This window comes from Streptomyces sp. NPDC002886, from assembly GCF_042888445.1.
GTDB lineage: Bacteria > Actinomycetota > Actinomycetes > Streptomycetales > Streptomycetaceae > Streptomyces.
This window is the reverse complement of the sequence record NZ_JBIAPV010000003.1, coordinates 812,739-869,572: the sequence shown is the minus strand read 5'-3', so window position 1 is coordinate 869,572 and position 56,834 is coordinate 812,739. Positions and strand designations below refer to the sequence as shown.

The following is a 56,834-nucleotide window of genomic DNA, read 5'->3' as shown; positions in this document are numbered from 1 at the left end:
GCGTCTTCAAGACCTACAAGCTGTACGTCGGGGGCAAGTTCCCCCGCTCCGAGAGCGGCCGGGTGTACGAGGTGAGTGACTCGAAGGGCAAGTGGCTGGCCAACGCCCCGCTGTCCTCCCGCAAGGACGCCCGTGACGCGGTCGTCGCCGCCCGCAAGGCCTTCGGCGGCTGGTCGGGCGCGACCGCGTACAACCGCGGCCAGATCCTCTACCGCGTCGCCGAGATGCTGGAGGGCCGCCGCGAGCAGTTCGTCCGCGAGGTCGGCGAGGCGGAGGGCCTGTCCAAGACGAAGGCCGCGGCCGTCGTCGACGCGGCGATCGACCGCTGGGTCTGGTACGCGGGCTGGACCGACAAGATCGCCCAGATCGTGGGCGGGGCCAACCCGGTCGCGGGCCCCTACTTCAACCTCTCCACCCCCGAGCCGACCGGTGTGGTCACGGTCGTCGCCCCGCAGGCCTCGTCCTTCCTGGGCCTGGTCTCCGTGATCGCCCCGGTGATCGCCACCGGCAACACGGTCGTCGTCATCGCCTCCGAGAAGGCGCCGCTCCCGGCGCTCTCCCTCGGCGAGGTGCTGGCCACCTCCGACCTGCCCGGCGGCGTCGTCAACATCCTGTCCGGCAAGGCCGCCGAGATGGGCCCGCACCTGGCGTCCCACCAGGACGTCAACGCGATCGACCTGGCGGGCGCCGACGAGGCCCTGGCCAAGGAGCTGGAGATCGCGGCCGCGGACAACCTCAAGCGCGTCCTGCGTCCACAGCCTGTGGACGACTGGAGCGCCGACCCGGGCACGGCGCGCATGACGGCGTTCCTGGAGACCAAGACCGTCTGGCACCCGACCGGGTCGCTGGGTGCGGGCGGGTCCTCGTACTAGCGGACCCCCCACGAGAGGGCTCGGCCCTTCCCCGAAGACGGGCCCCGGCAGTGTCCCCCGCGCTGTCGGGGCCTCTTCATGCCCTACGGGAGCTACTTGCCGCCCGTCAGGGGGCCCAGGAGCGAAGACGCCGCGGCGGTGGGCAGCTGCCCGACCGAAGGCCCCTGGGTCAGGATGCCCGTGACCATGCCGGTGCCGACCGACGGGAAATCCGCGACCTGGGTGGCGACGCCGTTGTCGAGGGGATCCACGCCGGTGTGGGCCAGCGGATTCACCTTGAGGTTCGAGATCGGGTCGGAGACCCCCGCGAGGGCCGCCGGAACATCGAGCTCGCCCGCCTGGGCACCCCCGGCGGCCATCGCGAGGGCCGCGCCGGCCATCGACAGAGTCAGGCCTGCGGTGCGCAGCGCCTTGGTGTGGGGGGCTTTGGGGGCTGCGTGACGTGCCATGGATTCCCGCCTGTGGGCTCGTACGGACTCGTGATCGCGTGCGCACGCAGCGTAGTGGAGGTGTGATCCTGGATACCAACGGACCTTTGGGTAGGTCCCCTGCGCGAGCTAATAGTTCACACTGTTGTTCCGTGAGCTGTTCTTCTCCTTTGCCTACGCGTGTCGTCCTGCTGACCGGACCCTCGGGCTCCGGCAAGTCCTCGCTGGCGGCTCGTTCCGGGTTGCCCGTGCTGCGCCTGGACGACTTCTACAAGGAGGGCGACGACCCCACCCTCCCGCTCGTCGAGGGGAGCGCCGACACCGACTGGGACTCGCCGCTGTCCTGGGACGCGGAGGCGGCCGTGGCCGCGATCGCCGAGCTGTGCGCGGCCGGGCGGACCGAGGTGCCCGTCTACGACATCTCGACCTCCTCGCGGACCGGTACCGAGTCGCTGGACATCTCCCGCACCCCGCTGTTCATAGCCGAGGGGATCTTCGCGGCCGACGTCGCCGTGCGGTGCCAGGAGCTGGGGCTGCTGGCGGACGCGATCTGCCTGCGCGGGCGGCCCAGCACCACCTTCCGGCGGCGCCTGGCCCGTGACCTGCGCGAGGGCCGCAAGTCGGTGCCGATGCTCCTGCGGCGCGGCTGGCGGCTGATGCGGGCCGAGCGCGGGATCGTGGCCCGTCACACCGCACTGGGGGCTCACGCGTGTGGCCGAGACGAGGCGCTCGGGCGGCTCGCCGCCGCCGCGGCGGGGCGCCACCGGGCCGCGGCCGCGGTGTAGACGCCAAAAGGCGGGACCGCGCGGACCCCCGTCCGCTCGATCCCGCCCTTTGCCCCCGTGGCCCCCGTCCCACCCCCGCAGGACGGGCCCCCTGGCCCTTTGGTCTTGTGGTGCCGGCCGGTCCTACGCGACCAGGTCCTCGAAGGACTCGGCCTCGTCGCGGCCGAAGCTCAGCGCCTCGTCCTCGCGCATGCGGCGCAGCGAGCGCCAGATGCTCGACTTCACCGTGCCGACGCTGATGCCGAGGATCTCCGCGATCTCCGGGTCCGTGCGGCCCTCGTAGTAGCGGAGCACCAGCATCGTGCGCTGCGGCTCCGGGATGCGGGTGAGCGCCTGCCACAGCACGGCGCGCAGCTCCGTACCGCCCATGGCGTCCGTGTCCGAGGCCGTCTCCGGCAGCTCTTCCGTCGGGTACTCGTTCAGCTTGCGCCGGCGCCAGGCGCTGATGTGCAGGTTCGTCATCGTGCGCCGCAGGTACCCGCCGACGGCGGCCTTGTCGCTGATGCGGTCCCAGGCGCGGTACGTGGAGAACAGCGCGGTCTGCAGCAGGTCCTCGGCCTCGTAGCGGTCGCCGGTCAGGTGGAAGGCCGTCGCGTAGAGGGCGGCCCGCCGTTCCTGCACGTACGCCGTGAACTCGGCCTCGTTGGAGGAGTCCGGGACGTCCGCGGAGCCCGGCGTGCGCTGGGCGGGGACGGAGGGGCGCTCGTAGGTCTTCGCGTCGATGGCCACCACGTGCGCCGGCCGCCGGGAAGGGGCCGTCGCCGTACGGATTGCCGTGCGGCGGTTCACATCGTGCAGCCGCGTGACAACCGCGCTGGTGGTGATGCTGTGCAGCGTGTTCATCTCGCGCCCCCCGTCGTGGAGTCTGTCTGGTCCGTTGCCAAGAAGACTGCCCGGCCGACATAACCGCGGTGTCCTGCGACTGTCACAGGCCTGTCACAGGGTCCGTGCCGGGATTGGAAGTGCGGGGAGGTCGAAGTCCCGCGGGGCGATGGGACAGAATGAGCCCGTGCCTTTCCTGTTGCTCATCGAGGACGACGACGCCATCCGCACGGCCCTCGAACTCTCCCTGTCACGCCAGGGCCACCGTGTGGCCACCGCGGCGACGGGCGAGGACGGCCTCAAACTGCTGCGCGAGCAGCGGCCCGACCTGATCGTGCTCGACGTCATGCTGCCCGGAATCGACGGCTTCGAGGTGTGCCGGCGCATCCGCCGAACCGACCAGCTGCCGATCATCCTGCTCACCGCGCGCAACGACGACATCGACGTGGTCGTCGGCCTGGAGTCGGGAGCCGACGACTACGTGGTCAAGCCCGTCCAGGGGCGGGTGCTCGACGCCCGCATCCGTGCGGTGCTGCGCCGCGGCGAGCGCGAGTCCACCGACACCGCGGTCTTCGGCCCGCTGGTCATCGACCGCTCCGCCATGACCGTGACCAAGAACGGTGAGGACCTCCAGCTCACCCCGACCGAGCTGCGGCTGCTCCTGGAGCTCAGCCGCCGGCCCGGCCAGGCGCTCTCCCGCCAGCAGCTGCTGCGGCTGGTGTGGGAGCACGACTACCTCGGTGACTCGCGGCTCGTCGACGCCTGCGTGCAGCGGCTGCGCGCCAAGGTCGAGGAAGTGCCCTCGTCGCCCACCTTGATCCGTACCGTGCGGGGCGTCGGCTACCGGCTGGACTCCCCGCAGTGATCCGAGCCCTGTTCGCGGGCCGGCGCTGGACCAGCCTGCGGCTGCGGCTCCTCGTCGTGTTCGCACTGGTCGCGCTGACGGCCGCCGTTTCCGCGTCCGGGATCGCCTACTGGCTCAACCGCGAGGCCGTCCTGACCCGGACCCAGGACGCCGCCCTCGGCGACTTCCGGCAGGAGATGCAGAACCGGGCCGCGGCCCTGCCCGCCGACCCGACGCAGGAGGAGCTGCAGCACACCGCCGAGATGATGGCGGGCAGCAGCCCCGGTTACAGCGTGCTGCTGGTGGACGAGAAGGACGGCCGCAAGGTCGCCGGGACCGCCGGTCCCGACGCCTTCTCGCTGGCCGACGTACCGAAGTCGCTCCAGCACGCCGTCGACGACCGGCAGAAGACCACCTCGGCCAACGACGCCGCGTACCACGTGTACTGGCAGCGGACGAAGCCCGACGGGAACCCCTACCTGGTCGGCGGCACCCGGATCGTGGGCGGCGGCCCGACCGGCTACATGTACAAGTCCCTCGCCCAGGAGCGCGACGACCTCAACGCCCTGGCCTGGTCGCTGACCATCGCCACCGGCCTCGCGCTGCTCGGCTCCGCGCTGCTCGCGCAGGCCGCGGCCCGTACGGTGCTGCGGCCCGTGCAGCGGCTCGGCGACGCGGCGCGCCGGCTCGGCGAAGGGGAGCTGGACCACCGGCTCGAGGTGTCGGGGACGGACGAACTCGCGGACCTGGCCCACACCTTCAACAAGACGGCGGAGGCGCTGGAGAAGAAGGTCGCCGACATGAGCGCGCGGGAGGAGTCCAGCCGGCGTTTCGTCGCGGACATGTCCCACGAACTGCGCACGCCGCTGACTGCGCTGACGGCGGTCGCCGAGGTGCTGGAGGACGAGGTCGAGTACCTCGACCCGATGATCGCACCGGCGGTGGGGCTCGTCGTGAGCGAGACCAGGCGGCTGAACGACCTCGTGGAGAACCTCATGGAGGTCACCCGCTTCGACGCGGGAACGGCGCGGCTGGTGCTGGACGACGTGGACGTCGCCGACCAGGTGACGGCGTGCATCGACACGCGGGCGTGGCTCGACGCGGTCGAACTCGACGCGGAGCGCGGGATCGTGGTGCGGCTCGACCCGCGGCGGCTCGACGTGATCCTGGCGAATCTGATCGGCAACGCGCTCAAGCACGGCGGATCGCCGGTGCGGGTCTCCATCCGGGTGGAGGGGGACTGGCTGGTGATCGCGGTACGGGACAACGGGCCGGGCATCCCCGAGGCCGTACTGCCGCACGTCTTCGACCGGTTCTACAAGGCGAGCGCGTCGCGGCCGAAGTCGGACGGCAGCGGGCTCGGCCTGTCCATCGCGATGGAGAACGCGCACATCCACGGCGGGGACATCACCGCGGAGAACGGGGCGCAGGGCGGTGCGCTGTTCACGCTGCGGCTGCCGGTGGACGTGGGGAAGGTGATCGCCGGTGAAGACGAGGAGTAGGACGGAGCGCGGGACCGCGGGGCGCGGTGCGGTGCTCGGCGCGACGCTCGCTACGACGGCCGTCGTGGTGGCCCTGGGCCTGTTGTCCCTGGGCGCCCTGACCGGCTGCGGGATCCGGGCGACCACCGTGCCGGTGGACGTGGGACCGGCGCCCTCGCGGGTCTCGTGCAAGACCCCGGCCGGCGCCGCGGCGGGAACGGGCGGGGTGCAGGGCATCCGGGCCACGGTGGAGCTGGTCTGCGGGGCGCAGCTGGTGGGCGTCCAGCGGGTGGTGCCGGTGTCGGAGAAGCAGCCCGCGCGGGACGTGGCGGGGCTCGTCACCCAGGCCCTGCTGGAGGCGCTCCAGCGGGAGCCGTCCGCGGAGGAGCGGGAGGCCGGCTTCACGACCGAGGTGCCGGCCAACCTGACGGTCTCGGCGCCGCGGCCGGGCGATCCGGCGGGCGCGGTGCGGCTGAGCCGCAAGCCCGAGGACCTGCCCCCGGTGGCGCTGTCGCAGCTGGTGTGCACGCTCGCGGAGAGCGACGCGGTGTCGGCGGGGCCGGGCCCGGTGGTCCTGGGCGGTCCCGACGCGGATCCGCCGCGGGCCTGGGAGTGCACGGACGCCGTCCGCTCCCGCCCGGAGTCCGTCGCGACCCTGGGCGACGTGGTCCGGCCGTCGGCGACGCCCTCGCCCTCGGCTTCCTGACCCGGTCAGGACGAAGCCGGTCATGACGAAGGCCCCCCGGGCAGGAGCTCGGGGGGCCTTCGTACGGCCCGGCGGGTCGCCGGACGGAGTCCGGCGCAGCGGCGCGAAGCCCGCGCAGCGGTGCGAGCGGCGCGTGAAGGATCAGATGCCGGCGGCCGCCGCCAGGTCCTTCTTGATCGCGTCCAGGACCTCCTGGCCGCGGGCGCGGGCCGGGAGCAGGTCGGCGGCTTCCGCCACCGGGACCACGACCTCCAGGTAGCACTTCAGCTTGGGCTCCGTGCCGGACGGGCGGACGATCACCCGGGCCTTGTAGTCGCCCTCCAGGTAGTAGCGCAGCCCGTCCGTGGGCGGGAGCGTCGCCGTGCCCTCGTTCAGGTCCTCCGCCGAGGTGACCCGCAGGCCCGCCAGCGAGGCCGGGGGCTCCGCGCGCAGGGCCGCCATCGCCGAGGCGATGACCGACAGGTCCTCCACGCGGACCGACAGCTGGTCGGTGGCGTGCAGACCGTGCTCCATCGCCAGGTCGTCCAGCAGGTCGGTCAGGGTCCGGCCCTGTTCCTTGAGCTCCGAGGCCAGTTCCGCGACGAGCAGGGCGGCCGTGACGCCGTCCTTGTCGCGGACGCCCTCGGGGTCCACGCAGTAGCCGAGCGCCTCCTCGTACCCGTAGCGCAGGCCCTCGACGCGGGAGATCCACTTGAAGCCCGTCAGGGTCTCCTCGTAGCCGACGCCCGCGGCCTCCGCGATCCGCCCGAGGAGGGAGGAGGAGACGATGGACTCGGCGAAGACGCCCCGCGCCCCCTTGTGCACCAGGTGGGCGGCGAGCAGCGCGCCGACCTCGTCACCGCGCAGCATCCGCCAGCCGGAGGCCGAGGCCGGGTCCGGGACGGCCACCGCGCAGCGGTCGGCGTCCGGGTCGTTGGCGATCACGATGTCGGGGTCGACGCGGGCGGCCGTCGCGAAGGACAGGTCCATCGCGCCCGGCTCCTCCGGGTTGGGGAAGGCCACCGTCGGGAAGGCCGGGTCCGGCTCCGCCTGCTCGGCCACGAGGACCGGGGCGGGGAAGCCGGCGCGGGCGAAGGCGGCCAGGACCACGTCCTTGCCGACGCCGTGCATGGCCGTGTAGACGGTCCGCACGCCCCGGGGGGAGCCGGGGGTGAGGACGGCGTCCGTACGGGCCAGGTAGGCCTCCAGGACCTCGTCGCCGAGGTCCTGCCAGCCGTCCTCGGCCCGCGGTACGTCGGCCAGCGCGGCGATCGCGTCGATCTGCGCGGCGATCTCCGCGTCGGCCGGGGAGACGATCTGCGAACCGTCGCCGAGGTAGACCTTGTAGCCGTTGTCCCGGGGCGGGTTGTGGCTGGCGGTCACCTCGACGCCGGCGACGGCGCCCAGGTGCCTTATGGCGTACGCCAGGACGGGCGTCGGCAGCGGACGGGGCAGGACGGCGGCGCGCAGGCCGGCGCCGATCATGACCGCGGCGGTGTCGCGGGCGAAGTCGGCCGACTTGTAGCGGGCGTCGTAGCCGACGACGACCAGGCCGTCGGCGTGGCCCTGGGCCTTGAGGTAGGCCGCGAGGCCCGCCGCGGCCCGGATCACCACGTTGCGGTTCATCCGCATCGGGCCCGCGCCCAGCTCGCCGCGGAGTCCGGCGGTGCCGAACTGCAGCATGCCGGAGAAGCGGTCCGCGAGCTCGGTGGTGTCACCGGCCTCGATGAGCTTGGCGAGCTCGTCGGCCGTCTCCGGGTCCGGGTCCTCGGCCAGCCAGGCCTGGGCCCGTGCGATCAGATCGTCCTGCGCGTCCACGTCCTGCACGTCCTGCACTACCTCTCGTCGGTCGGTCGGGTCGCTCGATCAGATCCGGGCGAGGACCTGGGTCAGCAGCTTGCCCATGCGCGAGGCCGAGTCGCGGCCGGCCTGGAGCACCTCTTCGTGGTTCAGCGGCTCGCCGGAGAGGCCCGCCGCCAGGTTGGTGACCAGCGAGATGCCGAGCACCTCGGCGCCGGCCTCGCGGGCGGCGATGGCCTCCAGCACGGTGGACATGCCGACCAGGTCGGCGCCCATGACGCGGATCATGTTGATCTCGGCCGGGGTCTCGTAGTGCGGGCCGGGGAACTGCACGTAGACGCCCTCTTCGAGGGTCTCGTCGATCTCCTTGCACATCGCGCGCAGGCGCGGCGAGTACAGGTCGGTCAGGTCCACGAAGTTCGCGCCGACGATCGGCGAGGTGGCCGTGAGGTTGAGGTGGTCGCTGATCAGGACCGGCTGGCCGGGCTTCATGCCCTCGCGCAGGCCACCGCAGCCGTTGGTCAGGACGATGGTCTTGCAGCCGGCGGCGACGGCCGTGCGCACGCCGTGGGCGACGGCGGCGACGCCGCGGCCCTCGTAGTAGTGGGTCCGGCCGAGGAAGAGCAGCGCGCGCTTCTCGCCGATCTTGTACGAGCGGATCTTGCCGCCGTGGCCCTCGACGGCGGGGGGCGGGAAGCCGGGCAGCTCGGTGACCGGGAATTCGGCCTCGGGCGCGCCGAGCGCCTCTGCGGCGGGGGCCCAGCCGGAGCCCATCACGAGGGCGACATCGTGGGTCTCGGCGCCGGTGAGCTCGCGCAGGCGGGCGGCGGCGGCGTCGGCGGCGGCGAAGGGGTCGGTAACAGATGCGTTCACGCGGAAGAGCGTAGCCGCTCTTCGCCTACGCGCGTAGATGGCGCAGCTCACGGTGTTCGGATCGTTGCCTTGTCGTTTCCGACGAATTGTCCCGGCGCATCGCGGGGGCGTCCCGGGGCCGCCGTTCGGAAGGGCGGTGCCGGAAGGGCGGCGGGGGATTCAGCAGGGCCGCTTGCGCAGTTCCATCACGTAGTCGTGCGGGGCACCCGCGGATTCCGCCGCGTCGGCGAGTTCGCCCAGGTAGCGGGCCGAGGGCAGGCCGCCCTCGTAGCCGTTGAGGACGTACACCCAGGCCGCTTCCTCGCCGTCCAGCGTGTGCACGCGCACCCGCATCCGACGGTAGATGTCGAGCCCGACGCCCTCCCACCGGTCCATGGAGTCCTCGTCGAGCGGGGCCACGTCGTACAGCGCGACGAAGACCTGGTGGCGCGGCGCTTCCACGATCGTGGCCAGCGCGCCCTCCCAGCCCATCTGCTCGCCGCCGAAGGTCAGCCGCCAGTCGTTGATCCAGCCCGTTCCGCGCAGCGGCGAATGCGGAGCACGGCGCGTCATCAGCCGCGGGTCGAGGTTGCCGGCGTACGCGGCGTAGAGCGACATGTGGTCGAGGGTACGGGAGGGGCGGGCTCGACCGTGCTCCCGGCCGCGTACGGGGCCCGCGTCCCGGATGGTGGGACCGGGCGTGAAGCACCTTGATGCGTGCGGGACAATGACGTACGGAATGCATCCCCCGGGGAGACCCCCCGGAAGCCCCGGCCGGGGCGGCAGCCGGCCGGGTAGACGTGAGGCGGAGTTTTCGTGACCCGGATCGTGATCATCGGCGGCGGACCCGGCGGGTATGAGGCGGCCCTCGTGGGGGCCCAGCTCGGCGCGGAGGTGACCGTCGTGGACTGCGACGGTCTGGGCGGCGCTTCGGTGCTCACCGACTGCGTGCCCTCCAAGACTCTCATCGCGACCGCCGAGGTCATGACGACCTTCGACTCGTCGTACGAGGAACTCGGCATCGTCGTCGCGGACGACACCCCGCACATCGAACAGGCCGCGCGCGTCGTCGGCGTGGACCTCGGCAAGGTGAACCGGCGCGTCAAGCGCCTCGCGCTCGCCCAGTCCCACGACATCACCGCGTCGGTCACCCGGGCCGGCGCCCGCGTCGTACGGGGCCGCGCCAAGCTCGGCGGCCCGCAGGGCATCGACGGCACGCGGGACGTCATCGTCACCGCCGCCGACGGTTCGGAGACGATCCTCACCGCCGACGCCGTGCTCATCGCGACCGGCGGCCACCCCCGCGAGATCCCCGACGCGATGCCCGACGGCGAGCGGATCCTGAACTGGACCCAGGTCTACGACCTCGAAGAGCTCCCCGAGGAGCTCATCGTGGTCGGGTCCGGCGTGACCGGCGCCGAGTTCGCCGGCGCGTACCAGGCCCTCGGCTCCCGGGTGACCCTCGTGTCCTCCCGCGACCGGGTGCTCCCCGGCGAGGACCCGGACGCCGCCGCCGTGCTGGAGGACGTCTTCCGGCGCCGCGGCATGAACGTCATCGGCCGCTCCCGCGCCGAGTCCGCCAAGCGGGTGGGTGACCGGGTCGAGGTCACCCTCTCCGACGGCCGGGTCCTCACCGGCACGCACTGCCTGATGGCGGTCGGCGCGATCCCGAACACGAGCAACATGAACCTGGAGGAGTCCGGGGTCAAGCTCAAGGAGTCCGGGCACATCTGGACCGACAAGGTCTCGCGCACCTCCTCGCCCGGCGTGTACGCGGCCGGCGACGTGACCGGCATCTTCGCCCTGGCCTCGGTGGCCGCCATGCAGGGGCGCATCGCGATGTACCACTTCCTCGGCGACGCGGTGGCCCCGCTGAACCTGAAGACGGTCTCCTCGAACGTCTTCACCGACCCCGAGATCGCCACCGTCGGCTACACCCAGGCCGACGTGGACTCCGGCAAGATCGACGCCCGGTGCGTGAAGCTCCCGCTGCTGCGCAACCCGCGCGCCAAGATGCAGGGCATCCGGGACGGCTTCGTGAAGCTGTTCTGCCGGCCCGGCACCGGGATCGTCGTGGGCGGCGTGGTCGTCTCCCCGCGCGCGAGCGAGCTCATCCACCCGATCTCGATCGCCGTCGACAACAACCTGACGGTCGAGCAGATCGCAAACGCGTTCACCGTGTACCCCTCGCTGTCCGGGTCGATCGCCGAAGTCGCCCGCCAGCTGCACACGCGGAAGGCCTCCGGCGAGGCGTAAGTACCGATAACGGCCCTTGTGCGCAAGGGCTTTGGAGTGGATGGTCGGCCCGTCGCGGAGCAGGTGCGCGGCGGGCCGACCGCGTATACCACTAACTGCCCCACGGTATGGACAACTTCGGAATTCCGGCGCAAGGAGCTGAAAGCAGACGGTCACCCGGGTTACTGTCAGTTTCGTGTTCGCTGCAGAACGTCGCCAATTGATCCTCGAAATGGTGCGGGCCAACGGAGCTGTTTCGCTCCGGGAGCTCGCCCGCGTCGTCCAGACCTCCGAAGTGACCGTACGGCGGGACGTGCGGGCACTGGAGGCAGAAGGACTCCTCGACCGCCGGCACGGCGGTGCGGTATTGCCGGGCGGTTTCACGCGTGAATCCGGCTTTCCGCAAAAGTCCCATCTCGCGACGGCGGAGAAGACCGCCATCGCCGATGTCGCGGCCGGACTCGTCGAAGAAGGCGAGGCCGTGGTCGTCGGCGCCGGCACCACCACCCAGGAGCTGGCCCGCCGGCTCGCCCGGGTGCCCGGACTCACCGTCGTCACCAACTCGCTGCTCGTCGCACAGGCGCTGGCCCATGCGAACCGAGTGGAGGTGGTGATGACGGGCGGAACCCTGCGCGGATCCAACTACGCGCTGGTCGGCAGCGGTGCCGAGCAGTCCCTCCAGGGGCTGCGGGTCTCGCGGGCCTTCCTGTCCGGCAGTGGTCTCACCGCCGAGCGCGGGCTGTCCACCTCCAACATGCTCTCCGCGAGCGTGGACCGGGCGCTGGTGCAGGCCGCGGCGGAGGTGGTGGTCCTGGCCGACCACACGAAGCTCGGGACGGACACCATGTTCCAGACCGTGCCGACCGATGTGATCACCCGGCTGGTGACGGACGAGCCGCCGCCGCACGACGACAGGGCCGGTGCGGAGCTGCAGGCGCTGGCGGACCAGGGCGTGCAGATCACCGTCGCCGGGTCCGCGGGTGCCTCCGGTGGCGGGGAGTCGATGGCCGGGCGCCGCCCGCGCCGGGAGTCCCCGCTGCCCGTGCAGAGGCGGGGTGGCCCGACGGCCCAGCTGCGCAGTGCGGCGCCGCCGTTGCACGAGCAGCAGGCGGAGCGGGCGCGGGTCGCGGACATGCGGCGCCGTTAGCCGGGCGCGGCACCGAAAAAAAGATCGCCTCGATCGCCGGCGGGGCTGGATACGTCCAGCCCCGCCGGCGATCGAGGCGTGGGGTCCGGGGCGCGGCCCCGGGGAACGGGCGAAGGACGGTCGCCCCGCGCAGCGGCGCGAGCACCCGCACCCGTGGCCGGGGGGTTCCGGGGCGGTGGCCCCGGAACCCCGGCCGAGGACGTCAGTCCTTGATCTCGCAGATGGGCGCGCCCGACGTGAGGGAGGCGCCGACCTCCGCCGCGAGGCCCACGATCGTGCCCGAGCGGTGCGCGTTGAGCGGCTGTTCCATCTTCATGGCTTCGAGGACGACGATCAGGTCGCCCTCGTTGACCTGCTGGCCCTCCTCGACCGCGACCTTCACGATCGTGCCCTGCATGGGCGAGGCGAGGGTGTCGCCGGAGGCGGCCGGGCCGGACTTCTTGGCCGCGCGGCGCTTGGGCTTCGCGCCGCCCGCGGCGGCCGTGCGGGCCAGGGTCATGCCCAGCGAGGACGGGAGGGAGACCTCCAGGCGCTTGCCGCCGACCTCGACGACCACGGTCTCGCGGCCGGGCTCGTCCTCGGAGTCTTCCGCGGCGGGGACCACGAACGCGGGGATCTCGTTGACGAACTCGGTCTCGATCCACCGGGTGTGGATCGTGAACGGGTTCGCGGTGAAGGCCGGGTCCACGACGACCGCACGGTGGAAGGGGATGGCGGTGGCCATGCCTTCGACCTCGAACTCGGCGAGCGCGCGCGCCGCCCGCTGCAGGGCCTGCTCACGGGTGGCACCCGTGACGATGAGCTTGGCGAGGAGCGAGTCCCAGGCGGGTCCGATGACCGAGCCGGACTCGACGCCCGCGTCCAGGCGCACGCCCGGACCGGTCGGTGCGGCGAACTTGGTCACGGTGCCCGGCGCCGGCAGGAAGCCGCGGCCCGGGTCTTCGCCGTTGATGCGGAACTCGAAGGAGTGGCCGCGCAGGACCGGGTCCCCGTAACCGAGCTCCTCGCCGTCGGCGATGCGGAACATCTCGCGGACGAGGTCGAGGCCGGTGACTTCTTCGGTGACCGGGTGCTCGACCTGGAGGCGGGTGTTGACCTCGAGGAAGGAGATCAGGCCGTCGGCGGAGACGAGGAACTCGACGGTGCCGGCGCCGACGTAGCCGGCTTCCTTCAAGATCGCCTTCGACGCCGCGTACAGCTCGGCGTTCTGGGCTTCCGTCAGGAACGGCGCGGGCGCCTCCTCGACCAGCTTCTGGTGGCGGCGCTGGAGCGAGCAGTCACGGGTGGAGACGACGACCACGTTGCCGTGGGAGTCGGCCAGGCACTGGGTCTCCACGTGACGCGGCTTGTCGAGGTACTGCTCGACGAAGCATTCGCCGCGGCCGAAGGCGGCGACGGCCTCGCGGACGGCGGAGTCGTAGAGCTCGGGGACCTCTTCGAGGTTCCGGGCGACCTTCAGGCCGCGACCGCCGCCGCCGAAGGCGGCCTTGATCGCGATGGGCAGGCCGTGCTCCTTGGCGAACGCGACGACCTCGTCCGACCCGGAGACCGGGTCCGGCGTGCCGGCCACCAGCGGCGCGCCGGCGCGCAGCGCGATGTGGCGGGCGGCGACCTTGTCACCGAGGTCGCGGATCGCCTGCGGCGGCGGGCCGATCCAGGTCAGACCCGCGTCGATGACGGCCTGCGCGAATTCGGCGTTCTCGGAGAGGAAGCCGTATCCGGGATGGATGGCGTCCGCACCGGAATCGGCTGCGGCCTGCAGGATCTTGGACATGTCCAAGTAGCTGGCGGCCGGGGTGTCACCGCCCAACGCGAAAGCTTCGTCGGCCGCGCGGACGTGCAGAGCGTCCCGGTCCGGGTCGGCGTAGACGGCTACGCTCGCGATCCCGGCATCCCGGCAGGCCCGAGCAACGCGGACTGCGATTTCGCCACGGTTGGCGATGAGCACCTTGCGCACGATGGCTCCCTCCTTGAAACAAGCTGAGTTTAGGGACAGCCCACACGGCCTTTCGACCCTTCCCCGGTGGTGACCTTGCCCACACGGACTGTGATCTGAGTCGACCCCGGGTCGAGAAAGCCCCTGTGGCGCCCCATGTCAGGGGGATCCCCGACTGCACAGTAACCCTGCCGTGTGTCCGGGGTCTCTGTTCCCCGAGTCAGCGGGCCGGGGTGATTCTTTGTCGAATCCCTACGAACGGCCCACCCGGTTCCTTGCGCGGGCGCCGTGTCGCCGCCGTGTCGCCGCGGTGTCGTCGCCGGGGCGTCGCCGTGCGGCGGCCCGACCGTAACGAAGCGGCCCCGGCCCCTTGTACCAAGGTTTACCCGTTAGTAGCCTCCAGGGCGTCGAACGGGCTTGTGCATGCGGGGTGGGGGCGTCGTGGCTGGTGTGGGTGGCGTGGGTGGCATGGTGCTGCGGAGATCCGTGGCCGGAGCGACCGCGGTCGTACTCGTCGTGGAGGCGGCGGTGCTCGGCTTCGTCCACCTCGTCCTGGGCCGGACCACCGAGAACCAGTCGATGTCCATCGCGGGCGCCGATCCGGATGTCATGTCCAAGGCAACCTATGCGATGGGCGCCGGCATGGCCGGGTTCCTGCTCGCCTGCGCGGTGTTCCTCGCCCTCGCCGCGATCCGCGACCGGGCCCCGGGCGCCTTCGCGCGCGTGCTCCTCGTCTGCGCCGCCGTCACCCACGGACTGCTCGGCGCCCTCGTCGTCGGCCTGGTGGGCTGGGGCGCCTTCGCGGTGATGATGCTGATCCTCTGCCTGCTGGTGCTGAGCCTGACCCTCTACGCGGCCAAGGGCGCGGGTGAGGCCGGCAGCGGCGCGGGCGGCCCCGCGGAGGGCTCCAGCGGCCCCCTGGGCGGCTTCGGAGGCCCGGGCGGGCCGAATGGCCGCGACGGCGCTCCCGACGGTGACGCGGACGTCCAGGACGCGCCGCCGCCGGGCCACCCGCTCGCGGACTTCGGGGACTTCGGCAGGCTCGGGGAGATCAAGCCCACAAGTCCGTGATGGACACGCCCAGTTCCGCCAGCAGCGAGCGCAGCAGCGGCATGGAGATCCCGATCACATTGCCGTGATCCCCGTCGATCCCCTCGATGAACGGGGCCGACAGCCCGTCCAGGGTGAACGCCCCCGCCACGTGCAGCGGTTCCCCGCTCGCCACGTACGCCGCCACCTCCGCGTCCGTCGGCTCGCCGAAGCGGACCGTCGTCGACGCCGTGGCCGAAACCCGTCGGCCGCTCGCCGTGTCGATCACGCAGTGCCCGGTGCGCAGCACCCCGGCGCGCCCGCGCATCGACTTCCAGCGGGCCGTGGCCTCCTCGGCGTCCGCCGGCTTGCCCAGCGCCTCGCCGTCCAGCTCCAGCACGGAGTCGCAGCCGATCACCAGGGCCCCGGCGGCCTCGTCCAGGGCCGCCACGACGGCCGCCTTCGCCTCGGCCAGCGCGAGCGCCAGCTCGGAGGGGGAGTCGGCGGTCAGGGCGTCCTCGTCGAAGCCGCTCACGATCACGTGCGGGGCGAGCCCGGCCTGCCGCAGCAGGTTCAGCCGGGCGGGCGAAGCGGAGGCGAGGACGAGGGCGTGGCGGGGGGCAGCAGTCATGCCTGCCATCGTAGGGGCGGACCGGGGAGCCCGGCTCGCGGCGCTAGAAACCGCCCACGCCCAGCACGTACACCACGACGACCATCGCGATGACGACGATCACCGTCATCCGCCGGACCATCGCCGCGGCATCGCGCATGTCCTTCGGCGGCTCGTTCTTCGGGTCTGACCAGAGCATGCTCCGATCCTGGCCCCGAGCACTGCTGTGGCGCCTGAGTACGGGTACTCAGGCGCCACGGGCGGTTCACGCCATCTTCATCCGCGACCGCGTCTACGACTACGCGGCTGCGGCCGCACCTGCGACCACCTCTACGCGGGCCAGTACGTACGGCCCCACGCGCCCGGTCCGGGGCGCGGCAGGGTCCGCTGGGCCACCCGGCCCGGTGCCGCCCACGCGTCGGTCACCCGCGCCGCGCCCGACGGCTCCGACGCGAGGGCCGCCGAGCGCGCTCGGACCACCGCCAGTGCGGCGGCCAGCTCCTCCGGGGTCGGGTTCCCCTTGACGACCTTGATCACCACGGGACTGCCTCCTAGCGTCTAGCGTCCTAGAGGGGGATGTTGCCGTGCTTCTTCGGGGGCAGGGACTCGCGCTTGGTGCGCAGCTGCCGCAGCCCCTTGACCACGTGCGCCCGGGTCTCGGACGGCATGGTCACCGCGTCGACGTAGCCGCGCTCGGCAGCCGTGTACGGGTTCAGCAGCGCGTCCTCGTACTCGGTGATGAGCCGCGCCCGGGTCTCCTCGGCCGTCCCGGCCTCCTCCGCTTCGGCGATCGCCCGGCGGTGCAGGATGTTGACCGCGCCCTGCGCGCCCATGACGGCGATCTGGGCCGTCGGCCACGCGAGGTTCAGGTCGGCTCCGAGGTGCTTGGAGCCCATCACATCGTAGGCACCGCCGAAGGCCTTGCGCGTGATGACGGTGATCAGGGGGACGGTCGCCTCGGCGTACGCGTAGATCAGCTTGGCGCCGCGCCGGATGATTCCGTTGTACTCCTGGTCGGTGCCCGGCAGGAAGCCCGGCACGTCGACGAAGGTCAGCACCGGGATGTTGAAGGCGTCGCAGGTCCGGACGAACCGGGCCGCCTTCTCGGAGGCGTCGATGTCCAGGCAGCCGGCGAACTGCATCGGCTGGTTGGCGACGACCCCGACCGGGTGCCCCTCGACGCGGCCGAAGCCGGTGAGGATGTTCGGCGCGAAGAGCGACTGGGTCTCCAGGAACTCCGCGTCGTCGAGCACGTGCTCGATCACCTTGTGCATGTCGTACGGCTGGTTCGCGCTGTCCGGGATCAGCGTGTCGAGCTCGCGATCGCTGTCCGAGACCTCGGTGTCGGCCTCCTCGGGGAAGGCCGGGGGCTCGGAGAGGTTGTTCGACGGGAGGTAGGAGAGGAGCGACTTCACGTACTCGATGGCGTCCTTCTCGTCACCCGCCATGTGGTGCGCGACGCCGGACGTGCTGTTGTGCGTGCGCGCCCCGCCCAGCTCCTCGAATCCCACGTCCTCGCCGGTGACGGTCTTGATGACGTCCGGGCCGGTGATGAACATGTGCGAGGTCTGGTCGACCATGACCGTGAAGTCGGTGATGGCGGGGGAGTACACGGCCCCGCCGGCGCAGGGGCCGACGACCAGGCTGATCTGCGGGATCACGCCGGAGGCGTGGACGTTGCGGCGGAAGATCTCGCCGTACATGCCCAGCGCGCTGACGCCCTCCTGGATGCGGGCGCCGCCGGAGTCGTTGATGCCGATCAGCGGGCAGCCGGTCTTCAGCGCGAAGTCCATCACCTTCATGATCTTCTGGCCGTAGACCTCGCCGAGGGCCCCGCCGAAGACGGTGAAGTCCTGCGAGAACAGGGCGACGGGCCGCCCGTCGACGGTCCCGTAGCCGGTGACGACGCCGTCGCCGTACGGGCGGGTCTTCTCCAGCCCGAAGTTCGTCGACCGGTGCCGGGCGAACTCGTCCAGCTCGACGAAGGACCCCTCGTCCAGCAGCAGGGCCACCCGCTCACGCGCCGTCAGCTTCCCCTTGGCGTGCTGCTTCTCCACCGCCCGCCCGGATCCGGCGTGCGTGGCTTCCTCGACGCGGCGCTGCAGATCCGCGATCTTCCCCGCGGTGGTGTGCATGTCGATCGGCTCTGACGGTTGTGACATCGGGGTCGCGGCTCCCTGCGTGGTGTCAACTGCCTGGTGACTTACTTGGTTTTTACTAGCTACTGGTGCGTAGCGTATCGGCGGGCATGGCGCTCGGCGGTGCGGCGTTTGACACACCTAATCTGGCTTGCATGACGCCATCAGATGCATCAGGCGGGGCTTCGAACGGAGCTTCCGCGGGCCGTTGGTCGAGTCTGGACCGGCCGCCGTTGAACGTAGCCGCGCTGCAGCGGGCCCTCGTGACCGGTGAGGGGCTGTGGAGCTCGCTGGAGGTGGTGGGCTCCACCGGGTCCACCAACAGCGATCTCGCCTCCCGGGCCGCGAAGCTGCCCGAGGGGGCCGTGCTCGTCGCCGAGGAGCAGACCGCCGGGCGCGGCAGGCTCGACCGGAGCTGGGTCGCGCCCGCGCGGTCCGGGCTGTTCTTCTCCGTACTCCTGAAGCCCGGGCCCTCGGTACCGCAGGAGCGGTGGGGCTGGCTGACGCTGCTGGCCGGGGTGGCCACGGCCACCGGGCTCTCGCGCGCCGCCGGCGTGGACACCGCACTCAAGTGGCCCAACGACCTCCTGGTCACCGTCGACGGTGAGGAGCGCAAGGCCGGCGGGATCCTCGCCGAGCGCGTGGGCGACGGGGTCGTCCTCGGGATCGGGCTCAACGTGACGCTGACCGACGCCGAGCTCCCGGTGGACACCGCCGGGTCGCTGCTCCTGGCCAAGGCCACCGTCACCGACCGGGACCCGCTGCTCAAGGCCGTACTGCGCTCGCTGGAGCAGTGGTACGGAAACTGGCGCGCGGCCGGCGGCGATCCGGCGGCCAGCGGTCTGCAGGAGACGTACGCGGCGGGCTGCGCGACCCTCGGCAAGCACGTGCGGGCCGAGCTGCCGGGCGGGCGCACGCTCACCGGGACGGCCGAAGCGGTGGACACCGACGGACGGCTCGTCGTACGGACCGCGGAGGACCGGCACGAGGCCGTGGGGGCAGGGGACGTCGTCCATCTGCGGTCCGTGCGGTAGCCCGCGGGGGGACCGCCCCGGGTGACGGAGTAGGGGAGTGAGCTACGGCACACCTGCCGTATGGTTTAGGCGATCCCGGTCCTCGCGGTGATCACCCGGTTCGGCAGTGCGCACGGAATGGACAGGAGGCGGCCCTTGACCGTCGACGACCCTCGGTCCAGCGCGCCCGCCCCCGGAGCGGCGACGGGCGGCTCCGGCGGCCCCGGTGGTTCCGGAGTCCACGCCACCCCCATCGGGCGCGAGCAGCACACTCCCCACCACGAGGTCGACCACACGGCGCAGCCGACGGCCGACCCGCTCGCCATCCGCCTGGAGCAGCTGATCCTGGGCGCCGAGCGCCGGTACACGCCCTTCCAGGCGGCCCGCAGCGCCGGGGTCTCGATGGAGCTCGCCTCCCGCTTCTGGCGGGCCATGGGCTTCGCGGACATCGGCCAGGCCAGGGCCCTGACGGAGGCCGACGTACTGGCGCTGCGCCGGCTCGCCGGCCTCGTCGAGGCCGGGCTGCTGAGCGAGCCGATGGCGGTCCAGGTGGCCCGGTCCACCGGGCAGACCACGGCCCGGCTCGCCGAGTGGCAGATCGACTCCTTCCTGGAGGGCCTGACGGAGCCGCCGGAGCCGGGGATGACCCGGACGGAGGTCACGTACCCGCTGGTCGAGCTGCTGCTGCCGGAGCTGGAGGAGTTCCTCGTCTACGTGTGGCGGCGCCAGCTCGCGGCCGCGACCGGGCGGGTCGTGCAGGTGGCGGACGACGAGGAGATGGTCGACCGGCGCCTCGCGGTGGGCTTCGCGGACCTGGTGGGCTTCACGCGCCTGACGCGGCGGCTGGAGGAGGAGGAGCTCGGCGAGCTGGTCGAGTCCTTCGAGACGACCTCCGCGGACCTGGTGGCGGCGCACGGCGGCCGGCTGATCAAGACGCTCGGCGACGAGGTGCTGTACTGCGCCGACGACGCGGCGACGGCGGCGGAGATCGCCCTGCGGCTGATCGAGACGATGGAAGCCGACCCGCAGATGCCGGAGCTGCGCGTGGGCATCGCCTTCGGAACGGTGACCACGCGGATGGGCGACGTCTTCGGGACCACGGTGAACCTGGCCTCGCGGCTGACGTCCATAGCCCCCAAGGACGCGGTCCTGGTGGACGGCGCGATGGCCCAGGAACTGGGCCGCACGGGCGCGGCGCCGGTCTCGGAGAAGGAAGCGGAGAACGAGGAGGGCGGCGGCACCTACCGCTTCGCGCTCCAGCCGATGTTCCAGCGCCCGGTGCGCGGCCTCGGCGTGGTGGAGCCCTGGTCGCTGACGCGCCGGAGCCCTAAGATCCCCGGATAACGTTCGTTAACCGGGAGGGTCCCTGTGTCCGAATCTTCGGCATTTGTCACTACGCGAAGGCATGAGGGCGGGGTCGCCGAGCTGGTTCTGGACCGGCCCAAGGCGATGAACGCCGTGTCCACCGAGATGGCTCGGAGCATCGGCTCCGCGTGCGCGGAGCTGGGCGCGGACCCGTCGGTGCGGGTCGTGGTGCTCTCCTCGGCCGCCGAGAGGGCGTTCTGTGTGGGGGCGGACCTCAAGGAGCGCAACTCCTTCTCGGACGCCGAGCTGCTGCGCCAGCGGCCGACCACGCGGGGCGCGTACGGGGGAGTGCTGGAGCTCCCGATGCCGGTGATCGCGGCGGTGCACGGATTCGCGCTGGGCGGCGGCTTCGAGCTGGCCCTCGCCTGCGATGTCATCGTGGCCGACGAGACGGCCGTCGTCGGGCTGCCCGAGGTGTCGGTCGGGGTGATCCCGGGCGGCGGCGGTACCCAGCTGCTGCCGCGGCGCGTAGGGGCGGCGCGGGCCGCGGAGCTGATCTTCACCGCGCGGCGGGTGGAGGCCGCGGAGGCGCTGGCCCTGGGCCTGGTGGACTCGGTGGTGCCGGCGGGGACGGACCGCGAGGCCGCCCTCGCGATGGCGGCGGCGATGGCCGCGAACTCCCCGGTCGGGCTGCGGGCCGCGAAGCGGGCGCTGCGGCTCGGGCACGGCATGGACCTGGTGGCCGGGCTGGAGATCGAGGACGCGGCGTGGCGGACGGTGGCCTTCTCCGGGGACCGGGCCGAGGGCGTGGCGGCGTTCAACGAGAAGCGGAAGCCGGAGTGGCCCGGGGTGTGAGGGCTGGATCCGCACCCTCGGATCCGCACCCTCGGATCCGCACCCTCGGATCCGCACCCTCGGATCCGCGCCCTGCTTCGTGACCCGGTGTGATCTTGATACCACCGAATGTCGCGCCAATTATCACTAAATCGGACAAAACTCCCTAACCTGGGGTGATGGGTGTTGACGGGCGGCTTCGAGCCGTTGTGGGCCTCGCGCAGGCCATGGCCGCCGCGTGTGCGCCGCGGGACAGCGTGCGGGCGGCCGCGCGCGGGGCCAGGCTGGCGATGGACGGCTCGTTCGCCGCGATCTCCGCGTGGGAGCGGGAGCGGGGGCGCCTGCGGGTGCTCGTGAACGAGGGGGAGCGCCGGGACGGGGAGGAGGAGTTCCCCGAGGACGAGTCGTACCCCGTCCACGATTTCCCCGAGATCACCGAGTTCCTGCACGAGCGCTGGGTCGGTGGGAGCGGACCCCACGCCTGGGTGGACAGCGCGGTCGGCGACCGGCCGGGACGCCGGGGCGACGTGCTGCGGCGGCGCGGGCGCGGTACGTGCGTGGTGGCCCCGATCGTGCTGAGCGGGCGGGCCTGGGGCGAGCTGTACGTGGCCCGGGACGAGGGCATGGCGGACTTCGACGAGGACGACGCGGAGTTCGGAGAGGTCCTCGCGGCGGTGATCGCGGCGGGGCTGGCGCAGAGCGACCGGCTGGAGGAGGCCCGACGGCTCGCGTTCACCGACCCGCTGACCGGGCTGGCCAACCGGCGGGCCGTGGACATGCGGCTCGACGAGGCGCTGGAGGAGCACCGGCGGAGCGGTGCCGCGGTGGTGGTGAGCCTGGTCGTCTGCGACCTGAACGGCCTCAAGAAGGTCAACGACACCCTCGGGCACGCGATGGGGGACCGGCTGCTGGAACGGTTCGGCTCGGTGCTCAGCCTGTGCGGGGCGATGCTGCCGGGAGCGCTGGTCGCGCGGCTGGGCGGGGACGAGTTCTGCCTGGTCAGCGTGGGGCCTTCGGCGGACGAGGTGGTACGGGTCACCGAGGAGGTGTGCCTGCGGGCCGCCGAGCTGGAGCTCGGGGAGGGGGTCGCCTGCGGGGTCGCCTCCACGGGGGACCCGATCGGGCCGGTGAAATCCTCCCGGCGGCTGTTCCGGCTGGCGGACGCGGCGCAGTACAAGGCGAAGGCGGCGCGGTCGGCGAAGCCGGTGGTCGCGGGGCGGGACACCGCGGTGGTCCGGCTCGCCGACGCGGAGCCCGGGGGGCCGGGCGAGCGACGCCGCTTCCGGGGGCGGGCGTAGCGAAGCCGGCCCGCGGCCCGGCCCCCGCCGGGCCGACTCACCCGCACCCGTCCACCGGCCCCCGCGCCGGCCGGCCGTGGCGGGCACGCCCACCGGCCCCCGCCGGACGGAGTCCGGCGCAGCGCGGCGAAGCCGGGGAGGCCCGCCAGGGCCGAGCCGTGCGAGCAGCGCGTCAAGAAGGAGTGACATGGAGGGATTCAGTCCGTACGCTGCTGAATATGGATATGCACACTGTCGTGGTGGGAACGTCCGGGACCACCGCCGAAGACGTGATCGCCGTCGCCCGCGGCAACGCCCGCGTGGAGCTTTCCGGTGAGGCGCTCGCCGCGCTCGCCGCGGCCCGCGAGATCGTGGACGCGCTCGCCGCGAAGCCCGAGCCCGTCTACGGGGTGTCCACCGGGTTCGGGGCGCTCGCCTCCCGGCACATCAGCCCCGAGCTGCGCGCGCAGCTCCAGCGCAACATCGTCCGTTCGCACGCCGCCGGCATGGGCCCGCGCGTGGAGCGCGAGGTCGTGCGGGCGCTGATGTTCCTGCGGCTGAAGACCGTCTGCTCCGGGCACACCGGCGTCCGGCCGTCCGTCGCGCAGACGATGGCCGACGTGCTCAACGCCGGGATCACCCCCGTCGTGCACGAGTACGGCTCGCTGGGCTGCTCGGGAGACCTCGCCCCGCTCTCGCACTGCGCGCTCGCGCTGATGGGCGAGGGCGACGCGGAAGGCCCCGACGGAGTCGTGCGGCCCGCCGGGGAGCTGCTCGCCGAGGCCGGGATCACCCCCGTCGAGCTCCGCGAGAAGGAAGGCCTCGCCCTCCTCAACGGCACCGACGGCATGCTCGGCATGCTGGTCATGGCCCTCGCCGACCTCGGCAGGCTGTACACCGCCGCCGACATCACCGCCGCGCTGACGCTGGAGGCGCTGCTCGGCACCGAGAAGGTGCTCCAGCCCGAGCTGCACGCCATCCGCCCGCACCCCGGTCAGGGTGCCGCCGCCGCGAACATGGCCGCCGTCCTGAAGGGTTCCGGGCTCGTCCGGCACTACCAGGAGGAGACCGCCCCGCGCGTGCAGGACGCCTACTCCGTGCGCTGCGCCCCGCAGGTCGCCGGCGCGGGCCGCGACACCATGGCGCACGCCGCTCTCGTCGCCTCCCGCGAGCTGGCCGCCGCCGTCGACAACCCGGTCGTGCTGCCCGACGGGCGCGTGGAGTCCAACGGGAACTTCCACGGAGCCCCGGTCGCGTACGTGCTCGACTTCCTCGCCATCGCCGCCGCGGACCTCGGGTCGATCGCCGAGCGCCGCACCGACCGGCTGCTCGACAAGAACCGCAGCCACGGCCTGCCGCCGTTCCTCGCGGACGACGCCGGCGTGGACTCCGGGCTCATGATCGCCCAGTACACGCAGGCCGCGCTGGTGAGCGAGATGAAGCGGCTCGCGGTCCCGGCCTCCGCGGACTCGATCCCCTCCTCCGCCATGCAGGAGGACCACGTCTCGATGGGCTGGTCGGCCGCGCGCAAGCTCCGTACCGCCGTCGACAACCTCACCCGGATCATCGCCATCGAGATGTACGCGGCCACCCGCGCCATCGAGCTGCGCCACGGGCTGACCCCGGCGCCGGCCAGCCAGGCCGCCATCGCGGCGGCGCGGGCGGCGGGCGTGGAGGGTCCCGGGCCGGACCGGTTCCTGGCGCCGGACCTGGCCGCCGCGGACGCCTTTGTTCGTTCCGGTGGACTCGTGGACGCCGTCGAGTCCGTGACCGGCCCCCTCGCCTGAGGGAATTGGTTCGAGCACGAGGAAGGGTGCGGCACCGGGGGATCCCGGGGCCGCACCCTTCTGCGTGTATGCGGGCCGTTACGCCGTGTGCGAGCGGCGTACGGAGAAGGCCACGAAGCCGGCTCCGGCGCCCAGGCAGAGCGTGCCGCCGAGCAGGTAGGGCGTGGTGTCCACGCCGCCCGTGTCGGCGAGCGCGAGGGCGGGCTCGGGCGCGGAGGCGGCCTGGACCTCCGTGTTCGCGGCGGCGGGCGCGCCGGAGGCGGCCTTCTCGTGGCCGGGCGCGGTGGCGTTGGCCGAGGGGACGAACCACAGGATGGCGAGGAGGGTGGTCGCTCCGAGAGCGGTGAGTGTTGATCGACGTGCGGACACGGTGCGATCCCCCTTGTGGCAGCAGCGAATTGGCCCCGTGCGGTGATGCTACGGAAAGGGGCGGGTCGTGGGAAAGTCGGGGCTGCCGCGGGATTACTCTCCGTCGTATGAACCCTTCTGAGAACTCACGCTTCGTCCGCCTTCGTGTTGATTTGGTACTTGAAGTGCCGGACGTCGACGCCCTCACCGGCGCCGCTCTCGCGCACATCAAGGCCGACGAGTTCATGCCGGACGAGGAGCGCGGCCACGCCGAGGCGGCCGTCCGGGAGGACGAGTCGGAGGCCCTGGCCTACCTGGTGGACCCCACTGACCTGGTCGCGGACATCCCCGGAGTGGAGCTCGCGCAGGCCTCCTGGAGCAGCGAGCCGGTGGAATACGACCCCGAGTCCATGGAGTGGGACCTCGACGAGGAAGATGGGGAGCTCGACGAAGAGACTGACAACGCCTGACGGTGGGGTTGACCACATTCGAACGGAATGGGGCGGCACCTCGGGGTGTAATGCGTTGTCAGGATGAGGCAGGGGGTCATGCCCCCTGCCCGGGGAGTTCGGGGTTCCGGCAACGATGGAGTGGCGTGTGAGGACGGACAGCATGCGGCGGAGAAGGTCCCTGGTGGCCATATCCGCCGTACTCGGCGGCGTACTGGTGCTCGCGGGATGCGGCGGCGACGACGGCAAGGCGCAGACGCCGAAGGCCAGCGGAGAGGCGTCGGCCAAATCCCAGGCGGACGTGGACGCGGCCGCGGCCAAGGACGCCTCCCAGGCCAAGATAGCCATCACGCCCAAGGACGGCGCCGCCAACGTCGGCCTGAACGACGCGGCCACGGTGGCCGTGACCGAGGGCACGCTCACCGCGGTCGAGCTGAAGAGCTCCGAGGGCACGAAGGTGCCGGGCAAGATAGCCGCCGACGGGAAGAGCTGGAAGCCGGACGGCGCGCTGAAGCGCTCCACGAAGTACGCGCTGTCGGCGACCGCGAAGGACGAGGCGGGCCGCGAGGCGCACGAGAACGCCTCCTTCACCACCATCTCCCCGCAGAACAGCTTCGTGGGGTCCTTCATCCCGGACGCGGGTCAGACCGTCGGCGTGGGCATGCCGGTCTCGATCACCTTCGACAAGTCCATCAAGGACAAGAAGGCCGTCCAGGCGGGCATCACGGTCACCTCCAGCAGCGGCCAGGAGGTCGTGGGCCACTGGTTCAGCACGCAGCGGCTGGACTTCCGCCCCGAGAAGTACTGGCAGGCGGGTTCCACCGTCACCCTGAAGCTGGCGCTGGACGGGGTCCAGGGCGGCCCGGGCATCCAGGGCGTGCAGAGCAAGACCGTCACCTTCAAGATCGGCCGGAGCCAGGTCTCCACGGTCGACGCGAAGAGCAAGAAGATGACGGTCACCCGTGACGGCGCGGTCCTCAAGACCATCCCGATCTCGGCGGGCTCCCCGGAGAACCCGACCTACAACGGTCAGATGGTGATCTCCGAGAAGTTCAAGGAGACCCGGATGAACGGCGCCACCGTCGGCTTCACGGACGACGACGGCAAGGGCGAGTACGACATCAAGGACGTGCCGCACGCGATGCGCCTGTCGAACTCCGGCACCTTCGTGCACGGCAACTACTGGGGCCCGGACTCGGTCTTCGGCAGCGCCAACACCAGCCACGGCTGCGTCGGCCTGAACGACGCCAAGGGCGCGAACGACCCGAACCAGCCCGCGGCCTGGTTCTACGACAACTCCCTCATCGGAGACGTCGTCACGGTCGTCAACTCCCCGGACAAGACGATCAAGCCGGACAACGGCCTCAACGGCTGGAACATGAACTGGGCGGACTGGAAGGCCGGCTCGGCCGTCTGAGCCGCCGACACCACAACCGCACCCCGACGAAGCGCAGACGGACGGCGGGGAGCCCCGGCCAGGGGGCTCCCCGCCGTCCGTCCGTTCGTAGGCGCTTGTACGGGTGATCCTGTGCGCGACCTGTGAGTTCGCGTTCTCATCCGACTCTTATGGACGGCTTATCCGGCCGTCACCGGTGCTGCCTAGCTTCGGCCGCATGTTCTTCACCTACCTCCGGCGCGAGCTGCGCCGCCGCAGGAAGGCGGCGCTCGTCGTCGCCTCCGGGCTCGCCCTGGGCATCGCCCTCGTCATCGTCGTCACCTCCGTCTCGGCGGGCATGACGCGGGCCCAGGACAAGGTCCTCCAGTCGCTCTACGGCCTCGGCACGGACATGACCGTCACCAAGGCCCAGACCCCGCCCGCCGAGGGCGACGCCGCGGCCCGCCCCCGGTTCAGGTTCGACGCGAAGGGCGAGGACGACGCGAACGCCGGGGCCGAGCAGAGCAGCGACCTCGTGATGCCCCAGGGCTTCCAGACCCTCGACGCCACCACCGTGGAGAAGGTGTCCGGCCAGAGCGGGGTCGCGCGGGCCGTCGGCGGCCTCAGCCTCCAGGTGATGAAGGTCAACGGGCAGTTCAAACGTGGGGAGTTCAAGCGCGCGGAGGGGCAGTCGGGCGGCGGAGCCGCCGCCAAGCCGGGCGCCACGGGCGGCGGCCAGGGCGGTACGGTCGAGGGCGGCGGTGCCGACTTCGACGTCAACTCCTTCTCCGTCTACGGCGCGGACGTCGCCCACCCCGAGCTGGGCCCGCTCACCACCTCCAAGATCACCTCGGGCCGCACCTTCGCGGCCGGTGAAAGCGACGCGGCCGTCGCCGTCGTCGACAGCGCCCACGCCACGAAGAACAAGCTCGCCGTCGGATCCGAAGTCGCCGTCAAGGGCGTCAAGTTCAAGGTGATCGGGATCGCCACCGCCGACAGCGGCGACGCGGCAGCCAACGTCTACCTCCCGCTCAAGCAGGCCCAGACCCTCGCCGGAACCCCCGGCAAGATCACCACGGTCTACGTGCAGGCGAAGGACTCCCAGGCGATCGGCTCGGTCAAGCAGGCCATCCAGAAGAACGTCCCGGACACCACCGTCACCACCTCGGCCGACCTGGCCGACACCGTCTCCGGTTCGCTCTCCACCGCCTCCTCCCTCGCCTCCACCGTCGGCACCTGGCTCTCGTACGCGGTCCTGCTCGCCGCCTTCCTCGTCGCCGGCCTGCTGACCTCCTCGGCCGTGTCCCGGCGCGTCCGCGAGTTCGGCACGCTCAAGGCGCTCGGCTGGAAGAGCGGCCGCGTCACGGGGCAGGTCGCGGGCGAGGCCCTGGTCAACGGGCTCATCGGCGGCGTCCTCGGCATCGGCCTCGGGCTCGGAGCCGCGTACGCCATCACCGCGATCAGCCCGCAGCTGACGGCGCAGCTAGCCGGCGGCGCCGACCGGCTCCAGGGCCCGGGCGGCGGGATGATGCGCTCCGCGCAGCAGGGCGCCGGCAAGGCCTTCGACATCGCGCTCACCGCGCCCGTCTCGCTCTCCACCATCGGCCTGGCGGTCGCGCTCGCGGTCGCGGGCGGACTGATCGCGGGAGGCTTCGGCGGCTGGCGCGCCTCCCGGCTGCGGCCGGCGGACGCCCTGCGCCGCGTCGAATAGCCGCCGCCCGGCCGGCAGCCGTCACCCGCCTCCCCCCGCTCGTACCACCGCCCCGCAACCCGAGGGAACGAACCAGAGATGTACCAACTCACCGGTGTCACCAAGCGCTACCGGCGCGGCAAGGAATCCATCGACGCGCTCGCCGGCGTGGACCTGACCATCGAGGACGGTGGCCGGCTCGTCATCCAGGGCCCCACCGGCGGAGGCAAGTCCACCCTGCTCCAGATGCTCGGCGCCCTGGACCGCCCGACGGCGGGACAGATCGTCCTCGACGGACTCGACCTCGCCACCGTCTCCGAATCCCGCCTCACCCGGTTCCGTGCCGAGAACATCGGCTTCGTGTTCCAGTCCTTCAACCTGATCCCCACGCTCACCGCGCAGGAGAACGTCGAAACGGCCCTCGTCCCGCTCGGCCTCAAGGCCCGCGAGCGGCGCGACCGGGCCGCCGAGGCGCTGGACTCCGTGGGCCTCGGCGAGCGGATGGGGCACCTGCCCGGGGAGATGTCCGGCGGCCAGCAGCAGCGCGTGGCCATCGCGCGGGCGCTGGTGAAGCGGCCCAAGGTGCTGCTGGCCGACGAGCCGACCGGCAACCTCGACGAGTCCATGCGCGACGAGGTCATGGAGCTGCTGGAAGGGCTCTGGAAGGAGCACGGCCTGACCTTCGTCATGGTCACCCACGACAGCGCGCTCGCGAAGCGGGCCCCGCGGGTGGCGACGATCCGGCGCGGCAAGGTGACCGTCACCGAAAACGCCTGAGCGCGCCGCTACCCTCCGGTGTGGGGTCCGGAGCCGGTTTAGGGTCCGGAGCATGACGATCACCGCACTCTCCGTGCCCCCGACCGACACCGAGATCGACCACTGGTGGGCCGTCCTGGCGGCAGCCAGGACGGCCGACCTGCCGGGGACTCCGCCGCCCTCCCGGACGGAGGTGGCCGGAGCGCTGCGGGTGCCGTCGGTGCGGGGACGCTCGCTGTACTGGGCCACGGAGGACGCGGTCGCCTCCCTGGTCCTCTTCACCGACGGCACCAACGACCACACCGCTTTCCTGGACGAGCTGACCGTACGACCCGACGCGCGGCGGCGCGGTGTGGGCGCGGCCCTGTGGGAGCGGGCCCGCGAGGAGCTGCTCGCGGACGGCCGTACGTCGGTGGCGACGGAGGTGGACCTGGGCGGCCCGGGGCAGGCGTTCGCCGAGTCCGTGGGCTTCGAGAACGTCCTGTCGATGGCCTGGTACGTGCAGGACGTGCACGAGGCGCGGTGGGTCCAGGGGGCACGGGCCGCGAAGGAAGGGGCGGCGCCCACCCCGCCCGGCTACGAGCTGCACTGCTGGCCCGGGCTGGTCCCCGACGCGTGGGCGCGGGCCGCGGCCGTCGCCCACGGGGCGATGGAGGACGCGCCGTCGGGGGAGCTGGACCAGCGGATCCAGACCTGGACGCCGGAGCGGCTGCACGCGGCCCAGCGCAAGATCCTGGACCGGGGCGGTGCCCTGACCACGGTCGCCGCCGTCACCCCGGACGGCGAGGTGGCGGCCTACACGGAACTGGTCCTGCCCGATCCGGCGGGCCCGCGCGCGCTCCAGTACGACACCGTAGTCGTCCCCGCCCACCGGGGCCACGGCCTCGGCCGCACGGTCAAGCTCCGCATGCTCGCGGAGGCGGCGACCCGCCACCCGGACCTGCGCACCATCGCCACCTCGGTGGCGGACGACAACACCCCGATGCTCACGGTCAACGCGGCCCTGGGGTACCGGCGCGAGCGCGGGGTCGGCTACTTCCAGCTGCGGCTGCAGTCGTAGCCGGGGGCGCGGTCCTACGGGGCGGATTCCCCGACGGGGCCCGGGGCGCGGTCCCGCTCCCGCTCCGGGGCGGCGGCGGACGCGGACCAGGAGGCGAGGAGGCGCAGGGCGTCGGCCGAGGGGGAGCCCGGGGCGGCGTGGTAGGTGACCAGGAACTGCGCCGGGTCGTCCGGGAAGGCCAGCGTCTCGAAGGAGAGCGCGAGCTCGCCGACCAGCGGATGGCGCAGCCGCTTGACGCCGTGGGTCTTGTTGTCGGCCACGGTGTGGGCCGCCCACAGCCGCCGGAACTCCTCGTTCTTGACCGACAGCTCGCCGACCAGCGCGGACAGCCGTTCGTCGTCCGGGAACTGTCCGGCGTACATGCGCAGGTTGCTCACCACCTCGCACGCCCGGCATTCCCAGTCCGCGTACAGCTCCGCCGTCGCCGGGTCCAGGAACACCAGGCGCACCAGGTTGCGCTCCTGCGCCGGGAGCGCCCCGAAGTCGCCGAAGACGGCCGCGGCCAGCGGGTTCCAGCCTATGACGTCCTGACGCCGCCCGACCAGGTACGCCGGTACGCCGTCCATCGCGTCCAGCAGTGTCCGCAGTTGCGGCCGGACCTGCTGGGGGCGCGGGGCCTGGCGGCGCTTGCGGGGCTTGGGGCCGGCCAGGTGGCTCAGGTGCGCACGCTCCGTGTTGTCCAGGCGCAGGGCCTGGGCGATGGCGTCGAGGATCTCCGCCGACACGTTCTGGCCGTGGCCCTGCTCGAGACGCGTGTAGTACGCGACCGACACCCCGGCCAGCTGTGCCAGCTCCTCGCGGCGCAGGCCCGGGACCCGGCGGTGGCGCCCGTAGTCGGGCAGGCTCACGTCCTCGGGCCGCAGCCGGGCGCGCCGGGAGCGCAGGAACTCGCCGAGTTCGGCTCGCTGATCAAGGTGGTCCATTACCTCAGTATCCCCGCGCGGGGGTGCGGGCCGGGGGCGTGAGCCTGACCCCGCCAAGGGTAGGTCCGCCAGACCTAGGCAGGGCAGGGGGATGGGTGTCCGGAGCGGGACGGTGCAGGCTGTGAGCACGCGGCAGCCACACAAGGCCGTCGCACACAGCAGTCTTCCGAGGAGTCCCACCGTGTCCGTCACCCAGGTCGCCGCCTACGCCGCCCCCGCGCCCAAGGCCCCGCTGGAGCGCATCACCGTCCCGCGCCGTCCGGTCGGTGCGCACGACGTCCTCATCGACATCAAGTTCGCCGGCATCTGCCACTCCGACATCCACCAGGTCACCGACGGCTGGGGCGAGGGCATCTACCCCATGGTCCCGGGCCACGAGATCGCCGGTGTCGTCGCCGAAGTCGGCCCCGAGGTCACCAAGTTCGCCGTCGGCGACCGGGTCGGCGTCGGCTGCTTCGTCGATTCCTGCCGCGAGTGCGAGCAGTGCCTCGCGGGCCAGGAGCAGTTCTGCGCCAAGGGCATGACCGGCACGTACAACGCCCTCGACAAGAACGGCGAGCCCACGTACGGCGGTTACTCCACGCACGTGGTCGTCGACGAGAACTACACCGTCCGCATCCCCGGCGGCCTTCCCCTCGACATCGCCGCCCCGCTGCTGTGCGCCGGCATCACCCTCTACTCCCCGCTCAAGCACTGGCAGGCGGGCCCCGGCAAGCAGGTCGCGATCGTCGGCCTCGGTGGTCTCGGCCACATGGGCGTCAAGATCGCCCACGCGCTCGGCGCCGAGGTCACCGTCCTCTCCCAGACCCTGCGCAAGCAGGAGGACGGGCTCAAGCTGGGCGCCGATCACTTCTACGCCACGAACGACGAGGCCACCTTCAAGGAGCTGGCCGGCCGCTTCGACCTGATCGTGTCCACGGTCTCCGCGCCGCTGGCGCTCGACGCCTACCTGGGCCTGCTCAAGGTGGACGGGGCCCTGGTCAACGTCGGCGCCCCGGAGGAGCCGGTCTCGCTGAACCTGTTCTCCGTCATCGGCGGCCGCAAGACCCTGGCCGGCTCGATGATCGGCGGGATCGCCGAGACGCAGGAGATGCTCGACTTCTGCGCGCAGCACGGGCTCGGTTCGGACATCGAGGTGATCCGCGCGGACGAGGTCAACGAGGCGTACGTGCGCGTCCAGTCGGGCGACGTCCGCTACCGCTTCGTCATCGACACCTCGACCATCTGAGCCGTCGTCGTCTGAAACGAGTCCGACGGCGGCCCCCGGGCGCACGTTCATCGCGTGCGCGTCCCCGGGGGCCGCCGTCACACGCTTTTCATGCCCCGTGCATGGTGTCGGCGGCCGTCCGCGCGGACGATCTTCCCACCAGCCTTCTGCCACCGGGGAGTTCGAGATGTCCAGCCGCCGCCACTTCCTCGCGGGTTCCGCGGCCGCCGCCGCCGGATTCGCGGCGCTCCCGCAGGCGGTCCGGCCGGCGCGGGCGGCTGCCGCCGAGTCCGGGACCGGGGCCGTGGCCGGGGGGCCGCCGAACCTCGTGGTGATCCTGGCCGACGATCTGGGCTACGGCGACCTGGGCGCGTACGGCCAGAAGCTGATCACGACCCCGCGCATCGACCAACTCGCCGCCGAGGGGCTCCGGTTCACCGACGCCTACTCGGCCGCCGCCGTCTGCGCCCCCTCCCGCGCCGCGCTGCTGACCGGCCTGCACACCGGCCACGCCGCCGTCCGGGCCAACCCCTCCAGCGGCGGTCAGGGCAGCCTCGGCGCGGGCGACACCACCTTCGCGGAGGTGCTCCGGGCACGCGGGTACCGTACGGGCCTCTTCGGCAAGTGGGGCTTCGGACCGGAGGCCGGGAACCAGCCGAGCCACCCGTCCGCGCGGGGCTTCGAGGAGTTCTACGGGTACATCGACCACGGGCACGCCCACGAGTACTACCCGGCGTACCTCTGGAACGGCAACGCCAAGGAGACCGTCCCGACGGGCACCTTCGCCCCCGACGCGATCGCCGCGCGCGCCCTCGGCTTCATCGACGCCCACGCCGCCGGCCCCGACCCCTTCCTGCTCTTCCTCGCCCCGAACCTCCCGCACGCCCCGAGCGAGATCCCCGACGCGAGCGCCTACGCCTCCCGGTCCTGGACGCAGGCGAACAAGTCGCACGCGGCGCAGATCAGCCTCCTCGACGCGCAGGTCGGCGCGGTCGTCGACCGGCTGAAGGCGCGGGGCGTCGCGGAGCGCACGGTCGTCCTGGTGGCCTCCGACAACGGCCCGCACGAGGAGGGCGGGGTCAACCCGGACCTCTTCGACGCCAACGGTCCGCTGCGCGGCTACAAGCGCAACCTGTACGAGGGCGGCATCCGCGTCCCCCTCGTCGCCTGGTCCCCGGGCCGGATCGCCCCCGGCACCACCAGCGCCCGTCCCACCCCGCTCTACGACCTCCTGCCCACCCTCGCCGACCTGGCGGGCGGCGCCCCGGCCCCCTCCGACATCGACGGGCTCTCGGCGGCCCCCGTCCTGAACGGCGCCCCGGCGCTCGCCCCGGTCCACGACCACCTGTACTGGTACCGGGACGAGCAGGGCGTCACCAGCCGGGCCAACACCCAGGACGGCGGCCGGGCGAAGCAGGTGGCGGAGGCCATCCGCAAGGACCGGTGGAAGGCCGTACGGTTCGCCCCCGCGCGGGACCGGACCGTACCGGACGCGCAGTGGCGGTTCGAGCTCTACGACCTGACCGCTGACCTCGCCGAGAAGCAGGACGTGGCGGCGGCGAACCCGGCGGTGGTGGCCTCCCTCACCGCCCTGCTCCGCTCCTCCTGGGCCGATGTGTACACCCGCCGCCCCTGGGGCCTGACCACGACCGCCTCCCCGTCCGCCGGCACGCTCACCACCACCCTGGCCAACGGCACGACCCGCGCCTGGGCCGACGCCCGGGTGTCGCTGAGCGTCCCGGCGGGCTGGACCGCGACGCCCGCGGGCCCCGCCGCGACGGCCTCCCTCGGCCCGGGGCAGTCCCTGACCACGGTGTGGACCCTCACCGCCCCGCAGGGGGCCGCCGCCGTCACCCTCACCGCGTCGGCCACGGCGGGCGGCTCCGCCTTCACCGCGCGGGCCCCGTACGCCCCGCTGCCCGCGCCGCCCACGCGGGACAGCTACCTCAGCGACCTCCCCTGGGTCTCCGCGTCCAACGGCTGGGGCCCGGTCGAGATCGACCGCTCGAACGGCAAGCAGGCGGCGGGCGACGGCACCCCGATCGCCTTCGGCGGGGTCGCTCACGCGAAGGGCCTCGGCGTGCACGCCCCGTCCGAGATCGTCTACCACCTGGGCGGCCGCGGGAACCGCTTCACGACCCTGGTCGGCATCGACGACTTCTCGAAGAAGCAGTCGGCGGCCGGGGCCACCCGCGCGACGGTGCGCGGCGACGGCCTGATCCTCGCCACGACGGGCGTCCTGACCGCCGCCTCGGGACCGACGGCGCTCGACGTGGACGTGCGCGGCGTCCGGCTCCTCACCCTGACGGTCGAGGACGCCAACGCGAACTCCGCCTTCGACCACACCTCGTGGGCGTCGGCCCGGGTGACGGTGGTCTGACGGGCGCAGGTCTGACGGGCGCCGGTCCGACGGGCGCCAGGGAACGGAAGGAGCCCCGGACCCCCGCGCACGGCGGGGGTCCGGGGCTCCTGCGTGCTGCCGGTCAGCCCTCGGCGCGGGCCACGCCGATCGGGCAGGAGACACCGGTGCCGCCGATGCCGCAGTAGCCGCCGGGGTTCTTGTCCAGGTACTGCTGGTGGTACGCCTCGGCGGGCCAGAAGGGACGCTCCGACGCGGGCAGCACGGCCGTGGTGATCGTGCCGTGGCCGGAGGCGGTCAGGACGCGCTGGTAGGCCTCGCGGGAGGCTTCGGCGGTGGCCTGGGCGGCGGGGGAGTGGGTGTAGACCGCCGAGCGGTACTGGGTGCCGACGTCGTTGCCCTGGCGGAAGCCCTGGGTGGGGTCGTGGGACTCCCAGAACAGCTTCAGCAGGACCTCGTAGGAGACCAGGGAGGGGTCGAAGACGACCCGGACCACCTCGGTGTGGCCGGTGCCGCCCGAGCAGACCTCTTCGTAGGTCGGGTTCTCGGTGAAGCCGCCCTGGTAGCCGGCCAGCGTGGTCCACACCCCCGGGGTCTGCCAGAACTTGCGCTCGGCGCCCCAGAAACAGCCGAGGCCGAAGTCCGCGACCTCCAGGTGGGCGGGGTAGGGGCCCGCGAGGGGGTTGCCGAGCACGGTGTGCGCGGCCGGCAGGCCGAAGAGCGGCTCCGCGCGGCCGGTCAGGGCTTCCTCGCGGGTGGGGAGCTCGGGCGTGCGGCGGTACGAGAACATGGATTCCCTCCTTGTGGTCTACCGGTAACGGCATACGGCCTGCCGGGATTCCCGCGCTCCGGCCGCCCCGCCCACCTGGGCGGGGCGGCCGTCTCCGCATGTCCGTGTGTCCGTGTGCCCGTCAGTGCGGCAGCGTCGCCGGGGAGCCGCCGTTGGCCTCGTAGCCGGCCACCGCCAGGGCGCGGTAGATCGCGTACGAGGCGGCCGGGTCCGGGTCGGCGGACCAGGGGAGGGCGCCGACGTAGCCGTCCACGTGGCGGATCTGGTCCATGGCCTCCGCCCAGCGTTCGCCGCCGACCAGGAAGAGGATCAGGAGGTGGCGTACGTGCGCCAGCATCGGGTCGTCGGGACGCGCGCTGTGGACCGCGTACAGCGCTCCCTCCACCGCCCGGGTCACCGACGCGCTCTGGTGGAAGCTGCGGATCAGGACGACGTCCGGGATGTGCTCGTAGAGGGCGAAGAGGGGGAGCGCCGCCAGCAGGGAGCCCTGCGGGGCGCGGGCCGCCGCGTGGTGGGTGAAGGCGTCGGCCTTCTCGCGGGAGCCGTGCCACTTCTCGCACCAGTAGTTCAGCGCCGCCAGGTGCGCGCCCATGTGCTGGGGCGCCCGGTCGATGATCTTCGCCCACAGCGCGTCGTACTCGGGCTCGGAGTAGTGCAGCATGCGCGCCACGGACAGCTCGATGATGTACGGGACCGGGTCGCCCGGGGCCAGCAGCGCGGCCTTGTGGCAGGACTCCCGGGCCTCCTCCGCGATGATGCGCACGTCGGCCTCGCTCATGCCCTCCGGGCGCCGCCACATCTGCTGCGCCAGCAGCTCGGCGTGCACCTGCGCACCGGCCGCGTCCTTCGGGGCCTCCAGCCGCCACGCCTTCAGCCACGCGGCCCCGGCCCCGGGCTCCTGGGAGAGCTCCAGCGCCGCCGAACCGGCGAAGGCCTGTACGCGCTGCCAGCGCACCTCACCCTCCCGGGGGGTGCCGGCCAGCAGCTGGGAGGCGGCCTGCCACTGGCCGGTGCGCCGCACGTGGTCGAGGGCGTCCATCAGGTCCTGGTCGGGGCCGGGGACCCGGATGTCGAGCTCCTCCTGGAGGGCGAATCCGTAGTCCGCGGGGTCGGCGGCGTCCGGGCTCCCGGGCGTGACCAGGCGCAGTCCGCCGCGCCTGCGCCGCAGGATCGGTGAGAGGGCGGCGAAGAGCAGACCCATCGCGAGCAGGAACCACAGAATCTCCATGACCCCAGCGAACCAGACCGACCCGTGGATAAGCCAATAGGAGGCAAAGAGAGCCGGGGAGGGGGAGCTCCGGCGGGTGTCCCGCAAGCCCCGGGGCGGGGCCGCGGAGGGCCGGTACGGGGCATAGCATCGGGTTCATGAGCGACGACAGCCACGAGCACCAGAGCTTCGAGACCCGCGCCATCCACGCGGGCAATACGGCGGACCCGCTGACCGGCGCGGTCGTACCCCCGATCTACCAGGTGTCCACGTACAAGCAGGACGGCGTCGGCGGACTGCGCGGCGGGTACGAGTACAGCCGCAGCGGCAATCCGACCCGTACCGCGCTGGAGGAGAACCTCGCGGCGCTGGAGGGCGGCCGGCGCGGCCTCGCCTTCGCGTCCGGGCTCGCCGCCGAGGACTGCCTGCTGCGTACGCTGCTCTCCCCGGGCGACCACGTGGTCATCCCGAACGACGCGTACGGCGGCACCTTCCGCCTCTTCGCGAAGGTCGTCTCCCGCTGGGGCGTCGAGTGGTCGGTCGCCGACACCTCCGACCCGGCGTCGGTGCGCGCGGCGATCACCCCGAAGACCAAGGTCATCTGGGTCGAGACCCCCTCCAACCCGCTGCTCGGCATCACGGACATCGCCGTCGTCGCCGACATCGCGCGGACGGCCGGCGCCAAGCTGGTCGTGGACAACACCTTCGCGTCCCCTTACCTGCAGCAGCCCCTCGCGCTCGGCGCGGACGTGGTCGTGCACTCGCTGACCAAGTACATGGGCGGCCACTCCGACGTCGTCGGCGGCGCGCTCGTCGCCGCCGACGCGGCGCTGGGCGAGGAGCTGGCCTACCACCAGAACGCCATGGGCGCGGTGGCCGGTCCCTTCGACTCGTGGCTGGTGCTGCGCGGCATCAAGACGCTGGCCGTCCGCATGGACCGGCACGCGGAGAACGCCGGCAAGATCGCCGAGATGCTGGTCCGCCACCCCAAGGTCCACACGGTCCTCTACCCGGGCCTGCCCGAACACCCGGGCCACGAGATCGCCGCCAAGCAGATGCGCAACTTCGGCGGCATGATCTCCTTCCGGGTCACCGGTGGCGAGGAGGAGGCCGTCGCGCTCTGCGACCGGACCAAGATCTTCACCCTGGGCGAGTCCCTCGGCGGCGTCGAGTCCCTCATCGAGCACCCGGGCCGCATGACCCACGCCTCGGTGGCCGGCTCGGCCCTGGAGGTCCCCGGCGACCTGGTCCGGCTGTCGGTCGGCATCGAGAACGCCGACGACCTGCTGGCCGACCTCGCGCAGGCGCTGGGCTAATCAGCCGTCCGCACGGCCTACCAGGTCTCCCCGTCCTACCAGGGCGGGGAGACCTCGCTCGAAGGCGTCGACCACGCGCCGGTCAGCGAGGCCCACACCACGAAGGCCACGACCGCCGCCCACAGCAGGGCCCAGCCCGTCCGCCGCACGGCCCTGCGGCGGCGCAGCAGCCGGTCGCCGCGCGCGGCCGCGCCCGCCGCCAGATCGGGCGGCACCGCCGGGTAGGGCCCCTCCAGCAGCTGTCTGACCTGGGCTTCCCGGGGGTCGGAGCGACTCATGCCGCCTCCTTGCGGTGGGCGTCCGGCGGGGTGCCGGGGGCGGCACCGGGCGCGGCACCGGGGCGGGAGCGCAGCTGTGAGACGGCCCGGTCGCACAGGGCCCGCACCCGGTCGGGCGCCAGCCCCAGCTGCGCGGCCGTGACCTCCTCCGCGACCCCTTCGTAGAGCCGCAGCACCACGACGAGCCGCTCCAGCGTGCTCAGCCGCCCCAGCACCCCGCTGCCCCCGTGGTGGCGGCGGCCGGTGCGGGCGAAGGCGGCGCACAGCTCCTGGCGGGTGTGGTCGTACGGGTCGTCCCCGCGCAGCCGGTGCCAGTTCGCGTACGTACGGGCCAGCGCGCCGCCCAGCAGCCCGCGCGCGGCGGGCGCTTCGGCCGCGGAGTCGGCATCGGCGTCGGCCGCGGGCGTCGCGGGCTCCGCCGTCAACAGGATCGCGACGCGCAGGAGTCGCCCCGCCGCGCCCGCGACGAAAGCTTCGAACTCCGCGTAGGGGCCCGGCCCGTGGTCCACAGTCCACATAGTGCGGCCGGAGGGACCGCCTCGGAAGGGGTCGGGCGCCAGTCGGGCCTCAGTCGGGCTTCAGCCGGGCCTCAGGAGGCGGGGCCGGCCTCGGACCCGGGCTCGGAGCCGGCCGACATCAGCTCGGACAGCGAGAGGTTGAAACGGGTCAGCAGACCGGTGAACGCCACGCGCTCCTCCTCGTCCCAGCCGTCCGTCACCCGGGCCATCAGCTCGCGCCGCGAGGAGCGGACCTCCTCCAGCCGCGCCAGCCCGCGCGGGGACAGCGCGAGCACCACGGCCCGGCCGTCCTCGGGGTGCGAGGTCCGCTTGACGAGGCCGCTGTCGACGAGCGGGGCGACCTGGCGGGTCACGGTGGAGGAGTCGATGCCCATGCCGCCGGCGAGCGCCTTCACGCCCATCGGGCCTTCCAGGTCGAGCCGGTTCAGCAGCAGGTACGCGGCCCGGTCCATGGAGTTGCGGGCCTGGCCGACCCCGCCCAGGCGGGTCTGCTCGGCGCGCCGGGCGAAGACCGCCACCTGGTGCTGGAGCGCGTCGAGGAGACCGGCTTCGGCGGGCGCGCCGGCCGGTGCGGGCAGGTCGGAACTGGCCGGGGTGGAGGGCATGGCCGTGGGCTCTCTTCGCATGGGGCCGACAAGGATGGGGGACAGAGTACGCGGCCGTGCGACGGCTCGTACTCCTCGTACAAGAACTGATACGGCGGCGGTGGAACGGCGACTACGAGCCGTCCCGCATGGCGAGATTTCGCCCCTCCGGCCGGGCCTGCGGCCGGGCGCCCGCACCGGCTCCCGCCCGGCCCCGCACCGCCCGGCGGCCGCCCGGCTCACCCGTCCCGCCCAGCGCGGCGGAGCACGCGGCGGACCGGCTGCGAGACTGGCCGTATGAACTACCGCGTGCCGCAGCCCGTCCCGCAGGTCATCCTCGACGACGTCCGGGGGGCCCAGAAGATGCTCTCCGGCGTGTCCCGGGTGACCGCGATGGAGGGCAGTCGGTACCTCTCCTCGCTCACCGGCTCCCCGGTCCACCTCAAGTGCGAGAACCTCCAGCGCACCGGCTCCTTCAAGCTGCGCGGCGCGTACGTGCGCATCGCGGGCCTGCGCCCCGAGCAGCGGGCCGCCGGGGTCGTCGCCGCCAGCGCGGGCAACCACGCCCAGGGCGTGGCGCTGGCCTCCTCCCTCCTCGGGGTCCGCTCGACCGTGTTCATGCCGGTCGGGGCGCCCCTGCCGAAGGTGGCCGCGACCCAGGACTACGGCGCCGAGGTGCGGATGCACGGGGAGGTCGTGGACGAGACGCTGGCCGCGGCCCAGGAGTACGCGGACCGCACGGGCGCGGTGTTCATCCACCCCTTCGACCACCGCGACATCATCGCGGGCCAGGGCACGGTCGGCCTGGAGATCCTGGAGCAGTGCCCCGAGGTGCGCACGATCCTGGTCGGCATCGGCGGCGGCGGGCTCGCCGCCGGGGTGGCGGTCGCGGTGAAGGCGCTGCGCCCCGACGTACGGGTGATCGGGGTCCAGGCGGCGGGCGCGGCCGCGTACCCGCCCTCGCTGAAGGTCGGGCACCCGGTGTCCATCGACAACCCGAACACGATGGCGGACGGCATCAAGGTGGGGCGGCCCGGCGACATCCCCTTCAAAATCATTGGCGAGCTGCTGGACGACGTCCGTACGGTGTCCGAAGACGCGCTCTCCAGTGCGCTGTTGCTCTGCCTGGAACGGGCGAAGATGGTGGTCGAGCCGGCCGGGTGCAGCCCGGTGGCCGCCCTGCTGAGCGAGCCCGAACGGTACGGGGACGGCCCGGTGGTGGCCGTGCTGTCCGGCGGCAACATCGACCCGCTGCTCCTGCAGCGGATCCTGCGCCACGGCATGGCGGCGGCCGGCCGCTACCTGTCGCTGCGGCTGCGGGTGACCGACCGGCCGGGGGCTCTGGCCGGTCTGCTGGGGGTGTTGTCAGTGGTGGATGCGAACGTGTTGGACGTGAGCCACGTGCGGACGGATCCGCGCCTGGGGCTCACGGAGGTGGAGGTGGAGCTGCACCTGGAGACGAAGGGGCCGAAGCACTGCGCGGACGTCGCGCGGGCGCTGCACGGCGCGGGGTACAAGGTCATGAGCTAGCGGGCTCATCCCACCTTCCCTCACCCCTCGGGCGACACTCCCCGAACCGGTGGCGAGACGCGATATGACGCGATACGGTGTCGCCCGTTCGGCCGAGCGAGGTCGGCTCGGCGCCCATAGGATTCGCGTAGGAATGTCACGATTCAACCGGTTCGATTCGCACTGGGAGCACCCATATGCCAGGCGCCATCTACGCCGAAGGTCTGGTCAAGACCTTCGGCGACGTACGGGCACTGGACGGCGTTGACCTCGATGTACCCGAAGGCACGGTCCTCGGTCTGCTCGGCCCCAACGGAGCGGGCAAGACCACGACCGTACGCGTCCTGACCACCCTCCTGCAGCCCGACAGCGGCAAGGCGGTGGTGGCCGGGATCGACGTCCTCAAGCACCCCAACGAAGTCCGGCGCGCGATCGGCCTCTCCGGCCAGTTCGCCGCCGTCGACGAATACCTCACCGGCCGGGAGAACCTCCAAATGGTCGGCCAGCTCTACCAGATGGGCGCCAAGGCCGCCAAGGCGCGGGCCGTCGAACTGCTGGAGCGCTTCAACCTCGGCGACGCCGCCGACCGCACCGCCAAGACGTACTCCGGCGGCATGCGCAGGCGCCTCGACCTCGCCGCGGCCCTCGTGGTCAGCCCGCCCGTGATGTTCATGGACGAGCCCACCACCGGTCTCGACCCGCGCAACCGCCAGCAGTTGTGGGGGATCATCCAGGAACTGGTCGCCGGCGGCACCACCCTGCTGCTCACCACGCAGTACCTGGAGGAGGCCGACCACCTCGCGCACGACATCGCCGTGGTCGACCACGGCCGGGTCATCGCACGCGGCACCTCCGACCAGCTCAAGGCCCGGACGGGCGGCGAGCGCGTCGAGGTCGTCGTGCACGAGCGCGAGCACATGGCCACCGCCCGGGAAGTCCTCGCCGGCTTCGGCAAGGGCGAGACCACCGTCGAGGAGCACACCCGCAAGCTGACCGTCCCGGTCTCCGGCGGCGCCAAGCTGCTCGCCGAGGTCATCCGCGAACTCGACGGACGCGGCATCGAGATCGACGACATCGGCCTGCGCCGTCCCACCCTGGACGACGTGTTCATCTCCCTGACCGGCCACGCGGCGGAGCGCGCCGCCGAGGAGGCCGGCGAAGCGGCCGCCGACGCGAAGGCCAAGGGCGGCCGCAAGGCCCGTAAGGAGGCGGCGAAGTGACCCTCACCTCCACGACCCCGGAACTGGCGGCGCCCCGCCCGCGCGGCGGCATCGTCCAGGGGATCAACGACTCCCTGGTCATGGCCAAGCGCAACCTGATCCGGATGTCCCGGATCCCCGAGATGATCATCTTCGGCGTGATCCAGCCGGTGATGTTCGTCGTCCTTTTCAGCTACGTCTTCGGCGGATCGATCTCCGTCGGCGGCTCCACCTCGCCCGCCGCCTACCGCGAGTTCCTGATGGCGGGCATCTTCGCCCAGACCGTCACGTTCGCCACGGCCGGCGCGGGTGCGGGCATCGCCGACGACATGCACAAGGGCCTCATCGACCGGTTCCGGTCGCTGCCCATGGCCCGCGGCGCGGTCCTGACCGGCCGCACCCTCGCGGACCTCGTCCAGACCACCCTCACGCTCGTCGTCCTGGCGATCGTGGCCCTGCTCGTCGGCTGGCGTACCCACACCAGCATCGGCGAGGTCCTGGCCGGCTTCGCCCTGCTGCTCCTGCTGGGCTACGCCTTCTCCTGGATCGGCGCCCTGATCGGGCTGTCGGTGCGCACGCCCGAGGCGGCCACCTCGGGCGGTCTGATCTGGCTCTTCCCGCTGACGTTCGTCTCGAACGCCTTCGTCCCTTCCGACAACATGCCGACGTTCCTGCGGCACATCGCGGAGTGGAACCCCTTCAGTGCCACCGTCCAGGCGTCCCGCGAGCTCTTCGGGAACCTCCCCGAGGGCTATCCGGTCCCCGAGGCCTGGCCGATGCAGCACCCGGTCATCGCGTCGATCCTCTGGTCGGTGCTGATCGTCGTGGTCTTCCGCACCCTGGCGGTCCGCAAGTACCGCTCGGCCACCGCGTAGGCGCGGCGGTCGCGCACGCGCCGGAAGCACCGGAAACGCACTTCGCCCCGCCGAGCGGCAGCTCGGCGGGGCGAATGTGGAAAGGGGGGTGATCAGCCGGTGAAGGGCTTGACGTCGAGGATCTTGACCGACGCCTGCTTGCCGTTCGGCAGCTCGTACTGGGCGTCCTCGCCGATCTTCTTGCCCAGCACGCCGGAGCCCAGCGGGGACTGCGGGGAGTAGGTCTCGAAGTCCGAGGACGCGTACTCGCGCGAAGCCAGCAGGAACTCCATGGTGTCGCTCTCGTCACCGTCGAAGGCGATCTTGACCAGGGTGCCCGGGGCCACCTCGCCGTCGGAGGCGGGGGCCGTACCGACCTTGGCCTTCTCCAGGAGCTGCGTGAGCTGGCGGATGCGCAGCTCCTGCTTGCCCTGCTCTTCCTTGGCCGCGTGGTAACCGCCGTTCTCACGGAGGTCGCCCTCCTCACGGGCCGCCGCGATCTTGATCGTGATCTCCGACCGTGCGGGACCAGAGAGGTACTCCAGCTCGGCCTTCAGCTGGTCGTACGCCGCCTGGGTCAGCCAGGTGACGCTCTCGCTCGTCTGGGTCACGGGTGCTCCTCGTCGGTACAGGGACTACAAAGCCGCCAGCGGCGGACGAAACCACGAGCCTAACAATTCGGGAAGAAAAGGGGGAGGACGCCAAGTGTGTGAACTGCGTCAGGTCACCCCCGGGTCATGCCCCGGTCCTGCCCGGATCACGCTTCGGGCACGCTCCGGGTCAGCTCGCGGAACCGGCCTCGCGGCAGCCGATGATCTCGATCATCGTGGCCCGGCCCGTGGTCTTCAAGGTCACCATGTCGTCCACGCGCCCGCTCTTCTGTGCGAACGTGAAATCGGCGCGGCCGACCTCGGCGTGCGACTCGTCCTGCGAGCTCAGCGTGCACACGCCGGTGACCGAGGCCGCCTTGCGCACCTCGAGGTGCACCTCGACCGCGGAGTCGGAGACGACCTTGTACTTGATGAGCTCGGCGCTCACGTTCTGCCCGGCCACGTAGTCCCAGCCGATCCAGCCGACCACGCCCAGCAGCCCGACCCCGAGCACCGATCCGATGATCTTCAGCTTGCGGTCCGCGCGCTCGTCCGCCGACCGGCCGTAGCGGCCCTCGGGCAGCTCCTCGCGCACCGCGCTCATCGATCGTTCCCTTCGAGGTGGGTGAACACCTGGATTCCGGGGTGACCCCCCGGAATTTTTCCACCCTCCGATTCGGTCACTATAGGAGCGCCCGCCCTGACGACTCAAAGAGGATCCTGTCTTGACCGAGCAGCTTCGACTGATGGCCGTCCACGCCCACCCCGACGACGAGTCGAGCAAGGGCGCGGCCACCATGGCCAAGTACGTGTCCGAGGGGGTGTCCGTGCTGGTGGTCACCTGCACGGGCGGTGAGCGCGGCTCCGTCCTGAACCCCAAGCTCCAGGGTGACAAGTACATCGAGGAGAACATCCACGAGGTGCGCGCCAAGGAGATGGACGAGGCCCGCGAGATCCTCGGCGTCGACCAGGAATGGCTGGGTTACGTCGACTCCGGCCTGCCCGAGGGCGACCCGCTGCCGCCGCTTCCCGAGGGCTGCTTCGCCCTGGTGGACGTCGACGAGGCCGCGGGCCGCCTGGTGAAGAAGATCCGCGCCTTCCGGCCGCAGGCCATCACCACGTACGACGAGAACGGGGGCTACCCGCACCCCGACCACATCATGACCCACAAGATCTCGATGGTGGCCTTCGATCACGCCGCCGACACCGAGAAGTACCCCGAGGCCGAGTTCGGCCCGGCGTACCAGCCGCAGAAGCTCTACTACAACCAGGGCTTCAACAAGCCGCGCACCATCGCCCTGCACGAGGCGCTGCTCGCCCGCGGCCTGGAATCCCCGTACGGCGAGTGGCTGGAGCGGTGGAAGGAGTTCGAGCGCAAGGAGCGGACCCTGACCACCCACGTGCCCTGCGCCGACTTCTTCGAGATCCGTGACAAGGCGCTCATCGCCCACGCCACGCAGATCGACCCCGACGGCGGCTGGTTCCGCGTCCCGATGGAGATCCAGAAGGAGGTCTGGCCCACGGAGGAGTACGAGCTCGCGAAGTCCCTCGTGGACACTTCCCTCCCCGAGTCCGACCTCTTCGCGGGCATCCGGGAGAATGCGTAGCTATGAGCGCTACGCACGAAGCAATCGCCCAGCTCCTCCCGCTGGCCGGCGACACCTTCGACAAGAACAAGGTGACCCCGGGCCTCCTCGGATTCGTCGTGTTCGCGGCCCTCGCCCTCGGGGTGTGGGGCCTGATGAAGTCGATGAGCCGCCACATGGGCCGGGTCGACTTCAAGGAAGCACCGGAGCCCGCCGCGGCTCCGGCCCCGGCCGAGGGCACGCGCGCCCCGTAGGGCGCCGTCCCCGCGCGGCGACCGCCGCCCGGCCGTGGAAGACGGCCGGGCGGCGGGTCTCCGCGCGCTTCCGGGCGGCGGGTCTTCGCGCGTGAAGGCCTCCGCGCGCCCTACACCGAGGGCAGCGGCACCGGGACGCCCATGATCTCCCGCGAGTGCAGGTTCGGTACGAGCGACAGCCGCCACGCCTGCCAGCCCTCCGCGGGGTCCACCCCGCGCGCCAGGATCACCGTGTAGGACTCCAGGCAGTCCTCCAGCCGCCCGTCCCGCATCGGGTGCGGGGCCGCCGCCAGCCGCGCCAGCTCCGTGCGCGCCTCGTCCGGGGCCGCCGGGATCGCGTACGGCAGGAGCGTGCAGCGCAGGAAGCGCGCCCAGTCCTCCCCGCGCCGGTCCCCGTAGGAGATGAACAGCCGCACCGCCTCCTCGCACAGGTCCAGCGCCTGCGCGGTCCGGCCGTTGCCCGCGTCCACCACCGCCAGCTCCAGGCAGGTCCAGGCCTCCCCGTGGGCCAGCCCGATCCGCCGGAAGTCCGCCCGCGCGTCCATCAGCAGCTGGCGGGCGAACCCGGAGTTCCTCAGGTTCCCCGTCTGCGCCGCCCGCTGGTCGCGGGTGACCCGGCCCGAGTGGTGGCGGGCGTGCGCCAGCCCGTACACGTCCCGCATCCGGGAGAACATCGTGCGGGCCCGCTCCAGCTCCCGTACCGCCCGGTCCCGCTCCCCGGCCTCCTCCAGCGCCTGCCCGAGGTAGTACAGCGTCCACGCCTCGCCGCGCGCGTCCTCCGACTCCCGGTGCCGGGCCAGCGCGTCCCGCAGCCGCTCCAGCGCCGGCCCCGGATCCCCGTCGACCACCCGGGCCCGGCCCAGCTGGGTCAGCGCCCACGCCTGGCCCCGGTCGTCGCGCGTGCGCCCGTACAGCTCCAGCGCCAGGCGCAGCTCCGCCTCCGCGCGCGGCACCTCGCCCAGGCGCAGGTACACCTGGCCCAGCTGCAGGTGCGCCCAGGCCTCGCCGTGCACGCTCTCGCTCTCCCGGTGCAGGACGAGGGATTCGCGCAGCAGCCGCAGCGCCTCCGCGAGGTGCGCGCGGTCGCGCTCCACCGCCCCGAGCGCGTGCAGGCCCCACGCCCGGTCGCCCGCCAGCTCGTCCGGGGTCTGGAGCACCAGGGCCTCGCGGATGCGGGCCGAGGCCTCGGGGAGGTTGCCCTGGTGGTGCAGGGTGATGCCCAGCGAGACGAGGGCCATGCCCGCGCCCGCCTCCTGCCGGGCCTCTTTGTACTGGTCGACCAGCGAGGTCAGCGTGGTGCGGGACTTGTCCAGCTCGCCGAGCTGGCGGGCCGCGATGCCCGTACGCCACTGCACCGAGCGGACCAGCAGCCCTTGGTCGACGGCTTGCGTGAGCTCGTTGATCTCACCGAGCCGGTACAGGTCACCGCGCAGCAGGCAGAAGTCGCAGAGCGCGCCCAGCAGGTCCAGTACGGCCTGCTGGTCCACGCCCTCCGAGTGCCGCAGCGCCGCCGTGATGAAGCTCGACTCGTCGTCCAGCCAGCGCAGGGCCGCGTCCAGGGAAGGGAAACCGTGTCCGCCGACCGTGCTCGCCTTGGACAGGGCGTTCGCCCGCGTGGACATCTTCCCGTCGACCATCCGGATCACCGAGTCGGCGAGCTGCGCGTACGTACGGATCAACCGCTCGTGCGCCGCCGCCGCGCCGGCCCGGTCCTCGTCCTGCTCCAGGCGCGCAGCCGCGTACGCGCGCACCGCGTCGTGCATCCGGAACCGGTCCCCGCGCACGTGGTCCAGCAGCCCCGCCCGCGCCAGCTCGCGCAGCAGTCGCCCGGCCTCCGCCTGGTCCGCGTCGATCAGCGCCGCCGCGGCCGCCGCCCCCAGCGAGGCCCGCCCGGCCAGCGTGAGCCGGCGCAGCAGCCGGCGCCGCTCCTCGGGCAGGGCCGCGTAGGCCAGGTCCAGGGCGGCGTCCAGGGAGCCGCCGGCCTCCGGGGGCTCCCCGACGCCCCCGAGGGGGGCCAGGACGCGCAGCGCCAGCGGCAGACCGGCGCCGAGCGCGAGCAGGCCCCGTACGGTCTGCGCCGGGTACGGGGCCACGGGCGGCTCCGTACCCGCCGCCGCGGCTCCCGCCGCCTGGACCAGCTCCGCGCCCGCCTCCTCCGTCAGCCGGGTCACCGGAAGCTGGTACACCCAGGCCGCCAGCTCCGGGGGCAGCTCCAGCGGCTCCCGGGCCGTGACCAGGACCAGGCTCTCGGAGCGCTCGGGCACGAGCATCCGTACCTGCGCGGCGTCCACGGCGTCGTCCAGGACCACCGCCACCGGGGTGCCCTGTACGTGCTGGTGGTACAACTCGCCGAGCCTGCGCACCTGTTGCTCCGCCGATGAGCCCTCGCGGAACAGCAGCTGCTCGCGGGGCGCGCCGAGCCGGTTCATCAGGTGCAGCAGTGCCTCACGGGTGGGCAGCGGATTCTCCGCCGTGCCGCCGCCCCGCAGGTTCACCACGCAGGCGCCCCTGAACTGGTCCCGCAGCGCCTGCGCGGCGTGCAGCGCGAGCGTGGTGCGGCCCACCCCGGGCTCCCCGTGCAGCACCACGACCACCGGGCGCGTCTCGGTGCTCACCCGGGCGCTGTGCACCCACTGCGCGATCCGGGCCAGCTCGGCCCGGCGGCCCACGAAAGCGCCCTCCAGCGCGGGGAGTTGCCCGAAGGACTGCTCCAGCATGGCCCGCCTGCGCGCCTCGGCGCTGCGATTGGCACCGCGCAGCGGGAGGGCGGAGCCCCCGCTGCCGTTCGCCACCTTGGGCGGGGCGTGCAGCGCCGCCGCCACCTTGCGCTGCTGCTCCAGGAAGGGACGTATCCCGCGCACGTCCAGCGCCGACAGCCACTTCAGCTTGAGCTGCTCCGCACCGCCCGGACGGCCCGCCTCCCCGGCGCGCCGGTTGGCCGCGGGCAGGTGGAGGGCCGTCACCTTGGCCACGGTCGCCGTCGCCCCGGCCACGCCCACGACGGCCCCGGTGGTCAGCGCGGTACCGACCGCCACGCCGAAGGCCAGGTCGGCCACGATCGCGGCGGCCGCCGCGACACCGGTGACCAGCGAGGCCGTCGAGGTGTTCGCCCGCCGGAAGGCCTCGCCGAGGGACTGCTCCCCGGCCGCCGCCTCGTCCAGGGCGTGCACGTACGCCTCGTACTCGGGGGCCGCGCTCGCCGCGAGCGCGTCCAGGGTCTGCATCCCGCGCGCCAGCAGCGCCGCCTTGGCCTCCGGAGTGCCGGCCGCCCCACCGGCGCCCCGCCGGGCCTCTTCCTCCACGGCCCGCCCCAACAGCCGCTCGGCCTCACCACGATGACTGTCCCGCATCGGCAATCCCCCTCAGAGAGCTCCGGCACCGTGCCACAAGTGTCCGCCGTGACGCTCGCGAGCGCGAGGGAATCTGAGCTAGTTCAGAGGGAGTTGGTCCACAAGCGGTCGCTTATGGTGGCTCCGTGAACAGACGCTGGGCGACCCCGGGACTGTGCGCGACGGCGGCGAGCCTGCTGCTGGTGATGACGGGCTGCGCCCTCCTGCCCCGGGAGGAGGTCCCGGAAAAGGGCTTCTGGCTCCGCTACGAGAAGCCCGCGGCGACCGACGAGGCCTCCGCCCGGTTCCTGCGGAACTGGCAAGTGGCCGAGTTCACGCTCGCCGAGCTCAACGCCTACGTGGACCTTCCCCACCTGGTCACCGTCGTGGCCACGTCCTGCCACGGCGAAGGCACGGGCTACGACCCGGATACCCACACCATCGAGCTCTGCTACGACGACCTGGCCGAGTGGCGTGAGCCGCTCGGCGACGAGGACCTCTCCGAGGTGGTCCGGGAAACCCTCCACCACGAGGCGGGCCACGCCCTGATCGACGCTCTGGACCTCCCGGACGAGGGCCCCCGCGCCGAGGAGGACGCCGCCGACCGCTTCGCGCAGGTCGCCCTCCTGCGCGGCCACCCGGAGGGCGAGGAGACCCTCCTGATCGCGGCCCGCCTCTACGACCTGTCGGCCGCCGCCGAGCCCGGAGCCGCCGCCGACGCCCCGGACGAACACGCCCCGGACGCCGCCCGCGCGGAGTCCCACCGCTGCGCGGTCTACGGCAAGGCCCCCACCCGCCACAAGGACCTCGCGACCCCGGCCCGCGCCACCTGCGCCGCCACGTGGACCCGCACCCGCGACACCTGGACCCGCGACCTGGCGCCGCTGCTGCGGCACGAGTAACCCCTCGCTCGGTTCGTCCGCCGCTCCTTCGACCACCCGCGCCCGGACGCGTGTACGTCGACAGGGGCGGCCCGCGGGACGTGGGCCGCCCGAATCGTGGGCCGCGAACCGGTGGCCCGACGGCCCCGTAACCAGGCGCGTGCCGGGCGGTGCGGCAGGATGGCCCCATGCCGAACCGCCTCGCGAACGAGACCTCCCCTTACCTGCTCCAGCACGCCGACAACCCCGTCGACTGGTGGCCCTGGTCCCCGGAGGCCTTCGCGGAGGCGCGGGAGCGTGGCGTCCCCGTGCTGCTGAGCGTGGGGTACAGCTCGTGTCATTGGTGCCATGTCATGGCGCACGAGTCCTTCGAGGACGAGCTGTCCGCCGCCTATCTCAACGAGCACTTCGTCAACGTCAAGGTCGACCGCGAGGAGCGGCCCGACATCGACGCCGTCTACATGGAGGCGGTGCAGGCCGCCACCGGGCAGGGCGGGTGGCCCATGACCGTGTTCCTGACGCCCGACGCCGAGCCCTTCTACTTCGGGACCTACTTCCCGCCCGAGCCCCGGCACGGGATGCCCTCCTTCATGCAGGTGCTCGAAGGCGTGCGCACCGCGTGGGTCGGGCGGCCCGAGGAGGTGGCGGAGGTCGCGCAGCGGATCGTACGGGACCTCGCGGGGCGGCAGCTCGACTACGGGAAGGCCGGCACCCCCGGACCCGAGGAGCTCGCGAAGGCGCTGCTCGGGCTCGTGCGGGAGTACGACGCCACGCGCGGCGGGTTCGGCGGGGCGCCGAAGTTCCCGCCGTCCATGGTGCTGGAGTTCCTGCTGCGCCACCACGCCCGGACCGGGTCCGAGGGGGCGCTGGAGATGGCGGTCGGCACCTGTGAGGCCATGGCGCGGGGCGGGATCTACGACCAGCTGGGGGGTGGGTTCGCGCGGTACTCCGTGGACCGGGAGTGGGTCGTTCCCCACTTCGAGAAGATGCTCTACGACAATGCGCTGCTCTGTCGGGTCTACGCCCACCTCTGGCGCACCACCGGGGACGAGCTGGCGCGCCGGGTCGCCCTGGAGACCGCCGACTTCATGGTCCGTGAACTGCGGACCCGGGAGGGCGGCTTCGCCTCCGCGCTGGATGCCGACAGTGAGGACCCGGAGACCGGCAAGCACGTGGAAGGCGTCTACTACGCCTGGACTCCCGCCCAGTTGCGCGAGGTGCTGGGGGAGGAGGACGGGGAGCTGGCCGCCGCCTGTTTCGGGGTGACGGAGGAGGGGACCTTCGAGCACGGGATGTCGGTGCTCCAACTGCCCGTCCAGGGGCCCGACATCGGCGAGGAGCGGCTCGCCGGGATCAGGGAGCGGCTGCTCGCGGCGCGGCAGGCGCGGCCCGCGCCCGGGCGGGACGACAAGATCGTCGCGGCCTGGAACGGGCTGGCCATCGCGGCCCTCGCCGAGTGCGGGGCCTTCTTCGACCGGCCCGACCTGGTCGAGCGGGCCACGGAGGCCGCCGATCTGCTGGTCAGGGTGCACATGGACGGCATGGCCCGGCTCGCGCGGACCAGCAAGGACGGGCGGGTCGGGGCGAACGCCGGGGTGCTGGAGGACTACGGGGACGTCGCCGAGGGGTTCCTGGCGCTGGCGGCCGTCACCGGGGAAGGGGTCTGGCTGGAATTCGCCGGGTTCCTCGTCGATCTGGTCCTGGCCGGGTTCACCGCCGAGGACGGCTCGCTGTACGACACCGCGCACGACGCGGAGCGGCTGATCAGGCGGCCGCAGGACCCGACCGACACCGCGGCCCCCTCCGGCTGGACGGCCGCCGCCGGCGCCCTGCTCTCGTACGCCGCGCACACCGGTTCGCAGGCGCACCGTACGGCGGCCGAGCGGGCGCTCGCGGTGGTGCACGCGCTCGGGCCGCGCGCTCCGCGCTTCATCGGGCACGGGCTGGCGGTCGCGGAGGCGCTGGTCGACGGCCCGCGCGAGGTGGCCGTGGTCGGTCATCCGGAGGATCCGGCGCGGGCTGAGCTGCACCGGGTCGCGTTGCTGGGGACGGCCCCCGGGGCGGTCGTGGCGACGGGGCTGCCGGGGGCGGCGGACGGCAGTGGAGGGGAGTTCCCCCTTCTGGCCGAGCGCACGCTCGTGCACGAGCTCCCGACGGCGTATGTCTGCCGACATTTCGTCTGCGCGCGGCCTACGACCGATCCGGTCGAGCTGGCGGGGCAGTTGGGTGCGGTTCGTCCCTGAAAGTGCTGGAGTGCCGTCAATTCCGTTTCTTTCAAGGTCAGTTCGGCAACGTGGTTTTTATCTCGATAGCGCCTGCGCGTCATGTTGGCTGCCTAGTCTCATGACTTCGGAGTCACCGATCGGTCACTGTCAGCGCCCTGGGGCGCCGGCGTAGAGCGCACCGGGGGTTGCGCACGCGGGGGGAATCGGGGGCGGGGCGAGGGCGGCGGGCTGGGGAGCCTGCCGCGCGTGCCCGTCCCCGGGGGGTTGGAGAGATCGCCGCCTGGGGTTGCGGCACGTCTGTGGGGGACGCTTTGTTCATATCCGTGTTCATTTGTGTCGTATCGCTCGCGCTCTTCTGGATGGCGGCGTTCACGCTCTGGTGGCAGATGCACGCCTGGCGGACGCCCGAGACGCTCGCCTCGACCCGCTTCGACAGCCCTGACGGCGGCGGTCGGCTGGCTTTCTCCCTGCTGCTGCCCGCCCGCCACGAGCAGGCGGTGCTGGAGCACACCATCGAGCGCCTCCTGGAATCGAGCCACCGCGACTACGAGATCATCGTGATCGTCGGCCACGACGACCCCGGGACCGCGGAGGTGGCCGAGCGGGCCGCCGCCCGCGCGCCCGGTCTCGTACGCGTCATCACCGACCACCACGAGGTCAAGAACAAGCCGAAGGCCCTCAACACCGCGCTCCCGCACTGCCGGGGCGACGTCGTCGGAGTCTTCGACGCCGAGGACCAGGTCCACCCCGAGCTGCTGTCCCACGTGGACCACGCCTTCCGCGCCACCGGCGCCGACGTGGTCCAGGGCGGGGTCCAGCTCATCAACTTCCACTCCAGCTGGTACAGCCTGCGCAACTGCCTGGAGTACTTCTTCTGGTTCCGCTCCCGCCTCCACCTGCACGCGGAGAAGGGGTTCATCCCGCTCGGCGGCAACACCGTCTTCGTGCGCACCGAGGTGCTGCGCGAGGCCGGCGGCTGGGACCCGAACTGCCTCGCCGAGGACTGCGACCTGGGCGTGCGGCTGTCCTCCGTCGGCAAGAAGGTGGTCGTCGCCTACGACTCCGACATGGTGACCCGCGAGGAGACCCCGGGGTCCCTGGTGAGCCTGCTCAAGCAGCGCACCCGCTGGAACCAGGGGTTCCTCCAGGTGTACCGAAAGAAGGACTGGCAGCAGCTGCCCGGCCGCGGCCAGCGCTGGCTGGCCCGCTACACGCTCATGACCCCCTTCATGCAGGCCACCTCGGGGGTGATCATCCCGGTGAACTTCGCCGTCGCCGTCTTCCTCGACGTGCCCGTCGGGGTCGCGATCGTCACCTTCCTGCCGATGATCACCGCGATGGTGACCTTCGTCTTCGAGGTGGTCGGCCTGCACGACTTCGGCCGCCAGTACGGGCTGCGGGTGCGGTTCGTCCACTACGTCAAGCTCGTGGTCGGCGGCCCGTTCTACCAGGTGATGCTGGCCGGCGCCGCGATCCGCGCGGTCTGGCGCGAGCAGCGCGGACGCAACGAGTGGGAGCTCACCAGCCACACCGGAGCCCACCTCGCGTCCGCGTCCGGTGGCGCCGCCGGCATCCCGAACGGCATGAGCGGCCCGAGCGCCTCGACCACCCCGAAGACCCTCATCCGAGAGGACAGCACCCGGTGACCGCCACCCTGCCCACGGCCACTGATCCCGAGTCCGGTTCGACCCTCACCGAGCCCGCCGCCGATGCCGCCGTCACGGACTCCGCCGTCACCGATGCCGTCACCGATGCCGCCGCCGTGGACGCCGCCGCCGATGCCGCCGTCCCCGGCGCCGCCCGCATCCCGCGCCAGCGCACCGGCGGACTCGGGGTCCGCCCCGCCGCGCCGGCCCGGCCGCTCGTCCGGTTCCGCTCCTCGCGCCCCGACCTGCTGCTCTGCGGGGTGCTGCTGCTCGCGATCCTCCTCGTGCAGGGCTGGAACATCACGAACTTCCCGACCCTCAGCGACGACGAGGGCACCTACCTCGCCCAGGCCTGGGCCGTCCAGCAGGGCAAGGGGCTGGCGCACTACACCTACTGGTACGACCACCCCCCGCTCGGCTGGATCCAGATAGCGGGCCTGACCTACCTGCCGTCCCTGTTCGTACCCGACGCGATGACCGTCGCGCCGATGCGGTTCTCGATGCTCGCCGTCTCCGCCGCGAGCTCGGTCCTGCTGTACGTGCTCGCGCGCCGGCTCTGGCTGCCGCGCTGGGCGGCCGGTCTGGCCATGGGCCTGTTCGGACTCTCCCCGCTCTCCGTCGTGCTCCAGCGGGAGATCTTCCTCGACAACATCGCCGTGATGTGGATGCTGCTGGCCTTCTGCCTCGCCGCGTCCCCCCGCCGCCACCTGTGGCACCACTTCGCCTCCGGCCTGGCGGCCGCCACCGCCGTGCTGACGAAGGAGACGATGCTGGTGGTGCTCCCTGCGCTGCTGGTGACGATGTGGCGCCACAGCCACCGCGACACCCGCAAGTTCGCCGTCACCGGAGCCGTCACCGCCTGCGTGCTGATCGGGGTGACGTACCCCCTCTACGCGCTGCTCAACGCCGAGCTGCTGCCCGGCTCCGGCCACGTCTCCCTCATCGGCGGGATCGTCTACCAGATGGGCCGGGCCGGCTCCGGCTTCATCCTGGACCCCGGCTCCGGTTCGCACGGGGTCTTCGAGTCCTGGCTGTACTACGACACCGTGCTGCCGCTCGGCGGACTGGCCGGCGCGGTCCTGCTCCTCGTCACCATCCGCTGGTCGGTCACGGCCCGGGCGCTCGCGGGCCCGGCGCTGGCCGTGGTCATCCTCGGCCTCGTCGCCCTGCGGCCCTCCGGCTACCTCCCGGCGATGTACGTGATCCAGGCGCTGCCCTTCCTGGCGCTGGTCCTCGCCGGGGGCGCGGCCAGCGTCACCCACGCCGTGCTGCGCCGCCGCCGGGCGCCGGGGGAGCGGCGCGCCCTGGCCTACGGGCGGTGGGCGCTGGTCGGCGTCCTCGCGGCCTCGGCCCTCGTGTACCTCGTACCGCGCTGGTACGACGGCAACCGTACGGCGCTCACGGTCGACGCGAACGCCCCGTACCGGCAGGCCGCGGCCTGGCTCGGGCGCGAGGTGCGCGAGCCCGCGACGACCCGGGTGCTGGTCGACGACGCGCTGTGGCTGGACGCCGTCCACCACGGTTTCGACCCGGGGCTCGGCGCCATCTGGTTCTACAAGGCCGACCTGGACCCCGCGGTCACCAAGACGCTGCCGCGCGGCTGGCGGGACATCGACTACGTGGTCTCCTCGCCCACCGTCCGCCGTGATGCCGCACAACTGCCCAATGTCAAAGCCGCGTTGGAGCACTCGACGACGGTCGCCGTCTTCGGTGAGGGCGAGGACCGCATCGAGATCCGGCGCACGGATCGGGTGGACGGCAGTGACCCCACGGCCCGCACTTCCCAGGGGAGTTGATCCTGCATGAGTGAAGACCTGTGGGCCCCGCACGCCCCACACGCCCCGCACCTCCCGGAGTCCGCCGTCGAGGCGCCCGCCCCGGGCAGTGTCACCCTCATCATCCCGACCTTCAACGAGGCCGGAAACATAGCCGAGTTGTTGAGCCGGCTGGCCGGAGCGCTGCCCGCGCACCTGCCGGTGTCGGTGCTCTTCGTCGACGACTCCACGGACGACACCCCCGCCGTCATCGAGAATGCGGCCCTGGAGTGCGCCTTCCCGGTGGCGGTCCTGCACCGCGAGAGCCCCGAGGGCGGGCTCGGCGGGGCCGTCGTGGAGGGGATCGGGCGCGCGGACACCGACTGGATCGTCGTGATGGACGCCGACCTCCAGCATCCGCCCCACCTGGTCCCCGAGCTCGTCGGGGAGGGCGCGCGCACCGGCGCCGACCTGGTCGTGGCCTCCCGCTACATCGCCGGGGGCAGCCGGGCCGGGCTCGCCGGGGGCTACCGGATCGCGGTCTCGCGCGGAGCGACCTGGCTGGCCAAGGGGCTCTTCCCGCGCGCCCTGCGCGGGATCAGCGATCCGATGAGCGGGTTCTTCGCGATCCGCCGCTCGGCGGTGACGGAGGAGGCGCTGAAGCCGCTGGGCTACAAGATCCTGATGGAGCTGGCCGTGCGCTGCCGGCCGGAGCGGGTGGCCGAGGTGCCGTTCGTCTTCCAGGAGCGCTTCGCGGGGGAGTCCAAGTCCACCGCCCGCGAGGGCCTGCGCTTCCTGGCCCACCTGGCCTCGCTGCGCTCCGCGACCCCGCTGGCCCGCATGATCGGCTTCGGGCTCGTCGGGCTCTCCGGCTTCGTCCCGAACCTGGCGGCCCTGTGGATGCTCACGCACACCGGGATGAACTACCTGGTCGCCGAGGTGGTCGCGAACCAGGCCGGGGTGCTGTGGAACTTCCTCCTCATCGAGACCCTGCTGTTCCGTGACCGGCGCCGGCACCGCCACTGGGCCGACCGGCTCGGGCGCTTCACGCTGCTGGCCAACGCCGATCTGCTGCTGCGGATCCCGCTGATCGCGGTGTTCGTCGGCACCTGGGGCTTCGGCGTCCTGTCCGCGACCGCGCTCGCCCTGGTCACCACCTTCGTCCTGCGCTTCGCGGCGACGGAGGCACTCGTCTACCTCCCGCGCAAGGCGGGCTGTACGCACACGAGTTGAGCCGCACGAAGGGACGTTCCCCATGGAGAGGAAGATCCGGCGCAGGGCAGGGTGGCGGGCCGCCCTGCTGGCCGTCGGGGCGATGACCGGGGGCCTGCTGCTGACCGCGCCGCAGCAGGCCACGGCCGGGCCGCCCAACCTGCTCACCAACCCCGGTTTCGAGACCGCCGGTCCGGCCGGTTCCGACATGCCGTCCTGCTGGTCGAAGTCCGGCTGGGGCGACAACGACTTCACCTTCGCCACCGTCGCCGACGCGCACTCCGGCACCAAGGCGATGAAGGTCTCGCTCACCCGCCGGGTGGACGGCGACCGCAAGGCCCTGGTCACCGAGAACGGCACCTGCGCCCCGACGGTCGTACCGGGCAAGCAGTACGACCTGTCGGCCTGGTACAAGTCGAACACCCCGGACGTGTCGGTGACGGTGTTCCGCCACGACACGGTGGCCGGCTGGCAGTACTGGACCGATCTGCAGAATCCCCCCGTCAGCGCCGCGTGGGCGCGCACGCAGGTCCGTACGCCGGCGGTCCCGCCCACCACGGACAAGATCGCGTGGGGCCTGTCCGTCTACGGGGTGGGCACGCTCACCACCGACGACTACGCGCTGGAGGAGGTGGGCGCGGTCCCGCCGCAGCCCACCTGCACGGGTACGGCCACCGAGTGCGCCAAGGGCAAGTGGGAGGTGATCGCCGCCAAGAACCCGGTGCGCTCGATGCACGCCGTCGTGCTGAAGAACGGCAAGGTGCTGCTGATCGCGGGCTCGGGCAACGACATCGCCCAGTTCAACGCGGGCACCTTCACCTCCGCCGTCTACGATCCGGCGAACGGCTCGTTCAAGACGATCCCGACGCCCGTGGACATGTTCTGCTCCGGGCACGTCCAGCTGTCCGACGGCCGGGTGCTGGTGATGAGCGGGAACAAGGGCTACCCGTCGGCCGACGGCACGATCGGGTACCAGGGGCTGAAGGACTCGTACACCTTCGACCCGGCGACCGAGAAGTACACGAAGACCAACGACATGAACGGCGGGCACTGGT

The 56,834-nt window shown here is 72.4% G+C and carries 52 protein-coding genes (2 of these 52 cut by a window edge); 32 read left to right on the top strand and 20 right to left on the bottom strand.

The window, feature by feature from the left end; all coding sequences use genetic code 11:
* Positions 1–872, top strand: the 3' portion of a protein-coding gene (locus ACFYYB_RS16235) for an aldehyde dehydrogenase family protein (protein WP_389435859.1). 37 nt of this gene lie to the left of the window's left edge; 872 of the gene's 909 nt are visible here — the last part of the coding sequence; its start codon lies off the left edge, out of view; it ends in the stop codon at positions 870–872.
* A 92-nt stretch (positions 873–964) separates the two neighbouring features.
* On the opposite strand, the gene ACFYYB_RS16230 is transcribed toward ACFYYB_RS16235, so the two are convergent.
* Positions 965–1,321: a hypothetical protein gene (locus ACFYYB_RS16230; RefSeq protein ID WP_327304954.1), complete on the bottom strand. Its 357-nt coding sequence runs from the start codon at positions 1,319–1,321 to the stop codon at positions 965–967.
* 65 nt (positions 1,322–1,386) lie between these two features.
* Here ACFYYB_RS16230 and ACFYYB_RS16225 point away from each other — a divergent pair, with 65 nt between their 5' ends.
* Positions 1,387–2,085: a uridine kinase gene (locus tag ACFYYB_RS16225; RefSeq protein WP_389436221.1), complete on the top strand. Its 699-nt coding sequence runs from the start codon at positions 1,387–1,389 to the stop codon at positions 2,083–2,085.
* A 123-nt stretch (positions 2,086–2,208) separates the two neighbouring features.
* Here ACFYYB_RS16225 and ACFYYB_RS16220 read toward each other — a convergent pair whose 3' ends face one another.
* The gene (locus tag ACFYYB_RS16220; RefSeq protein WP_389435858.1) at positions 2,209–2,928 is read right to left on the bottom strand and encodes a SigE family RNA polymerase sigma factor; all 720 of its coding nucleotides are present in this window, start codon (positions 2,926–2,928) and stop codon (positions 2,209–2,211) included.
* A 166-nt stretch (positions 2,929–3,094) separates the two neighbouring features.
* Here ACFYYB_RS16220 and afsQ1 point away from each other — a divergent pair, with 166 nt between their 5' ends.
* Genes afsQ1 through ACFYYB_RS16205 form a run of 3 tightly spaced genes read left to right on the top strand, consistent with a single transcriptional unit; the run spans position 3,095 to position 5,938 of the window.
* Positions 3,095–3,772: a two-component system response regulator AfsQ1 gene (gene afsQ1, locus ACFYYB_RS16215; protein WP_254382550.1), complete on the top strand. Its 678-nt coding sequence runs from the start codon at positions 3,095–3,097 to the stop codon at positions 3,770–3,772.
* Positions 3,769–5,253, top strand: a complete 1,485-nt coding sequence (locus ACFYYB_RS16210) for an ATP-binding protein (RefSeq protein WP_389435857.1) — start codon at positions 3,769–3,771, stop codon at positions 5,251–5,253. The genes afsQ1 and ACFYYB_RS16210 overlap by 4 nt, the downstream gene beginning before the upstream one ends.
* Positions 5,237–5,938: a hypothetical protein gene (locus ACFYYB_RS16205; protein WP_389435856.1), complete on the top strand. Its 702-nt coding sequence runs from the start codon at positions 5,237–5,239 to the stop codon at positions 5,936–5,938. Before ACFYYB_RS16210 ends, ACFYYB_RS16205 begins: the two co-directional genes overlap by 17 nt.
* A gap of 141 nt (positions 5,939–6,079) precedes the next feature.
* On the opposite strand, the gene ACFYYB_RS16200 is transcribed toward ACFYYB_RS16205, so the two are convergent.
* From ACFYYB_RS16200 to ACFYYB_RS16190, 3 genes are all read right to left on the bottom strand, one after another.
* Positions 6,080–7,735: a phospho-sugar mutase gene (locus ACFYYB_RS16200; RefSeq protein WP_389436220.1), complete on the bottom strand. Its 1,656-nt coding sequence runs from the start codon at positions 7,733–7,735 to the stop codon at positions 6,080–6,082.
* Between the two features lie 48 nt (positions 7,736–7,783).
* Positions 7,784–8,590: a purine-nucleoside phosphorylase gene (locus ACFYYB_RS16195; RefSeq protein WP_327304950.1), complete on the bottom strand. Its 807-nt coding sequence runs from the start codon at positions 8,588–8,590 to the stop codon at positions 7,784–7,786.
* 159 nt (positions 8,591–8,749) lie between these two features.
* Positions 8,750–9,187, bottom strand: a complete 438-nt coding sequence (locus tag ACFYYB_RS16190) for a gamma-glutamylcyclotransferase (protein WP_112449900.1) — start codon at positions 9,185–9,187, stop codon at positions 8,750–8,752.
* A gap of 198 nt (positions 9,188–9,385) precedes the next feature.
* On the opposite strand from ACFYYB_RS16190, the gene ACFYYB_RS16185 reads away from it, so the two are divergent.
* Positions 9,386–10,825, top strand: coding sequence for an NAD(P)H-quinone dehydrogenase (locus tag ACFYYB_RS16185; protein ID WP_389435855.1), 1,440 nt, complete (start codon positions 9,386–9,388; stop codon positions 10,823–10,825).
* A gap of 175 nt (positions 10,826–11,000) precedes the next feature.
* Positions 11,001–11,951: a DeoR/GlpR family DNA-binding transcription regulator gene (locus tag ACFYYB_RS16180; RefSeq protein ID WP_327304948.1), complete on the top strand. Its 951-nt coding sequence runs from the start codon at positions 11,001–11,003 to the stop codon at positions 11,949–11,951.
* A gap of 202 nt (positions 11,952–12,153) precedes the next feature.
* On the opposite strand, the gene ACFYYB_RS16175 is transcribed toward ACFYYB_RS16180, so the two are convergent.
* Positions 12,154–13,908, bottom strand: coding sequence for an acetyl/propionyl/methylcrotonyl-CoA carboxylase subunit alpha (locus tag ACFYYB_RS16175; protein WP_389435854.1), 1,755 nt, complete (start codon positions 13,906–13,908; stop codon positions 12,154–12,156).
* A gap of 447 nt (positions 13,909–14,355) precedes the next feature.
* On the opposite strand from ACFYYB_RS16175, the gene ACFYYB_RS16170 reads away from it, so the two are divergent.
* Positions 14,356–14,958 carry a hypothetical protein gene (locus ACFYYB_RS16170; RefSeq protein ID WP_389435853.1) on the top strand — a complete coding sequence of 201 codons (603 nt, stop codon included), beginning with the start codon at positions 14,356–14,358 and terminating at the stop codon, positions 14,956–14,958.
* On the opposite strand, the gene ACFYYB_RS16165 is transcribed toward ACFYYB_RS16170, so the two are convergent.
* From ACFYYB_RS16165 to ACFYYB_RS16150, 4 genes are all read right to left on the bottom strand, one after another.
* Positions 14,939–15,547, bottom strand: a complete 609-nt coding sequence (locus ACFYYB_RS16165) for a nucleoside triphosphate pyrophosphatase (RefSeq protein WP_327304945.1) — start codon at positions 15,545–15,547, stop codon at positions 14,939–14,941. The genes ACFYYB_RS16170 and ACFYYB_RS16165 overlap by 20 nt on opposite strands.
* Before the next feature lie 43 nt (positions 15,548–15,590).
* Positions 15,591–15,725, bottom strand: a complete 135-nt coding sequence (gene mmpB / locus ACFYYB_RS16160) for a morphogenic membrane protein MmpB (RefSeq protein ID WP_279346700.1) — start codon at positions 15,723–15,725, stop codon at positions 15,591–15,593.
* A 131-nt stretch (positions 15,726–15,856) separates the two neighbouring features.
* The gene (locus tag ACFYYB_RS16155) at positions 15,857–16,066 is read right to left on the bottom strand and encodes an acyl-CoA carboxylase subunit epsilon (RefSeq protein WP_389435852.1); all 210 of its coding nucleotides are present in this window, start codon (positions 16,064–16,066) and stop codon (positions 15,857–15,859) included.
* A 26-nt stretch (positions 16,067–16,092) separates the two neighbouring features.
* A complete protein-coding gene (locus tag ACFYYB_RS16150) occupies positions 16,093–17,688 on the bottom strand; it encodes an acyl-CoA carboxylase subunit beta (protein ID WP_327304943.1) in 1,596 nt (531 codons plus the stop codon).
* Between the two features lie 131 nt (positions 17,689–17,819).
* Between ACFYYB_RS16150 and ACFYYB_RS16145 the strand changes: the two genes are divergently transcribed.
* The 5 genes from ACFYYB_RS16145 to hutH all read left to right on the top strand — a co-directional run bounded on the left by ACFYYB_RS16145 (position 17,820) and on the right by hutH (position 23,880).
* Positions 17,820–18,698, top strand: a complete 879-nt coding sequence (locus tag ACFYYB_RS16145) for a biotin--[acetyl-CoA-carboxylase] ligase (RefSeq protein ID WP_389435851.1) — start codon at positions 17,820–17,822, stop codon at positions 18,696–18,698.
* A 135-nt stretch (positions 18,699–18,833) separates the two neighbouring features.
* The gene (locus ACFYYB_RS16140) at positions 18,834–20,021 is read left to right on the top strand and encodes an adenylate/guanylate cyclase domain-containing protein (RefSeq protein ID WP_389435850.1); all 1,188 of its coding nucleotides are present in this window, start codon (positions 18,834–18,836) and stop codon (positions 20,019–20,021) included.
* A gap of 24 nt (positions 20,022–20,045) precedes the next feature.
* A complete protein-coding gene (locus tag ACFYYB_RS16135) occupies positions 20,046–20,837 on the top strand; it encodes an enoyl-CoA hydratase/isomerase family protein (RefSeq protein ID WP_389435849.1) in 792 nt (263 codons plus the stop codon).
* Between the two features lie 158 nt (positions 20,838–20,995).
* Positions 20,996–22,114, top strand: coding sequence for a diguanylate cyclase domain-containing protein (locus ACFYYB_RS16130; protein WP_389435848.1), 1,119 nt, complete (start codon positions 20,996–20,998; stop codon positions 22,112–22,114).
* 224 nt (positions 22,115–22,338) lie between these two features.
* Positions 22,339–23,880, top strand: coding sequence for a histidine ammonia-lyase (gene hutH / locus ACFYYB_RS16125; RefSeq protein WP_389436219.1), 1,542 nt, complete (start codon positions 22,339–22,341; stop codon positions 23,878–23,880).
* Between the two features lie 78 nt (positions 23,881–23,958).
* On the opposite strand, the gene ACFYYB_RS16120 is transcribed toward hutH, so the two are convergent.
* Positions 23,959–24,249, bottom strand: a complete 291-nt coding sequence (locus tag ACFYYB_RS16120) for a hypothetical protein (RefSeq protein ID WP_389435847.1) — start codon at positions 24,247–24,249, stop codon at positions 23,959–23,961.
* A 164-nt stretch (positions 24,250–24,413) separates the two neighbouring features.
* On the opposite strand from ACFYYB_RS16120, the gene ACFYYB_RS16115 reads away from it, so the two are divergent.
* The 5 genes from ACFYYB_RS16115 to ACFYYB_RS16095 all read left to right on the top strand — a co-directional run bounded on the left by ACFYYB_RS16115 (position 24,414) and on the right by ACFYYB_RS16095 (position 29,558).
* Positions 24,414–24,698, top strand: coding sequence for a hypothetical protein (locus ACFYYB_RS16115; protein ID WP_266880772.1), 285 nt, complete (start codon positions 24,414–24,416; stop codon positions 24,696–24,698).
* 115 nt (positions 24,699–24,813) lie between these two features.
* On the top strand, positions 24,814–26,094 hold the full coding sequence (locus ACFYYB_RS16110) for an Ig-like domain-containing protein (protein WP_389435846.1): 1,281 nt from the start codon (positions 24,814–24,816) through the stop codon (positions 26,092–26,094).
* A 196-nt stretch (positions 26,095–26,290) separates the two neighbouring features.
* Entirely contained in the window at positions 26,291–27,763 is a 1,473-nt protein-coding gene (locus ACFYYB_RS16105; RefSeq protein ID WP_389435845.1) for an ABC transporter permease, read from the top strand.
* A gap of 78 nt (positions 27,764–27,841) precedes the next feature.
* Complete coding sequence (locus ACFYYB_RS16100) at positions 27,842–28,519, top strand: ABC transporter ATP-binding protein (RefSeq protein WP_254382571.1); 678 nt, start codon at positions 27,842–27,844, stop codon at positions 28,517–28,519.
* Between the two features lie 52 nt (positions 28,520–28,571).
* The gene (locus tag ACFYYB_RS16095) at positions 28,572–29,558 is read left to right on the top strand and encodes a GNAT family N-acetyltransferase (protein ID WP_389435844.1); all 987 of its coding nucleotides are present in this window, start codon (positions 28,572–28,574) and stop codon (positions 29,556–29,558) included.
* A 14-nt stretch (positions 29,559–29,572) separates the two neighbouring features.
* On the opposite strand, the gene ACFYYB_RS16090 is transcribed toward ACFYYB_RS16095, so the two are convergent.
* Entirely contained in the window at positions 29,573–30,481 is a 909-nt protein-coding gene (locus ACFYYB_RS16090) for a helix-turn-helix domain-containing protein (protein WP_389435843.1), read from the bottom strand.
* Between the two features lie 181 nt (positions 30,482–30,662).
* On the opposite strand from ACFYYB_RS16090, the gene ACFYYB_RS16085 reads away from it, so the two are divergent.
* The gene (locus ACFYYB_RS16085) at positions 30,663–31,709 is read left to right on the top strand and encodes an NAD(P)-dependent alcohol dehydrogenase (protein WP_389435842.1); all 1,047 of its coding nucleotides are present in this window, start codon (positions 30,663–30,665) and stop codon (positions 31,707–31,709) included.
* 166 nt (positions 31,710–31,875) lie between these two features.
* Positions 31,876–34,068, top strand: a complete 2,193-nt coding sequence (locus ACFYYB_RS16080; protein WP_389435841.1) for a sulfatase-like hydrolase/transferase — start codon at positions 31,876–31,878, stop codon at positions 34,066–34,068.
* Positions 34,069–34,171: 103 nt separating this feature from the next.
* Here ACFYYB_RS16080 and msrA read toward each other — a convergent pair whose 3' ends face one another.
* Together msrA and ACFYYB_RS16070 are read right to left on the bottom strand one after the other, a co-directional pair.
* Positions 34,172–34,837, bottom strand: coding sequence for a peptide-methionine (S)-S-oxide reductase MsrA (msrA, locus tag ACFYYB_RS16075; RefSeq protein ID WP_327304931.1), 666 nt, complete (start codon positions 34,835–34,837; stop codon positions 34,172–34,174).
* Between the two features lie 121 nt (positions 34,838–34,958).
* Positions 34,959–36,065, bottom strand: a complete 1,107-nt coding sequence (locus ACFYYB_RS16070) for a hypothetical protein (protein WP_389435840.1) — start codon at positions 36,063–36,065, stop codon at positions 34,959–34,961.
* Positions 36,066–36,202: 137 nt separating this feature from the next.
* On the opposite strand from ACFYYB_RS16070, the gene ACFYYB_RS16065 reads away from it, so the two are divergent.
* A complete protein-coding gene (locus ACFYYB_RS16065; protein WP_266905149.1) occupies positions 36,203–37,360 on the top strand; it encodes a cystathionine gamma-synthase in 1,158 nt (385 codons plus the stop codon).
* A 35-nt stretch (positions 37,361–37,395) separates the two neighbouring features.
* On the opposite strand, the gene ACFYYB_RS16060 is transcribed toward ACFYYB_RS16065, so the two are convergent.
* From ACFYYB_RS16060 to ACFYYB_RS16050, 3 genes are all read right to left on the bottom strand, one after another.
* Entirely contained in the window at positions 37,396–37,638 is a 243-nt protein-coding gene (locus ACFYYB_RS16060) for a hypothetical protein (RefSeq protein WP_389435839.1), read from the bottom strand.
* Complete coding sequence (locus tag ACFYYB_RS16055; RefSeq protein ID WP_389435838.1) at positions 37,635–38,147, bottom strand: RNA polymerase; 513 nt, start codon at positions 38,145–38,147, stop codon at positions 37,635–37,637. Before ACFYYB_RS16055 ends, ACFYYB_RS16060 begins: the two co-directional genes overlap by 4 nt.
* An 80-nt stretch (positions 38,148–38,227) precedes the next feature.
* Complete coding sequence (locus ACFYYB_RS16050; protein WP_389436218.1) at positions 38,228–38,761, bottom strand: MarR family winged helix-turn-helix transcriptional regulator; 534 nt, start codon at positions 38,759–38,761, stop codon at positions 38,228–38,230.
* A gap of 276 nt (positions 38,762–39,037) precedes the next feature.
* Between ACFYYB_RS16050 and ilvA the strand changes: the two genes are divergently transcribed.
* The 3 genes from ilvA to ACFYYB_RS16035 all read left to right on the top strand — a co-directional run bounded on the left by ilvA (position 39,038) and on the right by ACFYYB_RS16035 (position 42,323).
* The gene (ilvA, locus tag ACFYYB_RS16045; RefSeq protein ID WP_389435837.1) at positions 39,038–40,270 is read left to right on the top strand and encodes a threonine ammonia-lyase; all 1,233 of its coding nucleotides are present in this window, start codon (positions 39,038–39,040) and stop codon (positions 40,268–40,270) included.
* A gap of 176 nt (positions 40,271–40,446) precedes the next feature.
* Positions 40,447–41,469 carry an ATP-binding cassette domain-containing protein gene (locus ACFYYB_RS16040; protein WP_389435836.1) on the top strand — a complete coding sequence of 341 codons (1,023 nt, stop codon included), beginning with the start codon at positions 40,447–40,449 and terminating at the stop codon, positions 41,467–41,469.
* The gene (locus tag ACFYYB_RS16035; RefSeq protein ID WP_389435835.1) at positions 41,466–42,323 is read left to right on the top strand and encodes an ABC transporter permease; all 858 of its coding nucleotides are present in this window, start codon (positions 41,466–41,468) and stop codon (positions 42,321–42,323) included. The genes ACFYYB_RS16040 and ACFYYB_RS16035 overlap by 4 nt, the downstream gene beginning before the upstream one ends.
* 92 nt (positions 42,324–42,415) lie before the next feature.
* Here ACFYYB_RS16035 and greA read toward each other — a convergent pair whose 3' ends face one another.
* A complete protein-coding gene (greA, locus tag ACFYYB_RS16030) occupies positions 42,416–42,913 on the bottom strand; it encodes a transcription elongation factor GreA (protein WP_389435834.1) in 498 nt (165 codons plus the stop codon).
* A 169-nt stretch (positions 42,914–43,082) separates the two neighbouring features.
* On the bottom strand, positions 43,083–43,496 hold the full coding sequence (locus ACFYYB_RS16025; RefSeq protein WP_389435833.1) for a DUF4307 domain-containing protein: 414 nt from the start codon (positions 43,494–43,496) through the stop codon (positions 43,083–43,085).
* A 121-nt stretch (positions 43,497–43,617) separates the two neighbouring features.
* Between ACFYYB_RS16025 and mca the strand changes: the two genes are divergently transcribed.
* Both mca and ACFYYB_RS16015 read left to right on the top strand, forming a co-directional pair.
* The gene (gene mca / locus ACFYYB_RS16020; protein WP_389435832.1) at positions 43,618–44,499 is read left to right on the top strand and encodes a mycothiol conjugate amidase Mca; all 882 of its coding nucleotides are present in this window, start codon (positions 43,618–43,620) and stop codon (positions 44,497–44,499) included.
* 2 nt (positions 44,500–44,501) lie between these two features.
* Positions 44,502–44,732, top strand: a complete 231-nt coding sequence (locus ACFYYB_RS16015) for a hypothetical protein (protein WP_389435831.1) — start codon at positions 44,502–44,504, stop codon at positions 44,730–44,732.
* A 110-nt stretch (positions 44,733–44,842) separates the two neighbouring features.
* Here the strand turns inward: ACFYYB_RS16015 and ACFYYB_RS16010 are convergent, their stop codons facing one another.
* Positions 44,843–48,082 (bottom strand): tetratricopeptide repeat protein, encoded by a 3,240-nt coding sequence (locus tag ACFYYB_RS16010; RefSeq protein ID WP_389435830.1) that lies wholly within the window; start codon positions 48,080–48,082, stop codon positions 44,843–44,845.
* Positions 48,083–48,207: 125 nt separating this feature from the next.
* Here ACFYYB_RS16010 and ACFYYB_RS16005 point away from each other — a divergent pair, with 125 nt between their 5' ends.
* From ACFYYB_RS16005 to ACFYYB_RS15980, 6 genes are all read left to right on the top strand, one after another.
* Complete coding sequence (locus ACFYYB_RS16005; protein ID WP_389435829.1) at positions 48,208–48,963, top strand: DUF4344 domain-containing metallopeptidase; 756 nt, start codon at positions 48,208–48,210, stop codon at positions 48,961–48,963.
* 167 nt (positions 48,964–49,130) lie between these two features.
* Positions 49,131–51,185, top strand: coding sequence for a thioredoxin domain-containing protein (locus ACFYYB_RS16000; protein WP_389435828.1), 2,055 nt, complete (start codon positions 49,131–49,133; stop codon positions 51,183–51,185).
* 293 nt (positions 51,186–51,478) lie between these two features.
* Entirely contained in the window at positions 51,479–52,813 is a 1,335-nt protein-coding gene (locus ACFYYB_RS15995) for a glycosyltransferase (protein WP_389435827.1), read from the top strand.
* Between the two features lie 158 nt (positions 52,814–52,971).
* The gene (locus tag ACFYYB_RS15990) at positions 52,972–54,609 is read left to right on the top strand and encodes an ArnT family glycosyltransferase (RefSeq protein ID WP_389436217.1); all 1,638 of its coding nucleotides are present in this window, start codon (positions 52,972–52,974) and stop codon (positions 54,607–54,609) included.
* A gap of 6 nt (positions 54,610–54,615) precedes the next feature.
* On the top strand, positions 54,616–55,800 hold the full coding sequence (locus ACFYYB_RS15985) for a glycosyltransferase (RefSeq protein WP_389435826.1): 1,185 nt from the start codon (positions 54,616–54,618) through the stop codon (positions 55,798–55,800).
* A gap of 22 nt (positions 55,801–55,822) precedes the next feature.
* Positions 55,823–56,834 carry the start of a galactose oxidase-like domain-containing protein gene (locus ACFYYB_RS15980; RefSeq protein WP_389435825.1) on the top strand. It continues 1,409 nt past the right edge of the window, so only the first 1,012 of its 2,421 coding nucleotides appear in the window; it begins with the start codon at positions 55,823–55,825; its stop codon lies off the right edge, out of view.

Bases quoted from the DNA above. Each gene is read 5' to 3' on its own strand.
- ACFYYB_RS16230 (WP_327304954.1), bottom strand. From the start codon at position 1,321: ATGGCACGTCACGCAGCCCCCAAAGCCCCCCACACCAAGGCGCTGCGC.
- ACFYYB_RS16220 (WP_389435858.1), bottom strand. From the start codon at position 2,928: ATGAACACGCTGCACAGCATCACCACCAGCGCGGTTGTCACGCGGCTG.
- ACFYYB_RS16190 (WP_112449900.1), bottom strand. From the start codon at position 9,187: ATGTCGCTCTACGCCGCGTACGCCGGCAACCTCGACCCGCGGCTGATG.
- ACFYYB_RS16170 (WP_389435853.1), top strand. From the start codon at position 14,356: ATGGTGCTGCGGAGATCCGTGGCCGGAGCGACCGCGGTCGTACTCGTC.
- ACFYYB_RS16165 (WP_327304945.1), bottom strand. From the start codon at position 15,547: ATGACTGCTGCCCCCCGCCACGCCCTCGTCCTCGCCTCCGCTTCGCCC.
- mmpB (WP_279346700.1), bottom strand. From the start codon at position 15,725: ATGCTCTGGTCAGACCCGAAGAACGAGCCGCCGAAGGACATGCGCGAT.
- ACFYYB_RS16150 (WP_327304943.1), bottom strand. From the start codon at position 17,688: ATGTCACAACCGTCAGAGCCGATCGACATGCACACCACCGCGGGGAAG.
- ACFYYB_RS16145 (WP_389435851.1), top strand. From the start codon at position 17,820: ATGACGCCATCAGATGCATCAGGCGGGGCTTCGAACGGAGCTTCCGCG.
- ACFYYB_RS16130 (WP_389435848.1), top strand. From the start codon at position 20,996: ATGGGTGTTGACGGGCGGCTTCGAGCCGTTGTGGGCCTCGCGCAGGCC.
- hutH (WP_389436219.1), top strand. From the start codon at position 22,339: ATGCACACTGTCGTGGTGGGAACGTCCGGGACCACCGCCGAAGACGTG.
- ACFYYB_RS16110 (WP_389435846.1), top strand. From the start codon at position 24,814: ATGGAGTGGCGTGTGAGGACGGACAGCATGCGGCGGAGAAGGTCCCTG.
- ACFYYB_RS16105 (WP_389435845.1), top strand. From the start codon at position 26,291: ATGTTCTTCACCTACCTCCGGCGCGAGCTGCGCCGCCGCAGGAAGGCG.
- ACFYYB_RS16100 (WP_254382571.1), top strand. From the start codon at position 27,842: ATGTACCAACTCACCGGTGTCACCAAGCGCTACCGGCGCGGCAAGGAA.
- ACFYYB_RS16095 (WP_389435844.1), top strand. From the start codon at position 28,572: ATGACGATCACCGCACTCTCCGTGCCCCCGACCGACACCGAGATCGAC.
- ACFYYB_RS16090 (WP_389435843.1), bottom strand. From the start codon at position 30,481: ATGGACCACCTTGATCAGCGAGCCGAACTCGGCGAGTTCCTGCGCTCC.
- ACFYYB_RS16080 (WP_389435841.1), top strand. From the start codon at position 31,876: ATGTCCAGCCGCCGCCACTTCCTCGCGGGTTCCGCGGCCGCCGCCGCC.
- msrA (WP_327304931.1), bottom strand. From the start codon at position 34,837: ATGTTCTCGTACCGCCGCACGCCCGAGCTCCCCACCCGCGAGGAAGCC.
- ACFYYB_RS16070 (WP_389435840.1), bottom strand. From the start codon at position 36,065: ATGGAGATTCTGTGGTTCCTGCTCGCGATGGGTCTGCTCTTCGCCGCC.
- ACFYYB_RS16065 (WP_266905149.1), top strand. From the start codon at position 36,203: ATGAGCGACGACAGCCACGAGCACCAGAGCTTCGAGACCCGCGCCATC.
- ACFYYB_RS16060 (WP_389435839.1), bottom strand. From the start codon at position 37,638: ATGAGTCGCTCCGACCCCCGGGAAGCCCAGGTCAGACAGCTGCTGGAG.
- ACFYYB_RS16050 (WP_389436218.1), bottom strand. From the start codon at position 38,761: ATGCCCTCCACCCCGGCCAGTTCCGACCTGCCCGCACCGGCCGGCGCG.
- ilvA (WP_389435837.1), top strand. From the start codon at position 39,038: ATGAACTACCGCGTGCCGCAGCCCGTCCCGCAGGTCATCCTCGACGAC.
- ACFYYB_RS16040 (WP_389435836.1), top strand. From the start codon at position 40,447: ATGCCAGGCGCCATCTACGCCGAAGGTCTGGTCAAGACCTTCGGCGAC.
- ACFYYB_RS16025 (WP_389435833.1), bottom strand. From the start codon at position 43,496: ATGAGCGCGGTGCGCGAGGAGCTGCCCGAGGGCCGCTACGGCCGGTCG.
- ACFYYB_RS16015 (WP_389435831.1), top strand. From the start codon at position 44,502: ATGAGCGCTACGCACGAAGCAATCGCCCAGCTCCTCCCGCTGGCCGGC.
- ACFYYB_RS16010 (WP_389435830.1), bottom strand. From the start codon at position 48,082: ATGCGGGACAGTCATCGTGGTGAGGCCGAGCGGCTGTTGGGGCGGGCC.
- ACFYYB_RS16000 (WP_389435828.1), top strand. From the start codon at position 49,131: ATGCCGAACCGCCTCGCGAACGAGACCTCCCCTTACCTGCTCCAGCAC.
- ACFYYB_RS15985 (WP_389435826.1), top strand. From the start codon at position 54,616: ATGAGTGAAGACCTGTGGGCCCCGCACGCCCCACACGCCCCGCACCTC.